The sequence below is a fragment of the Corallococcus silvisoli genome (assembly GCF_009909145.1).
GTDB lineage: Bacteria > Myxococcota > Myxococcia > Myxococcales > Myxococcaceae > Corallococcus > Corallococcus silvisoli.
Genome location: NZ_JAAAPJ010000003.1, coordinates 346029 through 403699, shown reverse-complemented (window position 1 = coordinate 403699; position 57671 = coordinate 346029). Strand labels below are relative to the sequence as shown.

The following is a 57671-nucleotide window of genomic DNA, read 5'->3' as shown; positions in this document are numbered from 1 at the left end:
CCGCGCCTTCATGTGCGCCCCTCCGTCTGAACGGCTTCCAGGCGGGCCTCGGCCGCCTTGGCCGTCGCGCAGACTACCCGCGCCTTCATGTCAGGGCCTCCGTTCGCGGGGCTTCCGCCTGCTGGGGCGCCGCCGGGAGGAACAGCTCCGCCACGCAGCCCCCGCCCTCGCGCGCGCGCAGGCTCAGCTCGCCGCCGTGCTGGCGCATCAAGGCCCGTGATAGCGCGAGTCCCAGGCCGGAGCCCTGGGGCTTGGTGGTAATGCCCGGCTCGAAGACGCGCTCGCGCAGCGACTCCGCCACGCCCGGCCCCCGGTCCCGCACCTCCACCCGGCCTCCTCCCTCCGGCGTCGCCCGCGCCTGGAGCTCCACCGTGGTGCCGCGAGGGGCGGCCTCGAGCGCGTTCTGCACCACGTCGATCATCACCTGCCGCACCTTGCGCGCGTCACACCAGGCCTCCACCGGCGCTCCCTCCACGACGCGGAGCCCCACGCCCCGCTCTCCGGCCATCCCCTCGTGCAGCTCCGCGACCTGCCGGCAGAGGGCATCCAGCGGCACGTGCGCTTCGTTGAGGGGCAGCAGCGGCCGGGAGAAGTTGAGGAACCCCTCCAGGATCTCCTGCATCCGGTCCACCTCCCTGCGCAGCACCGCCAGCCGCTCCGCCGGCCGGCCCTCCACCTCGCGGGCGATCATCGCCGCCAGCCCCTTCACGCTCGCCAGCGGGTTCTTCAGCTCGTGGGCGATCTCGCCCGACAGCGTGGTGAGCGAGCGCACCCGCTCCTCGTGTGTCTTCAGCGCGTCGTCGCGCGCGTCCAGCGCCGTGCGCACCATGCCCCGGAACGTGCGCCGCAGCGTCGTCCCGATGAAGTTCGCCCACACGACGAGGAACGCCGTCACCGTGAGCATCGTCCAGAGGAGCGCGTCGCCGTGGCCCGCGCGCCGGCCGCCGCCGAAGAGCGGGGGCACCAGGTCCGCCACCGCGCCGGTGAACGTCACCGCCGCCTGCACGCCCAGGAGCACCAGCAGGTAGCCCGCCCACCGGTGGGCCCGCGCGGCCGGGAAGAGGATCGCCGTGGCGAGGCTCACCGGCAGCACCAGCGGGATGAGCGGGCTCTCCAGGCCGCCCAGCGACAGGTTCATCACCGTGAACAGGGGAAACGTCACCCAGGGCAGCATCGTGCCCGGCTCGGTGGCCACCACCGGCTCGCGCCGCCACGACGCGACGATCCCCAGCCCCACCACCACGAGCCCGAGCGCGACACCCACGCACACCCGCCGCCACACCGCCGTGTCCCCGACGAGCCCGAGCGACACCAGCACCACCGGCAACGGACTCAGGAACGTCAGCACCTTCGTCACCTGCCGGAACATCCGCGAGAACGCCTCGCGCTGGACCTGTTCGACTCCGGCGGCCGTGGGCTGGGGCAAGGAATGCAAGGGCGTCCTCCTGGACCGTGGGCGCTACCCTATGTCCAAGCAAGGCGGATGCCCCAGCCCGCGCGCCCGCCGCCCCGGTGCGAAGCGCCCGGCGGCTGTCCGGGAACCCGTCGGCCGGCGCCGGAAATCCGGACAGGCGGCGGGCCCACCCTGCGGGGCCCCGAGGCGTCCGGTGCTGGCACGCCGGGTGCTCCAGGGGCGTCATGACACGGGGCCAGGACGGCCCCGTGCGCGGGCCGCGTCCCTCCCGAGAGGGCCCTGGCGTGGAGGCTCCACGCTCCGGGGGGCGCCATTCGCGGCGAGGCCGCGTCAGGAGGCACGGGTGTCAGGACAGGGCCGTCGCTCGAAGCGCACCATCGTCATGGCGGCCCTCGGGCTCGCCTGCATCGTCAGCGGCATCGCGTGGTTGCGGCGTCCCGCTCCGGAAGCACCGCCGCGCTTCACCGGCTACGTGGTCAGCGACAACGTCTACCTGTCCTCGCCGGTGGCCGGGATGGTGGCGGCGGTGTCGGTGGTGCGCGGACAGCGCGTGGAGGTGGGGACGCCGCTGTTCCGCATGGAGCCGACGTCGCTGGTGGCGCGGGCCGACCAGGCGCGCGCGCAGGTGGGGCAGACCGAGGCCCAGCTGCTCGCCCAGCAGTCGGACGTGGCCCGCGCGCGCGCCACGCTCGCCGCGGCGCAGGCGGAGGTGGACCGCGCGGACGCGGAGCAGGCCCGCCTCCTCGCGGTGGCGCGGGCGATGGAGGGGGCCGTGACGGCCCAGCAGCTGGACCTGTCCCGCGCGACCTTGCTGCGCGCCCAGGCCCAGCGCGACGCGGCCCGCTCGGAGGTGGCGTCGGTGGGCGCCCGGTTGGAGTCCCTCCGTGCCCAGCTCGCGAGCGGCCGGGCCGGCGTCACGGCCGCGCAGCAGCAGGTCCAGGAGCTGGCTCCCGTCTCCCCCGTCGCGGGCCGCGTGGAGGACGTCCTGTTCCAGCAGGGGGAGTGGGCCATGCCCAACGCCGCGGTCGTCAGCATCATCCCGGACGCGAAGCTGAAGGTGCGCTTCTACGTGCCGCAGGGGAGCGTGACGTCGTACGCCCCGGGCACCGCCGTGGCCATCGCCTGTGACGGCTGCGCTTCGGGGATGACCGCCCGCGTGGACTACGTCGCTCCACGCCCTGAGTACACGCCCCCCATCATCTACAGCCTGGAGACGCGGCAGAAGCTCGTGTTCCTGGTGGAGGCGGTGCCCTCCGCGCCCACGCGGCTGTTGCCGGGGCAGCCCATCGACGTGACCCCGCTCGGGACGCTGGCGGTGGGGGCGGCGCGATGAGCGAGCGGGCCATCGACGTGCGCGGGCTCAACAAGTCCTTTGGCGACCGGCACGTCGTGCGCGACGTCGCCATCTCCGTGGACGCCGGTCGCATCACGGGCTTCCTGGGCCCCAACGGCTCCGGCAAGACGACGACGCTGAGGCTGCTGTGCGGGCTGCTCACCCCCGACAGCGGAGAGGGTGAGGTGCTGGGCATGGACTTCCGCGTCCGCGGCGACGTCATCAAGCGCAGGACGGGCTACATGACGCAGAAGTTCTCCCTCTACGAGGACATGACGCTGGAGGAGAACCTGGCCTTCGTCGCGCGCGTCCACGGGCTGGACCAGCGGCGTGAGCGCGTGGACGCGACCCTCCACCGGCTGGGCCTCTTCGACCGCCGCCGCCAGCTGGCGGGCGCGCTCTCCGGTGGCTGGAAGCAGCGCCTGGCCCTGGCCGCCGCGACGCTGCACGAGCCCCGGCTGCTGCTCCTGGACGAGCCCACCGCGGGCGTGGACCCCAAGGCCCGCCGCGAGTTCTGGGATGAAATCCACGCGCTCGCCGCCGGCGGCCTCACGGTGCTGGTGTCCACGCACTACATGGACGAGGCCGAGCGCTGCCACGACATCGGCTACATCCTCCATGGCCGCCTCATCGCGCGGGGCACGGCGGAGGCCCTCGTCCGCGACTCCGGGCTGGTGACCTTCCTGGGAGAGGGGCCGGGCATCGACCGCGCGGCGCACCTGCTGGCCCGGGCCGAAGGCGTGCTCAGCGCCTCCGCGTTCGGCGCCGCGGTGCACGTCAGCGGCCTGGAGCGCGGGGCCCTGGAGGCCGCCCTCGGCCCCTGGCGCAAGGAGCCCTTCCAGTGGCGCGAGGTGTCGCCGTCCCTGGAGGACGTCTTCATCCAGCTCATGGGTCGCGAGCGCGACGAACGGTACGCGTCGTGAGGGCCTCCCTGCCTCGCATCCTGGCCGTGCTGCTCAAGGAGTTCACGCAGCTGCGGCGCGACCGCATCACGTACGCGATGATCCTCGTCATGCCGGTGATGCAGCTGCTCATCTTCGGCTACGCCATCAACATGGACCCCCGGCACCTGCCGGCCGCGGTGCTGTCCCACGACACCAGCACCCTGGCGAACTCCGTCGTCGCCACGCTGGAGCGCACCGGCTACGTGGACGTGCGCTACCTGCCGCGCTCCGACGCGGAGCTGGAGCAGCTGCTGCGGCGGGGACGGGTGATGCTGGGCATCACCATCCCCCCGGACTTCACCCGGAGGATCCTCAAGGGGGAGCGCGCCCAGCTGCTCGCGGAAGCGGACGCGTCGGATCCGCAGGCCGCGGCGGGGGCGCTCGCGGCGGTGAGCGTGCTGCCCACGGAGGCGCTGCGGAACGAGCGGGTGGGTCCGGGGGTGTCCCGGACCGCCGCGCCGCCGTTCGAGGTGGTGGTCCACCGGCGCTACAACCCGGAGAGCCGTTCGCCGTTCCACATCGTGCCGGGCTTGCTGGGCATCATCCTGTCCATGACGCTGGTGATGATGACGGCCATGGCCGTCACCCGCGAACGGGAGCGCGGCACCATGGAGACGCTGCTCTCCACGCCCGCCACCCCCGCGGAGATCATGGTGGGCAAGCTCACGCCCTACGTGGTCGTGGGGCTGGTGCAGACCGTCGTCGTGCTGGGGCTGGCGAGGGTGTTGTTCTCGGTGCCCATGGCGCGCACGCCCGCGGGGTGGCTCGCGCTGGGGTGCGGCGTCGTGCTGTTCATCGTGGGCAACCTGTCGCTGGGCTACCTCATCTCCACGGTGGCGCGCAGCCAGCTGCAGGCGATGCAGATGTCGCTGTTCTACATGCTGCCCTCCATCTTCCTGTCCGGCTTCGCCTTTCCCTTCCTGGGGCTGCCGCCGTGGGCGCGGCTGCTGGGAGAGGTCATCCCCGTCACGCACTTCCTGCGCATCGTCCGGGGCGCGCTGCTCAAGGACCAGGTGCTCGCGGACATGGGCGACGACCTGCTGGCGCTGGGACTCTTCGTGCTGGCGGTGGCGGGCGCGGCGCTCGCACGTTCGCGCACCACGCTGGATTGACGCCGCACGTCAGGGGTGACGCACGGGGGTGGATGTCAGGTGCGTCGATCCAACGGGACCGTCGATTGCAACCTTCTCACCATCGGCGCCACGGACCTCGTGGTTCCGCGGGCATGGCGCCCGCGTCCGGTGTGGAGGAGCCCATGTCCCGTGAGAACCCTTTCGCGGCAGGTGCGGTGCGGACTTCGCGGTGGCAGGCCGCGCTGCATTCACGACTTCAGGGGTGGGGGAGGGTGGTCCTCCCACTCGTGCTCCTGTTCGTGGTGCCGGTGTCCTCTGGCTGTGGAGACGATGATGGGCCGGGAGACATACCTGACGCGGGTTGCCGTCCGCGCACGTGCGAGTCCCAGGGCTTCGACTGTGGCGAAGCGGCGGATGGGTGTGGTCAGCCGCTCGACTGCGGAACCTGCACCGCGCCCTTCGCCTGCGGCGTGGCGGGCCATGCCAACGTCTGTGGCTGCGTGCCGAGGACGACGTGCGGCCCTGGGGCGGAGTGCGGCGTCGAGCCGGACGGCTGTGGAGGCAACGTCGCCTGCGGGACCTGTTCGGCGCCGGAGGTGTGCGGCGGACGCGGCGTGGAGAAGACCTGCGGCATCCCCGCCGCCGCGCGTGAATGCGCGGACGGCTGGTGCTGGGAGTACCCGCTGCCCCACGGCTACCGGATGGAGGGCGCGCACTTCCTCGCGCCCGACGACGGGTGGGTGGTGGGCGAGGACGGCTTCATCCAGCACTGGGATGGAACGCGCTGGACGCGAGTGGCCAGCGGAACGCTGACGGAGCTGCGCGGCGTGCACGCGGCCTCCGCGACGGACGTGTGGGCGGTGGGCGTGGCGGGCACCGTCCTGCACGGCTCCGCGGGGGGCGTGTTCGCGCCCGTGAACTCCGGGACGACGCGGGACCTCGCCGCCGTGTGGGCCTCCGGTCCGAGCGACGTCTGGGCCGTGGGCGGCGCTGGCACCGTGCGGCGCAACCAGGGGAGCGGCTTCCAGGGCGTGGACGTGGGGACGACGCGGGGGCTCGAGGACGTGTGGGGCAGCGGCCCTTCGGATGTCTGGATGGTGGGACAGGGAGGCACGCTGCGCCGCTATGACGGCAGCACCGTCTCCAGCATTGACGCGGGCACCAACATCGACTTCCACGAGGTGACGGGGACGGGCCCGAACGACGTCTGGACCGTCGCCTCCGACGACCCCTGCCTCATCTGCGATGACTACGGGCTCGTCTTCCGGACGTTCCCCACCGGCGTCGAGCAGTCCATGCGCTCGTCGGATCAACTGTTCCACGTGTTCGCCGCGTCGCCCTCGCTGGTGCTGACCGGCGGAGAGGGGTCTCGCTACGCCTGGGACGGGACGAAGTGGACGGCGACGGGCTCCGACGCCAACGGTCCCATCGCGGGCAGCGGACCCGACGCCGTGTGGTTCTTCGGCGCGGGGGGGCTGGTGCAGCAGTGGAACGGACAGGGTTGGCGCCAGCAGGCGCCGCTGCGCACGCTCGGCTCCGCGCGGGCCATCCATGGCTCGGGCCCCGCGGATGTGTGGGTGGTGGCGGATTCGGGCCGCGTGTTGCATTGGAACGGCGGCGGCTGGCTCGAACCCGCGGTCAGCCCGCTCACCAGCGACAACGTGTCGGGCGTCTACGCGGCCTCGCCGTCGGCGGCCTGGGTGACGACGTCGTTCTTCCGCCGCATCTTCCGGTGGGATGGGACCCGCTTCACCATGGTGTTGGAGTCGCCGTCGCTGAAGCTCTTCGCCATCCACGGCGCGTCGGAGACCGACGTCTGGGCGGTGGGGGAGGCGGGCGAAGCGCAGCACTTCGACGGCGCGGCCTGGACGCGGCTGCCCACGGGGGCCGCCGCGACGCTCAACGCCGTCTGGGTCCAGGGGCCGTCGCTGGCCGTGGCCGTGGGCGAAGCCGGCACCCTCATGCGCTGGGATGGCGGTGCCTGGACCCCGATGAGCTCTGGCACCAGCGTGTCCCTCAAGGCCGTGTGGGGGAGCGGCCCGACGGACATCTGGGCGGCGGGCGCGGGCGGTACGTTGCTGCGCTACAACGGCACCGGCTGGAGCGCGGTGACCAGTGGCACCACGGCCACGCTGAACGGACTGGGAGGGCTCTCCGCCTCCGCTGTCTGGGCCACGGGAGACTCCGGCACGCTGCTGCGCTTCGACGGCACGCGCTGGACCGCCGAGACCACCGGCACCCGCCGCGCCTTCCGAGGGGTGTGGGCACCGTCCGCTTCGGAGCTGTGGCTCGTGGGGGACTCGGCGGTCCTGCACAGGCCCTGACGTCGGGCCTCGCGACTCGCGCGTCGCGGCGGGGTTCGACGGGCCAGACCTCGTGTCACGAATGTGTGACGTGAAGTGCTCGGTCGTGTGACAGGCCGAAGGCGCCCGTGACGGTGTTGAAACAACGGGGGGGAAGTGTGGCGGAACGCGGCGCCGCTCGGTAACGGGAGCGCAACTTCGCGTCCCCGTTCCTCTCGCCCCACGCCCTCATGACCTTCGCCCCGTCCCACCGCTCCGTCCTTCAGGCCCTGCTGGCTGGCGCCGCGCTGCTGTTCTCCTCCTCCGCCCTGGCCTGGGGCCAGGAGGCGCCGCCGGAGTCCGCGCCGGCCGGGGAGGCTCCGCCGCCCGTCGAGCCTCCCGCGCCCGTGCCTCCGGTCGCCGCGCCTCCTCCCGGGGAGGAGAAGAAGAAGGACAAGCCCTGGTACGAAACCCTCCGCCTGCGGGGCTACACGCAGATCCGCTACAACCGGCTGCCCAGCTTCCGGGTGAACGACTCGCTCATCAACGAGCAGGGGGATCGCTTCCTGGGGAAGGACACCGGCTTCGGCATCCGCCGCGCGCGGCTGGTCATCTCCGGGGACGTGCACCCGCACGTGTCCATCTACCTCCAGCCGGACTTCGCCTCCGTCATTGGCGACCAGTACAACGTCGCCATCATGCGGGACTGGTACGCGGACATCTTCGTCGACGCGAAGAAGGAGTTCCGCTTCCGCGTGGGCCAGTCCAAGGTGCCGTATGGCTTCGAGAACCTTCAGTCCAGCCAGAACCGGCTCGCGCTGGACCGCAACGACGGCATCAACAGCGCGCTGAAGGACGAGCGTGACCTGGGCGTCTTCTTCTACTGGGCGCCCGCGCACATCCGCGAGCGCTTCAAGTTCCTGGTCGACAGCGGCCTGAAGGGCTCCGGGGATTACGGCGTGGTGGGCCTGGGCGTCTACAACGGCCAGACGGCCAACCGGGCGGAGCGCAACAACAGCCCGCATGCCGTGGCGCGCGTCACCTGGCCGTTCCTCTTCGGCTCCCAATACGTGGAGGTCGGCGCGGGCGGGTACTACGGCCGCTTCAACCTCAGCGCCTCGCCTCGGGATGACGCCCCCTTCGCGCTCGCGCGGGGCGGAAACCTGGTGGATGCCCGCGCCATCGTCAGCCTGACCGTGTACCCGCAGCCCCTGGGCTTCCAGGCCGAATACAACGTGGGGCGCGGACCGTCGCTGGGAACGGGGCCGGACGCGAGGCTGCTCATCGACAGCCGGAACCTGCGCGGCGGCTACGCGCAGCTCATGTACAAGCTGGACGACGTGCTGGGGGTGTCCCTCATCCCCTACCTGCGCGGCACCCTGTATCAGGGCGGCAAGAAGTTCGAGACCAATGCGCCCCGCTACGACGTGCGCGAGCTGGAGCTGGGCGCGGAGTGGCAGATCTGGAAGGCGCTGGAGTTGACGGCCGCCTACGTCATCGCGGACCGGACCTCCTCGCGCTATCCCTATGAACAGGAGCAGGGGCACGTGACGCGCCTCCAGCTCCAGTTCAACTACTGAGGGCCCCGGCTACAGCCGGGGGTCCACCGGCTCGCTCTCCAGCGCCAGCACGCCGAAGACGCACTCGTGCACGCGGCGCAGCGACTCCTTGCGCGTGAAGCGCTCCAGCCCCTCGACGCCCAGCGCGAACTCGCGCAGCGCGAGGGAGCGCTTGGTGGACAGGCCCCGCTGGCGCAGGCGCTCCAGGTTCGCTGGCGCGGTGTACTCCGGGCCGTAGATGATGCGCAGGTACTCCTGTCCCCGGGACTTGATGGCGGGCTGCACCACCCCCCGCCGTCCGCGCACCGCGAAGCCGTGGGGCTTCACGACCATGCCCTCGCCGCCGCGCGAGGTGAGCTCCTCCCACCAGCGCACGCCGCCTGACACCGCCTCCGCGTCCTCCAGCTCGACGACGCGGTAGGGCGTGGCCATGAGGAACGACGGGTCCGCGCGGCACACGCGGGCCAGCGTCTCCATGTGCCAGACATGGTCCTTGTCCACGTGGGTCGCGCCCTCCGTGGCCAGGAGGTGGAAGGGCGCCAGCCGCACGTCGTCCAGCGACGCCACCGGCCAGCAGTAGCGCCGGTACGCCTCCACGTAGCGCTGCACGCTCGTGGCCTTGTCCGCGTACCGCGCGGCCAGGTCCCCGAGCGGGAGCCCTCGCGCCGTGGCCTGTCCCAGCACCGCCACGACATCCGTCAGCGCCGCGCGCGACGCCGCGCCCACCGCGGCGTACGGGTCGCGCAGCAGCTCCTGGGCCTTGAGCGACCAGGGCATCAGCTCGCAGTCCAGGCAGGCCCAGTCCGTCTTCAAGTCCTCCCAGAACCCGGACGCGTCCAGCGCCGCCCGGACGCGGGCGAGGAACGCGGCCTCCAGGGCCTCGTCGCTGAAGAAGCGCCGTCCCGTGCGCGTGTAGCAGACGCCCGTCTCACCGGAGGTGACGCCGAAGCGCCGCCGCGCGGCGTCCGCGTCACGCGCGAGCACCACCACGGCGCGCGAGCCCATGTGCTTCTCCTCGCAGACGACGCGCGTCACGCCCTCCCGGCGGTAGTAGTCGAAGGCCTCCTGGGGGTGCTCCAGGAAGCCGGCCTGCTGGCTCGTCTCCGACGGGGACATGGTGGGCGGCAGGTAGAGCAGCCAGCGCGGATCGATGGCGAAGCGGCTCATCGCCTCCAGCGCGGCGGTGGTGTTCTCCTCGCGCAGGGTGACGTTCGCGGCCAGCCGCGTGGAGATGACCCGCTTGCCCCGCACGTCCTCCAGGTCGAGCACGTCGTCCGCCTGCTGCTGCGCGCTCAGTCCCGGGGCCGCGGGGACGACGCCCAACGGCTTCACCGGCTCGCAGTGCGTGCGCAGCGCCTGCACGGACACCAGCTCGCGCTCCGGGTAGCGCAGGGCGGTGAGCTGGCCGCCGTAGACGCAGCCCGTGTCCACGCACAGCGTGTTGTTGACCCACTCGGCCTGGAGCACGGGCGAGTGGCCGTACACCACCGCCGCGCGGCCCCGGTATTCGGCGGCCCAGTTGAAGCGCACCGGCAGGCCGTACTCGTCCGACTCGCCCGTCGTCTCGCCGTACAGCGCGAAGCCCCGCACGCGGCCGGAGCCCCGCCCCTGCATGCTCTCCTTCATGCCCGCGTGCGCGACCACCAGGCGCCCGTCGTCCAGCACGTAGTGGGACACCAGCCCGTCGATGAACTTCGCCACCCGCTGGTGGAACTCCGGCGGCTCGCGCTCCAGCTGCTCCAGCGTCTGGGCCATGCCGTGGGACACGTTGACCTTGCCGCCGCGCAGCTTGCGCAGGAGCTTCATCTCGTGGTTGCCCGGCACGCACAGCGCCGTGCCGGCCTCCACCATGTCCATCACCAGCCGCAGCACGCCCGGGATGTCCGGGCCCCGGTCCACCAGGTCGCCCAGGAAGACGGCCTTGCGGCCCTCTGGCGCCCGCACGTCGAAGCCGGGCGTGCCGTCCGCGCGGGGCCGCACCTGGTAGCCCAGCTTCGCGAGCAGGGACTCCAGCTCCTCCCGGCAGCCGTGGATGTCGCCGATGATGTCGAACGGCCCGCGCTCGTGCTTGAGGTTGCACCAGAGCGGCTGTCGCTCCAGGACCACGGTGTCGATGACGTCCGGCCGGAGGATGTGGAGGTGGCGGAAGCCCTCGCGCTCCAGGCCGCGCAGCGAGCGGTGCAGCTGGGAGGCCTGGTTGCGCACGAAGCGGGAGCTGGCGGCGCGGTCCGGCCGCTGCTGGTTGCGCTCGATGCAGGTGCGCTCCGGCACGTCCAGCACCAGCGCCACGGGCAGCACGTGGTGGTCGCGCGCCAGCTCCACGAAGGCCTTGCGCGACTCCGGCTGGACGTTGGTGGCGTCCACCACCGTCAACAGGCCGCGCGCCAGCCGCTTCGCCGCGACGAAGCGCAGCGTTTCGAAGGCGTCCTTCGTCGCCTCCTGGTTGTTCTCGTCGTCGGACACGAAGCCCCGGTAGGTGTCCGAGGACAGGATCTCCGTGGGCTTGAAGTGTCGGCGCGCGAAGGTCGTCTTCCCCGCGCCAGAGGCGCCGATGAGCACGACGAGCGACAGCTCCGGAATATGGACGTTCATCGCTCGAAGACCCCCATCTGCGTGGGAGCGCCGACCTCCGCGTCGTTCTCTCCCACGGGCACGAAGCGCACGGTGTAGCCGAAGCGCTGGCACATGCCGTTCGCCCACGCCTCGAACTCGGCGCGGGTCCACTCGAAGCGGTGGTCGCGGTGGCGGAAGGTGCCGGCGGGGAGCGAGCTGAAGCGCACGTTGTACTCGGCGTTCGGGGTGGTGAGGATGATGAGGCCCGGCCGCGTGTGCTCGAAGAGCACGCGCTCGAACGCGGCGAGGCGCGGTGGGTCCAGGTGCTCGATGACCTCGATGACGGTGGCGGCGTCGAAGCCCGCGAGCCGCTGGTCGCGGTACAGCAGCGAGCCGTGCAGCAGCTTCACGCGCTGGCGTTGCATCTCCGGCAGCCGTTCAATGCCCAGCCGGTCATGGGCGATCTCCAGCGTGCGGTGCGACACGTCCATGCCGACGAGCTCGGTGATGCGCCGGTCCTTCAGCAGGACCTTGAGGAGCCGGCCCTCGCCGCAGCCCAGGTCCAGCACGCGCGCGGCGCCGTGCTCCTGGAGCACGTCGCGCACGCTCTGGAGCCGCTGCTCGTTGAGGCTCAGGCGGGACTCGAGCACGGCCTCCTCGGCGTTGCGTGTCTCCTGGCGCTCCTCGGGCTCCGGGGCCTCGTCGCCCGCCAGCCGCTCCAGCGCCTCGCGGGCGAGGCTGTGGCGGTGGCGCAGGTAGCGGCGGGCGATCTGCTCGCGCTCCGGGTGGGCCGCGAGCCAGCCCTCGCCGTGGCGCAGGAGCTTCTCCACCTCCTCGTCGCCCACCCAGTAGTGCTTGTCGTCGTCGAGCACCGGGATGAGGACGTACAGGTGCGTGAGCAGGTCGCCCAGCCGCACGCGCCCCTCCAGCGTGACGGTGAAGTAGCGGCTGTCGCCCCACGCGGGGACGGTCTCGTCGAGCGCGTGCCGGGTCGCGGTGACGGTGTAGCCGAGCGGTTCGAAGAGCCGGCGCAGGAAGCCCTCGCCGCCCCGGCAGGGCAGCACCGACAGGCGGGCGGAGAGGGGGAGCGGCGTGCCGGCCAGCTCCGGCCGGTCCTTGCTGCGCCCCGACAGCGCGGTGCCGAAGACGCGGGACAGGGCCACGCTCATGAAGGACGACGCCACGTAGGGGCGGTCGTTGACGTACTGGTCCAGCGTCCCGCCCGCGCCTCCCGGAGAGGTGGACCGGCCGCGCACCAGCGCGACGGGGTCCACCTCCAGGAGGAGCGCCGCCGTCGTGCGGTCCGCGGAGGCCTCCGGGTAGAAGACGTGGGCGTGTCCGAAGGGCAGCTCGAAGGACTGGGGCCGGTCCGGGTTCTTGTGCAGCAGGTAGCCCAGGTCCGTCGCGGGCGTGTGGGTCGTCGAGAGGGTCAGGAGCATGAGGGCGCGCGGGTCATCCTGCGGCGCGCTGGACGCACGGGACAAGGGGGCCTGACGAAGGGCCCCCGTCCACGGTGCTACCCGCCGACCACCTGGTCGATGGCGCCGAAGATGCTGCCGGCCTCATCGCGCATCTCGATGCGCACCCGGTCGCCCCGCTTGAGGAACGGCGTCCGGGGCGCGCCGTCCTGGAGCGTCTCCACCATGCGCAGCTCCGCGATGCACGAATAGCCAGCGCCCCCGGCGCTCACGGCCTTGCCCGGCCCGCCGTCGGGGCCCCGGTTCGACACCGTGCCCGAGCCCACGAGGGTCCCCGCGCACAGCGAGCGTGTCTTCGCCGCGTGCGCGACCAGCGTGCCGAAGTCGAACGTCATGTCGACGCCCGCGTCCGCGCGGCCGAACGGCTGGCCGTCCAGGAACACCTCCAGCCTCCGGTGCAGCTTGCCCTCCCGCCACGCGGGGCCCAGCTCATCCGGCGTGACGAACACCGGGGAGAACGCCGATGCGGGCTTGGACTGGAAGAACCCGAAGCCCTTCGCCAGCTCGCCCGGAATCAGGTGGCGCAGCGACACGTCGTTCACCAGCCCCACCAGCACCACGGCATCCAGGCCCTGCTCGCGAGTGGCCCCCAGCGGCACGTCGCGCGTCACCACCACGACCTCTCCCTCCATGTCGCAGCCCCACGCCTCGTCGGCGAGCGGAATGGGCTGGCGAGGGCCGAGGAATCCGTCGGAGCCCCCCTGGTACATCAGCGGGTCGGTCCAGAAGGACGCGGGCAGCTCCGCGTTGCGCGCGCGGCGCACCAGCTCCACGTGGTTCACGTAGGCGGAGCCGTCCGCCCACTGATAGGCGCGGGGCAGGGGCGCGGCGCAGCGCTCGGGCTCGAACGGGGCGCCCGGGAGCGCGCCTTGCTCCAGCCGCTCCGACAGCGCGCGGAGGGCCGGCGCGTGCCGCTCCCAGTCGTCGAGCGCGGCCTGGAGGGTCGGGACGACGGCGGAGGCGTCCGACTGCCGGGAGAGGTCCTTCGACACGACGACGAGACGGCCATCCCGTCCCACGTTGAGGGAGGCGAGCTTCACGGCAGCCGGGCCTTGGGCAGGTCCGCCCAGCACGCGTCGTAGTCGGCTTGCAGCGCGGGGCTCTCCATCGCGGCGCGCGTCGGGGAGATGACCCAGCGGGTCTCGAACATGAAGGCCAGTGTGTTGTCGATCTTCCGGGGCGACAGGTCCGCGGCGACCGCCGCCTCGTAGGTCTTCCGGTCGGGGCCGTGGGCGCTCATGCAGTTGTGGAGCGACGCGCCTCCCGGCACGAACGCGTCCGCCTTCGCGTCATAGACGCCGTGCACCAGCCCCATCAGCTCGCTCATCACGTTGCGGTGGAACCAGGGCGGCCGGAACGTGTGCTCCGCCACCATCCACCGGGGCGGGAAGATGACGAAGTCGCAGTTGGCCGTCCCCGGCGTGTCGCTGGGCGACGTCAGCACCGTGAAGATGGACGGATCCGGGTGGTCGAAGCTCACCGTGTTGAGGGTGTTGAAGCGCGCCAGGTCGTACGTGTACGGCACGTGCGTGCCGTGCCACGCGACGACGTCGAACGGCGAATGGTCGAGCGTCGTCTCCCAGAGGTTCCCCTGGAACTTCTGCACCATGCGCGTGGGCCGCTCCACGTCCTCGTACGCCGCCACCGGGGCCACGAAGTCGCGAGGGTTCGCCAGGCCGTTGGACCCGATGGGGCCCAGCTCCGGCAGCCGGAACGCAGAGCCATAGTTCTCGCAGATGTAGCCGCGCGCGGGGCCACCCGGCAGCTCCACCCGCATGCGCATCCCGCGAGGGATGAGCGCGACGTGGCCCGGCGGGACGTCCAGCACGCCCAGCTCCGTGACGATGCGCAGCGCCCCGGACTGCGGGACGATGAGCAGCTCGCCGTCGGCGTTGAAGAACGCGGTGTCCGTCATGGACGCGTTCGCCGCGTAGAGGTGCACCGCCGCGCCCGCGCCCTCGGCCGGGGAGCCGTTGCCGCCCAGGGTGAAGAGGCCTTCCAGGAACGTCGTCGGCGCGGTGGGCAGCGGCATCGGGTTCCAGCGCAGCCGGTTGGGCGACGGGGGCACTTCGCGGAACGGGCCGCTGCGCAAGAGGCGGGACTCCACCTGCCGGTACGCCGGGTGGCCCGCGCTCGGCCGCAGCCGGTAGAGCCAGGTGCGCCGGTTCACCCCGCGCGGCGCGGTGAAGGCCGTGCCGGAGAGCTGTTCGGCGTAGAGGCCGAACGCGACGCGCTGTGGCGTGTTCTGGCCCACCGGGAGCGCACCGGCGAGGGCCTCCGAGGCGTGCTCATTCCCAAAGCCTGTCAGTTGGCGAACGGTTTCCATGGCACCGTAAATAGTAACAGATGAAACCAGATGGGCAAGGCTCAGGGGGCCTGCTGGAGGGCGCGGATGGCGGCGCGCTCGACGCGCTCCAGGAGGGCGCGGAGCACCGCGCGCTCGGCGGGCTTGAGCTCCGCGAGCACCTCCGCCTCCGCCTGGAGCGCCGCGGGGGCCACCCGCGCGTAGAGGCGGCGGCCCGCGGCGGTCAGCGTCAGGCGGCGCGAGCGGGCGTCGCTCTTGCTCGTGGCGCGCCGCACCAGCCCGCGCTCCTCCAGGGAGCGCGCGGCGCGGCTCACCGGGACCTTCTCCATCCGCGTGCGCCGGACGAGCTCCAGCTGCGAGCGCTCGCCGTCCTCGCCGAGCACCGCGATGAGCCGCCACTCCTGCGTGCTCAGTCCGTCCTCGGCCGCGTACACGCGGGCGATGCGCTGGCTGACGACGTTGTCGGCGACCGACAGCCGGTAGGGGAGGAAGTCGTCGAGGGTGAGGCGCGCGGCGCGTGCTTGGCTCATCGTGACCCCGAATATCGCCCGCGCGGCCTTCGGGCCAGCCATGAGCCCCTGGTGTCTGGTGTCATCAGGCCCCCGACGGCAGTCATCAGGGCGCGGCTCCTCGCGAGCCTCGGAGGCCCTGGCAACCCGTTGAAATCACGGCGGGGGCTGTCAGGACGGGCGCGCTCCGGGGGCGGCACGGTGGTTGCTCTAGGGGTGGTTCATCCACGCGTTCCGCTCCCGAGGTTCCGCCATGAAGCTCCGCTCCTCCTCCTTCTCCACCCCGTCGCTCTCCTCCGGCTCGCGCTCGCGCAGCAGCAGCGCGCCCCCCAAGATGGAGACGCCGAAGACCGTGGCGCCGAAGATGGAGACGCCGAAGACGGTGAAGCCGGAGACGGCCTCGAAGCCGAAGCCGCCCTCGCCGGCGGAGCTGCAGAGCGGCAAGAACAACCTGAAGCCGGCGGACTACGGCGTCGTGCACCCGGACCTGTCGGGCGTCCGGACCCGCCGTGACAGCAAGCAGTCGGGCGCGGACTTCGCGGACTTCACGTCGGATGCGCGCACCTCCACGCACCGGCTGATGGACAAGCCGGTGGGCAACCGGATGATGACGGAGCTCAACGGCCGCACGCAGCACGTGAACCCCGGCGCGACGGGCACCGCGCAGAAGCCGCTGACGGTGGCGGACATCTACTCCGGGCGGGATGCCTCCATGCCCATGTCGCACGCGCCGCGCCACGACGGCACCCTCCAGTCGCTGCGCCCGGCGTACCGCTACGACGGCCAGCCCAGCGCGGGCCAGGCCAGCCGCATCAACTACAACGAGAAGGACCCCGGCCAGCGCTTCAACAGCCTGGGCCACGAGTCGGTCCACGCGTGGCGCGCGTCCAATGGCTTGCAGGTGAGCCCGCTGGCGGCCAGCAAGCACAGCGACGCGGAGGTCTTCAAGCGCTACCCGGAGCACTCGGCCGCGATGAAGGACACCGTGGAGACCCGCCTGCGCCTGACGGAGGAGTTCGAGACCGTGGGCCTGCGCCCCACGCCGCACACGCCGAAGAACTGGGCGCCCACGGAGAACGGCATCCGCGCCGAGCACGGCCTGCCGGCCCGCCAGGACTACTCGGGCTTCCGGCCCCACGGGAACAAGAACGACCAGAACCTGGAGAACTACGACCTGGGTTCGGACGACCGCAGCCGGTTCCAGAAGTTCATGGGCACGCCTTCGCCCATGGGGAAGATCCTCGACGACCTGGAGAAGTGAGCCCGTCGCGTCGGCGGTCCCCTGGGACCGGGCAGGCACCGGGCGAGGGTGTCATCGATTGGAGGGACACCCTGCCCGGGGTGGATTGCCAGGGGCGTGCGCACCCCCCACCGTTGCCTGGGACGTCCGGGTGTCGCGTGAACCGCCACGCGGCCGGGCCGGCGTGCCCGGGGGAACATCGTGCGCGCGCAAGTCCTGCTCATCCTCATTCCCGCGTTGATGGCGCAGGGGCCGTTCGGCCGGGCCCATGCCGCCAGCCCGCCGGTCGCCGATGCCCCTTCGCAAGGGACGCAGGGCGATGCCTCCGTGCCGTCGCGCGTGGCCTCGCTCGCCGAGGGGGCCAGCCTCTTCGACGACCTTGGCAACTTCCAATGGACGGTGACGACGAAGTCGCAGGACGCGCAGGCGTTCTTCGACCAGGGCATGCGGCTCACCTATGCCTTCAACCACGACGAGGCCGCGCGCTCGTTCGCGCGGGCGGCCCAGCTGGACCCGTCCTGCGCGATGTGTTTCTGGGGCGTGGCCCTGGTGCAGGGGCCCAACTACAACATGCCCATGCTTCCGGACCGGGCCGCGACCGCCTGGGAGGCCTTGCAGCGGGCGAAGGCGCTCGCTTCCGAGGGCACTCCGACGGAGCAGGCGCTCATTGGCGCCCTGTCCCGGCGCTATGGCGGGCCCGAGCCGCGCACGCCGGAGGAGATGAAGCCCTTCAGTCAGGCCTATGCCAAGGCCATGCGGGACGTGGCCCAGCGCTTCCCGGATGACCAGGACGTGCAGGTGCTCTTCGTGGAGTCCCTGATGGATTTGAACCCCTGGAAGCTGTGGTCGCTCCAGGCCAGGCCGGAGCCGGGCACGGAGGAGATCGTCTCCCGGCTGGAGGCGGTGCTCGCGCGCGTCCCGGACCACCCCGGCGCCAATCACTATTACATCCATGTGATGGAGGCTTCGGACCACCCCGAGCGAGCGCTGCCGTCCGCGCGCCGGCTGCCCGACTTGATGCCGGGGGCCGGCCACCTCGTCCACATGCCCGCGCACATCTACCAGCGGCTGGGGAAGTACGAGGAGGCGTCGGAGAGCAACCGCCGCGCCATCCAGGCGGATGAGGCCTATCTGCGCCGGGTGAACCCGACCGGTTACTACCCCATGTATCTGGCCCACAACTGGGGCTTCCTCTCGTATTCGGCCTCCATGGAGGGCCGCTCCGAGGAGTCCATCCGGGCGGCGCGCGAGGCGGCGGGTGTGATGAAGCCCGAGATGGTGGATGCGATGCCCGGCATGGACTTCTTCGCCGCCGAGCCGCTGCTCGCGATGGTGCGCTTCGGGCGCTACGACGCGCTGCTCGCCGAACCCAAGCCGGATCCGAAGTACCCCGTGCTGATGGGGCTGTGGCTGCACGCGCACGGGCTGGCGCTCGCCGCCCGCGGCCACATCAAGGAGGCCCGGGCGGAGCACGCGAAGCTCGTGGCGCTGGCCGCGGATGTGCCCGACACGCTGACCGCCGGCAACAACTCCGCCAAGGACGTGCTGGACGTGGCGGCCCGGGTGCTCGACGCCTCCATCGCCGAGCGCCAGGGAAAGTCCGATGCGCTGACGCTCTGGGAGGACGCGGTGCGCGCCTCCGACCAGCTGGCCTATTCGGAGCCCAGCGACTGGTTCTATCCCGTGCGTCACTTCCAGGGCGCGGCGCTGCTGGACGCGAAGCAGTGGAAGGCCGCGGAGTCCGTCTACCGGGAGGACCTGCGCCGCAACCCTGGCAATGGCTGGGCGCTGTTTGGCCTCACCCGCGCGTTGGAGGGGCAGGGCCGGACCGCCGACGCCGCCTCCGCGCGCGAGCGCTTCGACGAGGCGTGGGCGAACGCCGACTTCAAGCTCACCCGCACGGCCTTCTAGCAGGCTGTTGACGAAGCCCGGTTTGCAGGCATGAGGCCGGTCCTCTCGTTGAGTTCGCTCTCAACCTCCGTCCGCTCCCTGCCTTTGAAACGCCGGGACTTCATCCCCTCGAGCACCATCACGGCCGCGTCGCGCTCGGCGCAGCCCTCCCTCCGGCATCACCGCGAGGTCCACGAGCAGCCCGTCGCGGTCCTCCATCACGCCATTGAGGCTGTAGGCCAGCCGCGCCTCCGGGGCCGCCGTCGAGGCAGCTGCTCCGCTGCTCGGTCGAAGTGGGGCGCCGGGGCGACTATCATGTCGCGGCCTTCCCCTGCGCGGGGCCTAGCCTCCCCAGCAGGGCCAGCAGCGCGTCAACATCCGTGTCTTGCGTGCGCCAGGACGATACGCTGATACGCATGGCAGGACGCCCCTGCCAAACCGTGCCGCTGAACCATGCGTCGCCGGATGCCTGTACCGCCGCGCGCACCGCCAGCGTCTGCGCATCGCTCGTGCAGCGGAACAGCACCTGATTGAGCGTCACCGCGTTGAGCACCTCGAAGCCGGCCCGCGCCAGGCCATCGCCAATGCGGCGCGCTTGCGCGCAGTGCCGCTCAACCAGCTCGGCGATGCCTTCGCGCCCCAGGCTGCGCAGCGCCGCCCACACCGGAATGCCACGAGGCCGGCGCGAGAACTCCAGCGTGAGGTTCTTCTGCGCGTCCATCCGGGCGCTGGAATAGGCGGCATCGCTGTTCATGGCCTCTGCCAGCGCCCGCGCATCGCGGCAGATGGTCATGGCGCAGTCGTAGGGCGTGTTCAGCCACTTGTGCGCGTCGGTCGTCCAGCTATCGGCCAGCTCGATGCCTTGGGTCAGGTGGGCCAGCGATGAGGCTCGCGCCCACAGGCCGAAGGCGCCATCCACATGCACCCATGCGCTGGCCTTTCTGGCGTGCGGCATGAGCTGGTCGAACGGATCGAATGCGCCGGTATTCACCTCGCCCGCTTGCAGGCAGAGGATTGTGCGCTCATCCAGCGGCGGCAGCCGGGCGGCATCCACCCGGCCTTGGGCATCGACTGGGGCATGGACGATCTGGTTCAGCCCGAAGCCCAGCACGCGCAATGCCTTCTTGACCGTGATGTGGGCCAGCTCGGAGACCACCACCCGGATTTCCGGCGCTCCGTTCAGTCCCTGGCCGTCGAAGTCCCAGCCCAGGCGCGCCAGCAGCTCGCGCCGCGCGGTTGCCAAGGCGGTCAGCGTGCAGGCCGTGGCGCTGGTGCCGAAGCCGACGGCGCTGTCCCACGGGAGCCCCAGCGCGTCGAGCACCCAGCGGGCGGCCACACGCTCCAGCGTGGCCGACACCGGCGAATTGTCGAAGGTTGAGGCGCATTGATCCCACGCCAGCATCAACCGCTCCGCCGCCGCTGCGGCGGGCAACGCCGCGCCGATCACGAAACCGAAGTAGCGCGGGCCGTTGGACGCGGTGGTCGCGGGCGATCCCCTTTCGTCCAGCAGCGCCAGCGTGTCCTCGGCGGGCGAACCCTGCTCGGGTAGCGGCTCGTCAAAGGCCGCCAATGCGGCGATTGCTGCGTCCGAAGGAAACACCCGGCGATGGCCATTGGCTTCGGTGTAGCGACGACCGCGTGCATCGGCATCCGCCAGCAACTCCAGTTCGTCCATTCGAGAGTCCCTCCGTTCCTGTGTCATGCCCGAACCGCCGCCGGGGGCGTGGCCCGCCGCGTCGTCCACCAGAACAGCAGCGCCAGCAGGCTGACCGCTGCGCCCAGCAGGCACACGCCCTGCCAGCCGGCATGGGCATAGGTCGCCGTCGTGCTGATCGCGCCCAACCCGCTGCCGATTGCATAGAACAGCATGTAGAGGCCGACCAGCCGGCTGTGCGCCTCGGGCCGGGTGCGGAAAATCATGCTCTGGTTGGTGACGTGCAGCGCCTGGCCGCCCAGGTCGAGCAGCACGATGCCGACCACCAGCGCCCCGAGCGACCATTCCATCAGCGACAGTGGCCACCAGGCCAACAGCAGCGCCACGAGTGCCGCTGCGCTGGTGCGCTGGACATGGCCACGGTCGGCCCATTGCCCGGCACGCGCGGCAGCCAGCGCACCGACCACGCCGACCAGGCCAAAGGCGCCGATGGCGGTGTGCGAAAAGCCATGGGGCGGTGCACTCAGCGGCAGCACCAGCGCACTCCAGAAGATGTTGAACGCCGCGAACATCAGCAGCGCCAGCACGCCGCGCACTTGCAGCGCCTTCTCCTGCCGCAGCAGCGTCAGCATGGAAGCGATCAGGCGCGGGTAGCTCATCGCATTCGGCTTGGCGGCCAAGGCGGGCAGCCGCCGCCACAGCGGCAGCGCGATCCCCAGCATCAGCGCGGCGGCGCAGAGGTACACGCCGCGCCAGCCGGCCAGGTCGCTGACGCCGCCAGCAAACACCCGGGCGAGCAGCAGACCGATGAACACGCCGCTTTGCGCCGCGCCGACGACCCGCCCTTGTTCGTGGGGCGCGGCGGCGCTGGCCGCGTAGGCGATCAACCCCTGCGTCATCGCCGTACCCAGCAAGCCCACGGCGAGCATGCCCGCCAGCAGCGCAGACGCAGAGCGCGCCATGCTCACCGCCGCCAGCGCGGCCACCAGCGCCAGCAGTTGCATCGCCATCAGGCGGCGGCGGTCCCCCCGGTCGCCCAGCGGCACCAGCAGCAGCAAGGCCAGCGCGCAACCGGTCTGCGTGGCCGTGACCACACCGCCGATCGCCGCATGGCTGATGCCGAAGTCCCGTGCCAGCGCGTCCAGCAAAGGCTGGGCGTAATAGACATTCGCCACACTCAAGCCGCTGGCGATGGTGAACAGCCATACCAAGCTGCGGGGCATGTCCGCAGGCCGGGCCGGGGCGTTGCTTCGACCCGGCGGTGACGGTGTCGCACGAGAAGCCTTCACGTTCCCAGGTCCATTCAATCCGACTGCAAAACCGATTGAATTCTAAGCCATGTAGTTGCAAAATGCAACCAAATGTCTTGCCCCTGTCAGCCTGCCAGGAGACTCCATGCCGTCCCGCAGACCCATGAACGACGAACCTTGTCCTGTCGCGCGCTCCGTCGACCTGATCGGGGACCGCTGGTCGCTGCTCATCGTGCGCGATGCTTTCGACGGCATGCGCCGCTTTGGTGATTTCCAGGGGAGCCTGGGTGTGGCGCGAAACATCCTCTCCGACCGGCTGCGCAAGCTGGTCGAGGCGGGCATCCTGGAAACGCAGGACGCCTCGGACGGTACGGCTTATCAGGAGTATGTGCTGACGGTCAGGGGAGAAAGCCTGTTCCCCATCGTGGTGGCGCTGCGGCAATGGGGCGAGCAGCACCTGTTCAAGCGCGGCGAACGCCATTCGGTGCTGCTCGACAAGCGCACGGGCAAGCCGGTTCCGCGCATGGCACCACAAGCCAAGGATGGCTCGATGCTGCTGCCTGCTGCCACCGAAGTGCGGAAAGTGACGTAAGGCGATGCGCGGCTGCGCGATTGGGCCAGCGCCTGCTTGCTGGTGTACCGCATCGGATTGATGAGACACCAGGTTGGCTGTCTTCAGGCCGCCTGCCTCTGCATCAGCTCCCGCCGGGCCCGACTCGGCGAGGGGAAGTCGTGGCGCTCCAACAGCCAATGCACGCTGAGCTTGGCCTGGGGCCACAGGCACCGCGGAAGAATCTCGTCACGGATGATGGACTTGGATACGTCTCCGTGGAGCTTCCGAACAACCAGGCTCATGTCGCATCATGGAAGATGATGCCGACCGGAGGGTGAAGGCCCGCCGCCCCCGCGAAAGCCATACACCCAGGCGCCGGCGGCCCCGAGCGCGGGCAGCACCACGGCGACGGTGAGCGCGATGAACACGGCGTCATTGGTGGCCTGTCCGATGAGGTCCACGCCCGACACGCGCAGCCAGGCCTTCACGCAGGTGATGGCCCAGTTGGCGTAGTTGGCGACGATGACCGCCCAGGCCAGCCGCTGCTGCCCCACGGCGCCGTAGCGCAGCATGGGCAGTGTCCACGCGACGCCCAGGAGGAAGAAGGTGCCCATCAGCGCGTTCAGGTGCGCCGCGAGCGCCATCCCTGGATCCGCGGGCACCTTGCCCGTCATCGCGGCGGACACGTAGCCCCCCGTGAGCAGCCCCACCAGCATGAGCCATGCAGCGGCGTGGGCCATCCGCCGCGCGGCGGGAAGGACGGTGGGCGGCGCGCTGGCGGTGGGGGAGCTTTCGGGACGGACGTCCCCGGAGATGGAAGGAGTGGGGGCGGTGCTCATGGTGGGCAGGGCGGCATCCTCGCACCCGGCGCCTGGGAGACGCCAATGCCCCCGTCCTGACTCCGGGCGTCAGAAGCGGGCCTGGAGCAGAACGCTGAAGCCCACCGCGTTGGCGGGTCGCAGGACGGGCCTGGACACGCCCGTCTCGTCATTCTCGAAGGTCGCCCGGTTCGGATCATGGGTGAACGACGCCTCCGCGAGGACTCCCGCCACCGCTCCCAGGTCCCAGCGGGCGGTGGCCTTCACCGTCACCGCCGTCTTGGGCTCCGCGCCCTCGGGCAGGATGGAGAGCTGGTTGGGCCCCAGGAGCACCGTGGTCCAGTCGGGCGCCGGCACTCCGAGCACCGACTGGCGGAACGAGGCGGGGCGGGTGAACCGCAGCAGCAGCCCGGGCGTCAGCCCCCAGTCCTGAATGTGGTAGTCACTGCTCAGCGTGCCTGACACCTCTGGCTGGGTGTCCGCGCTGCTCCTGAACGCCTGGAAGGGAGGGATGCCGGGGACGTCCGCCTGGATAAAGCCGGGCGTCCGGAGGTAGACCAGCGCGTGTGCCCGCCAGAAGCCCTGCTTCACCCGTCCCTCCAGCGCCCCCGCTGTCGAGGTCTGGGTCTTGGGCTGGAACGTGGATGCTTCGGGGTCCTGGAGCCCCTGCGACACGAGGCTCCCCTCCAGCGACACCGACGCGCCGAAGCCGCCCGGGTAGGTCTCCGGGACGAAGAACCGCTCGAAGAAGGTCGGGTCGCCCGTGTAGAGCGCCAGGTCGACGTTGTTCCCGACGGGCACGCCGTGGTGCCACGCACCCCCCAGCGAGGCGCCGCGCACGGGAACGTGCATCTCGATGCCCAGGGTTCCCACGCCGGGAACCTGACCCCGGTTCAGCACGGTGCCCTTCAATGCCAGCCGCAGCTCGGGGGTGACGTCCACGAAGCCTCCCGCGAGCAGGGCGTAGCGGCGGGAGGTCTCCAGCCGCAGGCTGTCGAGCACCTCCGCGGACTTGAGCGCCGCGAAGGCCTCCCACCGCCGGCGTGACAGGCGCAGCTCCAGCGCGGACTCGGTGCTGGCGCGGTTGGAGAAGGCCTTCCGCTCCCAGGTCACCGGGTAGGTGAAGCCCATGTACAGCCGGGTCGTGCTGAGCGGATGGACCGCGAGGACGACGCCCTCCTGGGACTCCCAGCTGGAAGGCCGGTAGCGCAGGCTCAGGGTGCTGCCATTGTCCACCAGCCCGAACGTCTGGCTGTTGCCGCCGTTGGAGAGGAAGAGCGACAGCGCCGCCTCCGCGCGCAGGCCCGACGCGAGCTCTGGCGTATGGCCCTCCAGCGCCGCATGGAAGGACGTGGTGGAGCCCTCGGTGTCGACATCCTGGTCGCTGGCGAAGAAGGACAGCCGCGCCTGGAGTGCGGAGTTGATGGAGGTGGGCTCGGAGACCTGGCCCAGGCAGAGCAACAGCGGGAGTGTCAGCAACGGAGAGGTCATGGCGCGGGCGCGTCTAACACATCCCGGAAATGGCCCGCCGGCGACGCCCGTTCGCGCAACTAGTTTTCAGGCCGCTTGCGTCTCGTCGATGCGGCTGTGACGCTGCGTGTCCGGCATGAGCGCGTAGACGAGCAGCGAGCAGAAGATGCCGCCCGTCACGTACCAGAAGAACCATTCCTCGTGCCCGGCCAGCTTCAGGCGCGTGCCCACGTACTCCGCGGTGCCGCCGAAGAGCGACACGGTCAGCGCGTAGGGCAGCCCCACGCCCAGGGCGCGGATGCGCGCGGGGAACAGCTCCGCCTTCACCACCGCGTTGATGGACGTGTAGCCGGAGAGGATGACCAGGGCCGCGAGCACCAGCAGGAAGGCGGTGAAGGCGTCCCGCGTCCGCGTCAGCGCGGTGAGCAGCGGCACGGTGCACAGCGTGCCCATCACGCCGAACCCCATCAGCACGGGCCTGCGTCCGACCTTGTCGGAGAGCGCCCCGAACGCCGGCTGCAACAGCATGTAGAGGAACAGGGAGCTGGCGGAGATGAGCGTGGCCTCGTCGCGCGTCAGCCCCACCGAGTTCACCAGGAACTTCTGCATGTAGACGGTGTATGTGTAGAAGGCCAGGGTCCCGCCCAGCGTGAGGCCCACCACGACGGCGATCTCCTTGGGGTGGCGCAAGAGCTCGCGCATGGGGTGGTGCCGTGACGCCTTCGCGGCCTCGCGGGTGAAGGCCTCCGTCTCCACCATGTCGCGCCGCATGTAGAAGCCGAAGATGGCCAGCCCCGCGCCAATGCCAAACGGGATGCGCCAGCCCCAGGCCTCCAGCTGCGGGCCCGTCAGCACCAGCCGCTGCAACACCAGCAGCGTCAGCGTCGCCAGCAGCTGTCCCAGGATGAGCGTGACGTACTGGAAGGAGCTGTAGAAGCCCCGGTGCCGGGAGGTGGCCACCTCGCTGAGATAGGTGGCGCTGGTGCCGTACTCCCCGCCCAGGGAGAGCCCCTGGAGCAGCCGCGCGAGCATCAACACGGCGGGCGCCAGGACCCCGATGCGCGCGTAGGTGGGACACACGGCGATGACCAGCGACCCCAGGCACATCAGCGAGACGGACAGCGTCAGCGCGGACCGGCGGCCGCGCTGGTCCGCGTAGAGCCCCATCACCCACCCGCCCACGGGGCGGATGAGGAAGCCGAGCGCGAAGACGCCTGCGGTGTTGAGCTGCCGCACGACGGGATCCGCGTCCGGAAAGAACGCCTGGGCGAAGTACAGCGAGAACGCCGAATAGACGTAGAAGTCGTACCACTCGATGAGGTTGCCGACCGAGCCGCCGAAGATGGAGCGCAACCGCTGCCGCATGGGGGGACTTCTAGCCTGAACTCCCCCCACGGCGATGCCTGGAAGTGGAAGCCCGCGCCGTGCTCAGGCGCGCAGCGTCCGGCCGAACAGCTCCTGCAACCTGCGCCAGTGCGTCTCCGCGGCCTCCGCGTTGAAAGCGGCCGAACCCTCCACGGAGTAGCCGTGGCGCGCGCCGGGGTACAGCTCCGACACATGCTTGACGCCCGCGTCCTTCAGCGCGGCCTCCAGGGTCTGGATGGCCTGGGCGGGCATCGAGTCGTCCTTGTCGGCGTGGCCGAAGTACAGCTCGCCCTTCACCTCTCCCACCCTCCGGTGGGGGCTGTCCGGCGACTCCGTGGCCAGGCGCCCCCCGTGCGAGGACGCCGCCGCGCCGATGCGCTCCGGGAAGTCCGCGGCCATGCGCACCGCGATGCCACCGCTGAAGCAGTAGCCCGCGACGCCTGCCTTCGGGCCCTTCACGAAGGGCTGGCGGGAGAGGAAGTCCAGCTCCGCTCCAGCATCCAGCTTCTGCCGCTCCGGCGTCAGCGCGCCAATCAGCCCGTAGATGCGCTTGCGGAACGTCTCATCCGCGAAGGAGCCGTCGAGGTCGAGCTTCGACGTGTGCCCGTCCCGGTAGAAGACGTTGGGCAAGAGCACGACGTACCCCGCCTTCGACAGGCGCCGCGCCATGGACTCGAAGGCGGGCCGGATGCCAAAGGCATCCGCCAGCATGATGACCGCCGGCCAGGGCCCCGCGCCCTCTGGCTGGAACAGCTTCGCGTCCATCACTCCATCCGCGGTCTTGATGTCGACGTCTTGCATGTCCTGGCGGACCTCCGTGTCCGGGTGTCGGGCGGAGCCTTCCGCCCCGGGGCAGGGTGACACCACACGCGGTGGACCTCCGCCATCCCTTTCGAGCGAGGAGTCCTCGTGCCCCTCATGAGCGAACACTCTCCACGGTCCAGGAAGAAGGCCGGGCCGCCCTCCGCGGGCGCCCGGCCTTCCGTGCTTCACGTGACGCGGACTAATTGACGCAGTTGCCCCAGCCGCGCTTGCCGTTGGTGACCGTCATCTCCCAGTAGCGGGTGCCGCTGTTGTAGTCGATGGACACGCCGTCGCTGAAGTCGCTGGTGCTGAAGTTGCCGCCGATGCCAGACAGCAGACAGGCCACGCCGCCGGGGTTGTAGGCCAGGTTCGCCGTGAAGCCGCCCGGGTTGCCGGCGATCCACAGCCAGCCGCCCTGATCCGTGGCCACGTCCACGCACACCGCCGTGCCGCCACCGGCCGCGGCCATGTTGCCACCCAGGTACCAGTTGAGGCCGTCATTCCAGACGCGGACAAAGTCGGCGTTGGCCGTGAGGCCGCCCGCGGCCTCCACCTGGGTGAGGAAGCAGCGGCGCTGCGAGGTGACCGCGCCCAGGAGCTTCGCCGCCTGACCCTGGTACCAGGAGACTTCCGGCGTCCGGTTGGTGGCGGTGCTGAGGCACTGGATGCCCGTGCTCAGCGCCTTGCTGTTGTTGTGGCTGACGAACATCTCCCAACTCCCGCCGTACAGGAACACGCCCGCGCTGGACCAGCTGCCAGCGGTGGCCGGCTTCAGGTTTCCCTGGATGCCGGAGAGGAAGCAGGTCCGGCCCGTGGCGGTCCCGATGGACGTGGAGGTGAAGCCGTTGCTGGTGGTGCCCCACCAGTAGGTCCCTCCCAGTCCGATGGCCTGCTCGCTCGACGCGAGCGACGTGTCCTCCGCGGCCGACGGGGTCGGGTCCTCGCCGGTGCCGGTGCCCGCGTCCATCATCGGATCGCCACCACACCCCACCGCGAAGAGGCCCAGGGGCACCGCCAGGAACAGCTTCCGGGTGAATCGAACCATCCGCATGTCACTTCTCCGTTCATTCGTGGGATGCAACGCCAGCGCTGCGTCATGGCCCGCTGGGTCCTGCTCCGGGCCTATCGCCATCGGGGAGCGTCCCGTCGCTAGAGCAACGAAGGTGCCAGCCCCTCCTCCCTGGGGGCCGCGCGCGAGGACGGCAAGACTTGCTGGTCCCCGGCGCTCGCGGACTGCAGGCCTTGCATGGATGGCAATCATTGCCGTGGACGGGGCTGGCGCCGCCGGATGGAAGGTGTGTCAGCGCCCGGCTCCTGGCAGGATCGGACGCGGGCGTTTCCAAGGAGGAGGTCGAGGTGCACATCCATCGCGAGGGCGCGAGCGCCGTCCGGACGCTGCTGCTGCTGAGCGCGCTGCTCGGGGGCGGCGCATGGGCGGAGGTGACGCGGGCGGAGTTCCTGGTGCCGTCGGAAGAGGGCATCGAGGTGTCCGTGCGCGAGGTGAAGGACACCGGGATGCAGGTGTCGGGGCTCGCGCCCCTCATCCTCCTGCACGGCGCGCGCGTCCCAGGACGGGCCTCCTTCGACCTGCCCGTCGAGGGCGGTTCGCTCGCGGAGGAGCTCGCGCGCGCGGGGCACGCCGTCTACATCATGGACGCACGGGGCTATGGCGGCTCCACCCGGCCGCTGGCCATGAGCACGCCCGCGAAGGGCCGGCCCCTGGTGGGGTCGCACGAGGTCGTGCAGGACGTGAACGCGGTGGTGGGCTGGGTGAAGGCGCGCACGGGGCAGCGCCGCGTCGGGCTGCTGGGGTGGGCCACTGGTGGGCACTGGGCGGGGATGTACGCGAGCCTCCACCCGGACAACGTGAGCCACCTCGTGATGCTCAACGCGCTGTACGCGGGGAGCGCGGTGCATCCGAGGCTCGGGCGGGGCACTGACTTCGAGGATCCGAAGCGGCCGGGGCTGTTCAACGCGGAGGGCCTGGGCGCCTACCGCTGGAACACGGGGGCCTCGCTGATGGCCGTCTGGGACCAGACGCTGCCGCCGGAAGAAGACAAGGCGAAGGCGCGCGATCCAGAGGTGGCCGCGGCGTTCCAGCGGGAGGCGCTCGCGAGCGACCCCCTGGGGCTCTCGCGCACGCCGGCCGCCTTCCGTGCGCCCTCCGGCGCGCTGGAGGACAGCTTCTATCTGGCCACGGGGCGGCAGCTCTGGGACGCGGCCTCCATCTCCGGGCGCGTGCTCATCCTCCGCGCGGAGAACGACTTCTGGAGCCGGCCCGAGGACGTCACCCGCCTCCAGGAGCACCTGGTCCACGCGGCCAGTGTGAAGGCCGTGGTGCTCCCGGGCGCGACGCACTTCGTCCACCTGGAGCGTCCGGAGCGGGGGCGCCGCCTCCTGCTGGACGAGGTCCTGCGCTTCACCGGCGCCCGGACGACTCCCGCCGCGCGGCCCGTGAAGGAGGCTTCGGGCTCGAAATGATTTCCATCCGGAGACTGGAACAGGCGACCCCCGAGGAGCGGCACGCGCTGGCCCGGCTGCTCATCGACTCGGTGGAGGGGGGCGCGTCGGTGGGCTTCCTGCCGCCGCTCTCGCTGGAGGCCGCGGCGGAGTACTGGCAGGGCATCTTCGCGTCGCTGGGGCCGGGGCTGGTGCTCTGGGTCGCGGAGCTGGACGGGCGCATCGTCGGCACCGTGCAGCTGGCGCCGAGCCTGCGCCCGAACGGGCTGCACCGCGCGGAGCTCCAGAAGCTGCTCGTGCACTCGAGTGCCCGGGGACAGGGGCTCGCGTCGCGGCTGCTGCACGAGGTGGAGGCGTTCGCGAGGAGCGCGGGTCGCACGCTCCTGGTGCTCGACACGTTGGCGGGTTCGCGGGCGGAGGCCATCTACCGGCACTTCCAGTGGCAGCGCGCCGGGGAGATTCCGGACTGGGCCCGGCACACCGACGGCGAGCTGCACCCCACGGTCCTCTTCTACAAGCGCCTCGTCCCGTAGCGGGGGCCGGAGGTCACTCCGGGATGCGCCGCCTCACGGCGCGCGAGGGCAGGGTGGGTCGCTGGGGCAACGGCCCGAGGCGTCGCGGGGCAGCGTCTGCGTGCACTCGGCGATGCGCGCGAAGGTGTTCGTCGCCAGGAAGTCCACGGCGGCCGAGCCGTCCCAGCCGCGCAGGATGCCGTGGCCCGCGCTGTCCTCGATGGAGGCCCCGGTGATGAACGCCGTGGCGGGCTCCTTGAAGAGGAGGATGGCGGAGCTCACGTCGAACGAGGGCGGCAGGTAGTTGCAGCCGTAGCTGGAGCACAGGCAGGGGCCGCCCGCGTAGCGCACGCGGATGTTCTCCAGCCGGTTGGCGGGGTTCGTGCCATCGAAGCGCAGTCCGGCCCAGTCCCCGGCGGCCGGCGCGGCCTTCGCGGAGGTGAAGACCACCGGCCGGGCCTGCGTGCCGGCGGCGATGAGCGCGCTCTTCCCGTCATAGACGAGCAGCCGGCTGCCGGGATCGAAGCGCAGCTCGGCGCCGGCTTCCAGGGTCAGGGTCGCGCCCAGGTCGTGGTTGCCCACGGTGAGGTCCGTCACGTGGTACGGCACCCCGAGGTCGCGCACCGTCGCGTTGCCGCCCAGATAGGAGAGGGTGGCGGATGCGATGCCGGGGCCCACGAGGATGGCGTCCTCGCGGTTGCCTGTGTAGGTGCCCGAGGGCAGCGTGCCCAGCGCGTTGGGGTTGATGCGCAGCGGCTGGGGCTTCGACTCGCTCCCCGAGCGGGTGATGGTCAGCGCGTTGGAGCCGTCCGCGAACCCGGCGGTGCCGTTGATGACGACGCCGGGGCCGGCCGAGTCCTCGATGGTGACGTGATCCACGAACAGGGGCCGGGCACCGGGGAGGTCCGCGCCCGCGCGCACGCGCACGGTGGCGTCCGCGGAGGACGGGTCTCCACCTCCCGACAACGTCGTCCACGACAGGCGCACGGTGCTGCCCTCGGCGACCAGCAGCTGGCCCCACGGCCGGCTGGAGTCCGCGGCCTGGAGGCGCACCGGCCGCGCCTGCGTGCCCTGGGTGATGAACGCACCCCCGCTGTTCACCTGGATGCTGGCCGAGCTGCCCAGGCTCACGAGGGTGCAAGGCTCCACGGTCACGGCGGCGTTCACGTTCAGCGACGAGACGGCGTGGGGGCTGTTGGCGCTCCAGGTCTCCGGCGCGGAGATGGTGCCCTGGTGCGTGACGGTCGCGCCCGTGGGCGTGGGACAGCCGGTGTCCACCACGCCCGAGTCCGGCGTGTCGTCGGGCGCCGGGTTGGACTCCGACGAGCACCCTGGCAGGGCGAAGGCAGTCAGCAACAACAGCAGGGCAGGGTGTCGGAGCGAAGCGCGCATGGAATCCGTCTCCAGGTGGGTGGGGCCTCACCTGAACCATCGCTGTTTCAATCCATGCGTGACAATGCGGATGTGTGTTGTTTCACCGGCTACAGCGTGTTGCTTCGTGGGCAACGGCGGCGCGCGAGGCAATCCCTCTCATGTGCATCCACCCTCCGCGTCCGGGCGGTGTCGGGTACTGCCTCGCGGGTGAAGTCCTCGACGCGGGTGGGGGGCGGCCCGCGATGGGGTTGATGGCCCGGGCCCTCAACCCGTGCTGGCGCGCCACTTCAGGGGCGTGCTCGAGAAGCCGCTCGTGGCGCGGGCCAGGCCAAGCTCATGGGCGCAGGGCGGCCCCGTCCGGCCCGGGCGGCTCACGTTCGGGGCGCATGCGCGCCCTGGTGACCCGAGTCATCAGGTGGTGAATACCGTCATCGCGCCACGTCGCGCCGAGTGACCGGCGTGGCGACCCAAGTGCCTGATTTTCAAGGTGGTGACGTGCCCGGACGGTCGCCGCGGCGGGCTCGGGGCGCTGGCACGCGCCCTGCTCTAGGTCCAGGCGTGCAGCACATCGGCGGCCCCGGTTCTCTTCCCTGGCCCGCCCCCACTCCTCGGCCTCCCGGAGTCTGAAATGTCCATCGCGTCCTTCAACCGCTCGTCCTTCTCCAGCCCCCTCTCGAACACCTCCCGCATCAAGCCGGTCTCGACGCCGGTCCAGGACGTGGCGAGCATCTCGGCGGCGCAGCCCCAGAACGACGTGCGGCGGAAGCTGATGACCGACTCCTTCGAGTCGGGGCCCAGCGCGCTGGGCGGCGCTTCCGGCGGCTTCGAGAAGACGATGTCTCAGGTGGTGGAGCAGCTGGGCGAGCTCGTGCAGTTGCTGCAGTCCCTGGGGACGCAGACGCCGGGAGGTCCGGCCGCCGACCTGGGCGGTGAGACGCAGGACGCGACGCCCAGCGTGGGGAGCGCCTCGGGTGGCGCGGCCCCGGCGAGCCCGGAGGCCGACTCGTTCTTCGGCGCGCCCAAGGCGCAGAGCTCCGCTCCTGCTTCCAGCGCGGCCAGCGGCGCGAGCGACGCGGCACACCCCACCTACGACAGTGACGCGGGCCCGGGCTTCGGCCCGCCCTCCGCCGGGTCCACCGAGCAGGTGAACCCGAGCGAGCCCTGGCTGGCCCGCAACAACGTGGGCACGCCCTACAACAGCAACATGCAGCTCATCGACCCGGGCCAGAAGAGCCAGTTCAAGTACACGAACACCTTCACCAACAACACGAGCGAGCCGCAGACCGTCACGCTCTGGAACAAGACGGGCGAGAACGGGGGCCCGAACGACGGGCAGAACTTCGACAAGAGCACGCCGAAGACGTTCACGCTCCAGCCCGGCCAGTCGCAGCTGGTGGCGTTCGACACCAACAGCAGCGTGGCGTGGAGCGTGTCGAAGGACGGCTCGGCGAACGCCGGCGCCAACTCCGGCCAGACCTGGGGCGAGGCGACGTTCGCGAACGCCGGCACGGGTTGGAGCGGCTACGACACCAGCCAGATCAGCCCCGCGGGCCACAACGGCAAGATGTCCATCACGAACGAGGCCAATGGCGTCCGAGTGACGGAGGCCAATGCCTGGCAGACGCCCTCGGACGACCCCGCAGGCCACGACATCGGCGTCCCCGCCGGGCCGCTGAACCTGGTCACGACCCTGGGCTGAGCCGGCCGCCGAGGCTCGAACGGCGCGAGGGATTGTGACATCCGGGAGGGCGTCCAGCGACGGAGGCACTCCCGGTTCATTTCACGGCCGCGAATCAACCCGCGCGCGGACGACGTCGCCGGGCCGCCAGCGCCACGAGCGCCAGCCATGCGAGCGGTGCCACCGGGGCCGCGCCGCAGCCGCAGCCAGAGTCGTCGGGCGGAGGCGGGGTCGTGCCGCCGTCGGTGCCGCCGTCACTGCCGCCGTCCGGCTGAGCCGGTTCGCAGCTGCCGTCGCCAACGCACACCGTCACCCGCGCTTCAGAAGGGACTCCGGCCGTGTCCACCACGACGAACCGCAGGGCGTGCGGGCCCGGCGAGAGGCCGGTGGTGTCCCAGCGGCCGTGCTCTCCGCCGAAGTGGAAGTGGTTGTCCGACCGGATGTCCGTGTATTCCAGCGTGCCGTCCACGTAGAACTCGGCGCGCGTGCAGCCCACGTCGTCCACGCAGTCGCCGAAGAACTCCGCCGTGCTGCCCGACACGCGCTCGCCCGAGGTGGGCCGCGTGAGGATCGCCTGCGGCGCTTCGTCCGCCTTCGTGGTGAGGGTGAAGGTCTGCTCCGCGTCTGGATTCACGCCGTTGGTCACCCGCACGCGCACGTCCACGGTGCCCGCCGCGGTGGGGGTCCAGGTGATGAGCCCGGTGGCCGCGTCGATGCCCATCCCCCGCGGCACGGTGCCCGTCAGCGAGTAGGTGGGCGCCGGCCGGCCCACCGCCTCCACGTCGTAGCGATAGGGGGCGCCCGCGACGGCGGTGGTGACGGGCGTGGAGGAGATGACAGGCGCGAGCGGGTCGTCGTCCACCTCCGTGGCCTCCACGGAGCGCGCGTCCAGCCCGGGGATGGCGAGGGTGAGGATGGCGACGCCGTCCACGTTGTCCGCGTCCTGCGCGGCGCGCAGCGTGACGGTCTTCGGCGTGCTCCAGTTGGACGTCGTGAAGCTGAGCGTGGCGCCGGACTCCACGGTGATGTCCTCGTCGCCCTGGGTGCGCGCCACGGTGACGGTGACGTTGGAGCTGGGCCGCTGGGACAGGGACACGTCGAAGGTCGCGGTGCCGCCCTCGGGCACGGAGACGCGGGTGGTGGACAGCACCAGCCGGGGGGCGTTGTTGTCGATGGTGGTGACCTCCACGGCCTCATCCGCCAGCCCGTCCGCCGACACCGTGAAGGTGGCGACGTCCGCTTCGGCGTCCGCGTCCTCCGCCGCCTCGATCGTGACGACCTGGGGCACGCTCCAGCTCGACTGAGAGAAGGTGAGGGTGGCGCCGCTGGCGACGCTCAGGTCCTCGGAGCCGCCCATCGCGCGAGCCACCCGCACCGTCACGGGGCCGGTGGGCGCCTGGGCCAGCCGCACGAAGAAGGCCGCGCGGCCTCCCTCCATCACCCGCAGGTGGAGCCCGGACACGACCAGCTTCTGCCCGCTCGCCGTGGGAGTCACCCGGCGGATGACGCCGTTGGTGTACCCGAGCGAATAGAGCGCTCCGTCCGGCCCCACCGCCATGTCCACGTTCGCGGAGAAGGCCGTCCCCCACGCATCCACCGTCGCCACCGAGTCATCCGCCGCCAGCGTGGCGCGCGTCACCTGCCCGGAGTTGTAGTCACCGAAGAAGTAGTTGCCGCGGTACTCCGGTGGGAAGAGGGTGGCGTCGTAGAAGGTGCCGCCGGTGATGGAGCCCCCCAGCGCCTGGGTCGTCGCGGTGCCTCCGCCGCTGCTCGCGTCCGGCAGGCCCGGCTGGGCCACGGTGAAGGTGGTGGTGGTGGGCGCGACCGCGGCGCTGGCGACGTAGAGGCCGCCGTTGAAGCTGGGCTCCCCCACGCCGCTGATGTTGATCCGCTCACCCTTGCGGAAGCCGTGCGCCCCCGTGGTGGTGAAGGTGGTGACGCCGCCGCTGCGCACCGCGCCCGTGGCGGTGAGGTTGCGCGTGTCCACGCCGTTGGTGCGGTACTTGATGAGGGGCGTGATGAAGTTGGCGGGCTGGTTGTTCTCGTAGGCGTTGTAGCCCGCGTGTTCGCCCCTGTTCACGGCGAAGACCTGCTCGTAGCCCGTGCCCACGCTGTTGACCCACAGCCTGCCGGTGCGGGGATGGAACGTGAAGGTGAACGGATTGCGGAAGCCGCGCGCCCAGATGTACTCGTTGTTGGGGCCCACGCCGTCGTTGAAGGGGTTGTCATTGACAGGCGTGCCGTCCAGGTTGGCGCGGCTCACCTTGGCCGCCAGCGACGTCAGGTCGGCGTTCACGCCCGTGCCGTTGCCCAGGTCGCCAATGGACCAGTAGAGCTTTCCGTCCGCCCCGAAGCCGATCCCGCCGCCGTCGTGGTTGTTGCCCGCGGTGGGCAGCTGGGTGACGACCTCCGTGCGCGCCGTGCCCGTGCCGTTGGCGTCCGTGTACCGGACGATGCGCTGCTCGGTCGCGGAGACGGTGACGAAGAAGTAGACGTAGCGGTTGACCACGTAGTTCGGGTCGAACGCGATGCCGATGAGGCCACACTCGCTGTTGGTGTGGACGGCCGGCTCCGTCGCGAACAGCCGGGTCACCAGCGTGGTGTTGCCCGGCTGTGTCTCCAGGGCGCCATCCTTCATGGCCACGGTGCGCACCACGCCGTTCTTGAGCGTGACGAACAGGCGCCCCGAACCATCCGGCGCCCACGCCATGCCGGTGGCCGGCGTCAGGCTGCTGGATGAGTAGTTCGTCTCCGTGAAGCCAGCGGGCACCGTGGCCCAGACGGGGGGACTCAGCAGCAGGAGCAGCAGGGCGGCCAAGGGGTGGGTTCGCATGGCCGCGACGCTACCGCACACGGTGTTGGACCCGCGTCCAACACCGGAAGAATCGCTACCGTGTCGCCGTGAAATTTCGGCGGATGAAGCAGCCCGGACTGCTCGCCTCGGTGGTGGCGGTCTGGAGCTCGTAGGTGCCCTGGAGCGTGGAGGGGGCGGTGGCCGTCTGGGGCGCGGGTGCCAGCACGGTGGCCTGGATGCTGGTGGAGGACCAGGTCGTCGCGGTGAGCTCCTGGGTTCCGGAGAGGTGGAGCTCCAGTCCGGGCTCGCCGTAATAGAAGCCCGACAGGTCGGCGCCGCCCAGCGTCGTTCCGACCCGCGTGTCCGCGTACGTCAGCACGAGCGGCCCCGTGGGCAGCTTCAAGCCCAATGCCTCGCAGCCCCCACCAGGGGGCGAGGTGTCCGCGAACTGGAGCGTGTAGCTGCCTTCAATCGCGCAGCCGCTCTCACAGACCGAGGGCGCGGGTTCACCGCTGCTTCCGCTGCCACAGCCCGGATTTCCCATGCCGCTGCCCATCGTCATCATGCCCACGGCAAGCAGCACCGGAGCGCGGAGGAGCGTCGCGGCCTTCGAGATGCGGGAAGCACGCGGGGATTCGGTGTGCATGGGGCTGGGACTCCAGGTGGGAGCGAGGAGGCGTCAGGATAGCCTGAGGCCTTTCACCCTCGCGCCTTGGAGCCCGGTGACGCCAGGCGGTTCATGGGCAGGGGGCGTCATCGCTTCGACCCCGCACGGCGAATGCCATCACCGCGAGGCTGCACGTCCCGTGACGTCAGCGGACCCGCGACGCGACGGGGAGTCGGGACGCGACCCCGGTGGCGGTGGGCGCCGTCAGGGCCTGGCTGAACCTCCGGGTGCCGTCCGACAAGGGGCCCCGTGCGACCTCCTGCCCGGAGTTGTCGAGCACCTGGGCGAAGACGCGGTCGAACCCCTTCTTGAGTCCCATGGACTCGTGGGGTTCCCCCTTGGAGTCCGCCACCATGTAGAGGGACGAGTCCAGCTCCGGAGGCGGGGCCTCGCCCTTCTCACGGAACAGGTCCTTCATGGCGTTGAGCGATTCGTCGTGGCCCTTGCGGATCTCCCCGCGAGCCATGCCCTTGAAGAGGCCCGGAACGTCGCGCAGGTCCACGTGGACGACGACGATGGGGCGCTGGGCGCGCACGTCATAGATGAACTGGTAGGCGCGCTGGCGCAGCTCGTCCCGGGTGCCCTTGTTGGCGTACAGCACGAGGGTCGGGCGGCCCTGCCCGATGGGGACTTCCTTGCCGAACACATCCTTGAGTTCGGCCGCGCTGGCCGGCAGGGCGGCTCCCAGCAGTCCGAGCAGGCAGGTCAGCAGGGCGGTCTTCTTCATTCGTTGGCTCCTAAGGTTGACGAGGCGCATGGGGTCCACCAACAGCGTCACGTCCACCCTGAATCCCCCAGCCGCGAATTCAATCCGCTGTCGCAGCGTCCGAAGCAGGGGGGCCGACGTAGCGGGCCCTGGGACGCAGCAGATGGCCCTGCTCTCGCTGCTCCAGCACGTGCGCCACCCAGCCCGCCGAGCGCCCCACCGCGAACACCGTGGACGCGGCGCCCTTCGGCAAGCCCAACGCCTCCGCGAGCATCACCAGCCCGACCTCCATCGAAGGCGCTGGATGTCCCGCCTCGCGCATCACCTCCACCACCGCGTGCGCCACGCGCACCCCCGGCGCCTCCGGGCGGACTTCCCGCGCGGCCTGGATGAGCGGGGGCGTGCGTGGATCCCCTCCGGGATACAGCCGGTGTCCGAAGCCCGGCACGGACCCGCCCTGGCGCAGATACTCGGCGACCACCTCCTTCGCCCGCGCGGGCCTTTGGACCTCCGCGAGGAGCGCCTCCACGCGGTCACACGCGCCGCCGTGCTTCGGTCCTGAGAGCGCCGCCATCGCGGCGCCAATGCACGCGTACAGGTCCGCGCCAGAGGAGGCCGTCACCCTCGCCGCGAACGTCGACACGTTCAGCTCGTGGTCCGCGCAGAGCACCAGCGCCTGGTTCAGCAACGCGGGCGCGCGGGGCGACCTGGCGGCCCACGCGCGTGCCAGGGAGTCCGCCACCGTCTTCTCCTGGAGCGCGCGCGTCACCCGTCCGGGGGCTCGCGCCACGCACACCCACGCCGCCAGGTGCCGCAGCAGCCCCCGGGCCCGCGCCAGCTCTTGTTCACGCGGCGCCGCGACGCGCAGCGCATCCCGTGCGCCCAGGAGCGACACCAGCGTCGACAGCACCTCCGCAGGTGGTGTCCCTCGGGGCAGCAGCGCCGCCAGCGCGGAGGGGGCGAAGGGCATGCGCGGCGCGCGCCACGCCGTTCCCCGGGGCTCCGGCAAAACGCCCGACCACAGCAGCTCCGCCACGTCCTCGAAGGACCGGCCCTCGGTGGCCAGCGCCACCGCGGGCTGGCGTCCCCGGTACGCCAGCCCCCGCGCCTCCACGCGCGACACGGCGGAGTCGATGACCGGCTCTCCCCACCGCAGCGCCCCCGCCGCCACCGCCGCGTGTCCCGCCCTGGCGTCATGGCGTGCCTTCAGCCGCTCCAGGTCCGCGCGCGCGTAGCGATTCTCCTTCGTCCCCCGCACCGGCACGCACCTCACCCAGCCGCGGCTGACGTACGTGTACAGCGTCGTGCGCTTCACCCCGAGCAGCGCCGCAGCCTCGCTCGCCGAGACCAGGGCTTCTTCCCGCTCAGGTCGATGGTCGAATCGAGATTGAGAGCGTCCACCCCGGCGTCTATCCATGCTCCACCCACCTCCTGGCTGCGGAGTGTCGACGCAGGCCGGATCCGCTGTCGACGTGTCTTTGCTCCAGGGCGGGGAGGGTCGAACACGGAGGACATTCCATGCACGTGGACTTTGGACGCACGTCGGAGGACTACGCCCGGCACCGCGCGGGCTTCCCGGACGCCTTCTTCGAGCGGCTGCTTCGCGAGGGCGTCTTCCATTCCGGCCAGCAGGTCCTCGACCTGGGCGCGGGCACGGGCACGCTCGCCCGGGGCCTGGCGAAGCGCGGGGGCCATGTCACCGCGCTCGATGTCTCCGCGCCCATGCTGGAGTCCGCCCGGCGGCTCGCCACCGAGGAGGGGCTGTCCATCGACTTCCGGGTGGCGCCCGCGGAGGAGACGGGGTTGCCCTCCAGCGCCTTCGGGCTCGTGACCGCTGGGACGTGCTGGCATTGGTTCGACCGGGCCGCCGCGGCCCGCGAGGCCCTCCGCGTGCTGGCACCCGGCGGGCGACTGGTCATCGCGCACTTCGACTGGCTGCCATTGCCGGGCAACGTCGTGGAGGTGGTTCACACGCTCATCGACACGTTCAATCCCTCACAGGTCGCGCCGTACGTCAGCTTCGGGAACGATGCGGGCGTCTACCCGCGCTGGTTCATCGACGTGGCCACCGCGGGCTTCACCGGCCTGGAGTCCTTCACCTTCGACACGGTCGTTCACTACTCGCATGAGGCGTGGATGGGGCGGGTGCGCGCCAGCGCCAAGGTGGGCCCGGTGCTCTCCAGCGACGAGGCCGCCCGCTTCGATGTCGCGCACGCGAAGCTCCTGGCGGACCGCTTCCCGCGAGCGCCCCTCGCCGTCCCCCACCGCGTCTTCGCCCTCCTGGCCACGCGGTGACGCGCGGCGAGTGACAGATGCGGAGACGCCCGGTGTTCGATCCTCCAGCCACTTGTTTCGCTGGAGGTCACAGACCATGGGCATCTCATTGGACCGTCGCTCCCTCATCCAAGCCAGCCTTGGGCTCACCGGGGGGCTCGCGCTCCTCCGGGGCGCTCCTTCCCTCGCGGCCCAGCCCCCGTCCGGGGCCTCCGCCTCCGCTGCGGCGCCCACGCCCTGGTATGAGCTGGGATTGATGGAGGACCCCATCATGGAGAGCCAGCTCCTCCACTTCCTGGCCGCGACCTACAGCGCCCAGGCGGACATCAGCGAGGTGCTGGACACCGCGCGGCGCGTCGTCCCGGGGGATGACTGGAGCTGGCCCAACGAGTGGGTCCACACCGCCGACCGCATCCGCACCATGGGCGACGCGAGCCTGGCCAAGCGTCACACCCTCAGCGCCGGCAATGCCTATCTGCGCGCCGCCAACTACTACCGCGCCGCCCTCATCCACCACCCCGAGCCCACCCACCCGAGCGTGGTGGCCACCGGGCGCAAGGCGGTGGATGCGTACAACAAGGCCCTGACGCTGCTCCGGATCCCAGGGACGCCGGTGCGCATCCCCTATGAGCGGACGACGCTGCCCGGCTACTTCTTCCGCTCGCCGAGCGCCCGGACCCTCGCGCCGCTGCTCATCTTCCAGCAGGGGCGCGACGCGTGGCCGGAGGAGTCCAAGTACGTCGTGGACGCGGCCCTCGCGCGGGGCTACCACTGCCTCCTCGTGCACGCGCCCGGGCAGGGCATGGCCATCCGCGAGCAGGGGCTGCCCTTCCGTCCAGACTGGGAGAACGTCATCCGGCCGGTGGTGGACTTCGCCGTGTGCATCGCGGGAGTGGACTCGCGGCGCATCGCGCTCCTGGGATGGAGCATGGGGGGCGCGCTGGTGCCCCGCGCCGCGGCGTTCGAGCGGCGCATCAAGATCCTCATCCCCAATCCCGGCGTCCTGAACTGGGGCCAGTCCTCCTTCGAGCAGTTCAACACCTACTTCCCGGACGTGATGCCGCTGCTGGAGAGCGACCCCCGGGCCTTCGACGCGGCCATGGCCCAGCTGATGTCGCAGGTGTTCCTGTATCGCTGGTACATGAAGGACTCGATGTGCAAGCACGGCGCGAGCTCGCCTTCGGACCTGCTCTTCAAGCTGCGCGAGTTCAACAACGAGCCCGTCGTCCACCGCATCCACTGCCGGACGCTGGTGATGGACGGCACCGCGGAGGCGTTCTCCCAGGGACAGGCCCGGCTGCTCTTCGACTCGCTGAGCTGCCCCAAGGACTACCTGCTCTTCACCGCGGAGGACACGGGCCTGCTGCACTGCCAGGAAGGGGCGCAGGCCGTCGCCAACCACCGGATGTTCGACTGGCTGGACGACGCCATCTGACGTCCCGCCTCAGCCCCGGGCGTCAAGCACGACGCGGAAGAGGGCCTCCACCTCCTGGGGCTCCAGGCCCAGCTCCCGGGCCCAAGCGCGGCGCACGGCGAGCAGCGCCTCCTTGCGCGCCGGCTCGTTACCGGGAGGCTGGGCGCGGCGCTGGCGACGGGCCAGCTCCGCGCGGCGGGCGAGCAGCTCCACCAGCTCCCGGTCCAGCTGGTCGATGTGCTCGCGCGGCTCGCGGACCTCCGGGGGGCCCGGCTCCAGCCCAGGGGCTGAGAGCCCCGCCGCCTCCCGCGCCTGGACTCCGGAGGGAAGGACTTCCAGGTCGCGGTGGATGGCCTGGAGCGCCGCGAGCAACCGCCCGCGCGCCTCGGTCGCGAAGGGGTTCTCCTGTTGGATGGCGTTGAAGAGGTGCCCCGCGTCCATGCGCACCGTCTCGATGGTGCGCGAGAGCGCCTTGAAGCTCGCGGGCGCGAAGGGCACGTCCACCGCGGAGCCGGAGTCCACCATCCCCTTGGCCACGAAGAACGTGAGCGCGTGCGTCCGGGCCATCACCCGGTCGTGTCCCTCCGGCGTCTGTTCGATGACCTCGCACCCCAGCGCCTCGTAGAAGCGCCGCGCGCGCGGGGCCGCGTCCGGATGCAGCGGGTTGGGGCAGAGCACGACGCGCATGGGCCGCTCCGCCATCGCGAGGCTCAAGGGCCCGAAGAGGGGATGCGTCCCGACCCAGGGCACCTGGGCCCCCAGCACCTCCGTCAGCGCCTCCACGGGCTTCACCTTGACGCTGCCCACGTCCAGCACCAGGTGGCGCGGCGTGAGGTGCGGTCGCAGCGTGAGCAGCACCTCGCGCATCCGAGGCACCGGCACCGCCACCACCACCAGCTCCGCGCCCTCCAGCAGCTCCGGCACCGAGCGCGCGCGGAGCGGCTCCGGCGGTTCGGCCACCGGGTCCATGGCGCGGTAGCCCAGCTCCGCTGCCTCGAGCAGCGTTCCCAGGGCCCGACCGAAACGTCCGTATCCGACGAGTGCGACTTGCGGCATGCCGCCCAGTCTACGCGGCGCCGCCGGACGGGACACGACCGCCGGGCTCCCCATGCGGGGCGCCCGGCGGCACGTGACCTTCCAGGGTGGGCGGCGGCGGACTACCGGGCGCGGAAGGCTTCCGCGGTGAGGCAGGCGTCGGTCTTCTCCGGGATGACGAAGAACGGCTGCGCGCGGCTCAGGCCCTGGGACACGCCCAGCCAGGGGTCGCCGATCTGCGAGGCGCCGTCATACACGAGCGCCAGCCAGTCGTTCTGCGACGCGGGGAAGGTGTCCAGGGTGTCCGAGTCGTGGTTGAGGTCCTTGGCGTAGGACACGGACTGGATGACGCCGTTGTTGTTGAAGTCCAGGTTGGCGCTCGCGGTGCCGCTGACCTGGATGCCATTGATGCGCACGCCGATGTGGGCCAGGTCCGCCTCCGTGGTGGGGGAGACGGGCGCGAAGGCGGAGACCTCGTTGATGGAGGACTCGCTGATGGAGGCGACGCGCACGCGCGAGTAGTCCAGCACGTTGTCCACGCCGTCCACCCGCAGGCCGTACATCTGGTACTCGTAGTTCATCTGGCTCAGGTAGTTGGGCTTGTAGTTGCTGTCGTCGTTGCCGCCATGCCGCAGGCCGATGTTGTGCCCCAGCTCGTGCATGAGGGTGCCGGCCTGCTGCAGCTCCGTGCCGCCCGCCGGGCTCCAGGCGCCCAGGGTCACGATGAGGTCATGGCCGGGGATGCCGCGCGACAGGCCGCTGGAGCTCGTCGTGCCGTAGGTGTTGGCGAAGAGGGCGTAGTGGAAGAAGGGCGCCCGGCGGGCCGGGAAGTACTTGCTCTTGAGGGTGTCCACGCCCTGCCACGCGGTGTCCAGGTTGGCGATCGCGTCCGCGGCGGCGATCTGCGAGTCCAGCACCAGGTGCAGGTTGATGCCCGTGGTGCCGTTGGGGTTGCTCACCGGCGCGTTGGCGAAGGCCGTCGTCACGCGGTCCAGCGCGGCCTGGGTGGGCTTGCGGTCGGCGTAGTAGTCCACCTCCACCAGGACGTCCTTCTTGCGCGGATCCACGCCGTAGTAGCGCAGGTCCACGCCGCCGTAGCCGTACAGCTCCGCGTAGTCGCTGATGCGGTCGCCGTCCGTGTCCGCGCTGTACGGGTTGGTGCCGTAGCGGGCCTCCGCCGCGTCGCAGATGCCGTCGCCGTCCGAGTCCACGGCGTTGGTGGCGCACAGGTAGACGGGCTGCACGTTGGAGACGCTGTAGTCGGTCCCGTCCTGCGTGACCGTCTCGTACTTGGGCCGGTGGTAGACGGTCACGGTGCGGTAGCCCGCGCGGGTGTAGACGAGCCGGAGCGCCTCCTCGCCGGCGGCGGGCATGACGATCTGCACGTGGTCCGCGCCGTTGTGGTTGCCGTACGCGTCGAAGACGTAGAGGCCCGACGATTCCGTCTTCTGGAACGTGGGGTTGCTGCCGCAGCCGTTGCCGGAGCAGACGCCGGAAGCAACGGTCACCGTCACGTCCTGCACGGCGCTGCCCGAAGACGCGTCGTAGACGTAACCGTAGACACATCCGTTCAAGCCGACGAGTGCCATGGTGGCCGTCAGCAGGCTCTTGTGAAACGTGGACATACATCCCCCTCGGAGGAGTCAGGGGTTGGCATCTCGAGCCAACCGCGACCTTTACGCCGGGGGCCGCGAATATTCTTTTCGCGAGCCTGGATTGACACGAAGGGGTCCGTGTTTTACCTCTAAGGCATCATGAGGCCCGTCTCCATCCATGCCCTGCCGACCCTGAGCGCTTTCGCGCCGGCGGCGGACGTGCGCCTCGCCCCCCGTCACGAGGTTCTGCTCGATATTTGAGCAGGCGGACCGGATGGCTCCGGTGCGCGCCGTGGCTGGTTGCCCGCACGCCGTGAGCGCCGTCTCCGCCTGAGTCGTCCCCGGGGTGTCTTCGTGTGTCCTCGCGCGTTCCCGAGCGGCCCGCCGTGCCGCTGGGGGTCCGTCGTGCGCGGGCGCGCCTGAAGACCTCCGGGGGCCAGTTCCTCAGCCCAACCAGCGCCTCAATCCAACACACCCGCGGGCCTCGCTGCCCGGACGGGAACGGGAGTCTTTCATGTCTCGCACCACGCGCATCGAGCGGTATCGGAACATCGGCATCATGGCGCACATCGACGCGGGCAAGACGACGCTCACCGAGCGCGTCCTCTACTTCACCGGCCGCATCCACAGCACGGGAGAGGTGCACGCGGGCTCCACGGAGATGGATTGGATGGAGCAGGAGCGCAAGCGTGGCATCACCATCACCTCCGCGGCGACGACGGCCTTCTGGCAGCCCCGTCACGGGCGGGAGGCGGGCGTGCCCCACCGCATCAACATCCTGGACACGCCGGGCCACGTGGACTTCACCATCGAGGTGGAGCGTTCGCTGCGCGTGCTCGACGGCGCGGTCGCGGTGTTCGACGCCAGCCAGGGCGTGGAGCCGCAGTCGGAGACGGTGTGGCGGCAGGCGGACCGCTACGGCGTGCCGCGCATCGCGTTCATCAACAAGATGGACAAGGTGGGCGCGGACTTCGCCCAGAGCGTGCAGTCCATGGTGGACCGGCTGGGCGTGCGCCCGGTGGCCGTGCAGTGGCCCCTGGGGGACGGCGCGGACTTCCAGGGGTTCGTGGACCTGGTGCGCCTGCGGCTCGTCCGCTTCGAGGGCGACGACGGCCGCTTCGATGACGACGGGCCGGTGCCTCCCGCCCTGTTGGAGGAGGTGATGGCGCACCGCATGCGCCTCATCGAGGCGTGCGCGGACGTGGACGCCACCGTGCTGGAGAAGTTCGTGGAGGGGCGCGTGGAGGACATCACCGCGGAGGACCTGGAGCGCGCGCTGCGCCTGGGCACCCTGTCGCGGACGCTGGTGCCGGTGCTGTGCGGGTCGGCCTTCAAGAAGAAGGGAGTGCAGATGCTCTTGGATGCGGTCGTCAACTACCTGCCGTCACCCGCGGACGTGGCCGCCGTGGAGGGCTGTGTCCCGGGCACCGGCGAGCACGTCAGCCGTCCCGCGTCGGACGCGGGGCCCCCCTGCGCCCTGGTGTTCAAGCTGATGAGTGACAAGGCCGTGGGCGGCATCGTGTTCCTGCGGGTGTACTCCGGCACGCTGCGCGCGGGCACCGTCCTGCTCAACCCCGTCACCGGACGGCGCGAGCGGGTGGGGCGCCTGATGTTCATGCACGCCAACCGCCGGGAGGAGGTGGGGGAGGTGCACGCGGGAGACCTCTGCGCGGCGCTGGGGCTCAAGGGCGTGCGCACGGGCGACACGCTGTGCGACCCGGAGGCGCCGGTGGTGCTGGAGGCGTTGAACGTGATGGAGCCCGTGGTGCAGCTCGCCGTGGAGGCGCGCTCGCCCGCGGAGCTGCCGAAGCTGGAGGAGGGGCTGCAGCGGCTGGCGGCGGAGGACCCGTCGCTGCGCCTGGGCGTGGACGCGGAGAGTGGCCAGGTGCTGCTGTCCGGCATGGGAGAGCTGCACCTGGAGGTGGTCGTGGACCGGTTGAGGACGGAGTTCGGGGTGGAGGCGCGCGTGGGACAGCCGAAGGTGGCGTACCGCGACACGCTGCGGAGCGCGGTGCGCCAGGAGTACCGCCACGTCCGCCAGTCCGGCGGGCCCGGACAGTATGCGTACGTGGTGCTGGACGTGGGGCCGGCGCCGCGAGGGGCGGGGCTCGTCTTCGTGGACGCCACGAAGGGCGGCACCATTCCCCGGGAGCTGGTGCCCGCGATTGAAAAGGGCGTGGCCGGCGCCATGGCGCGGGGCGTGCGGGACGGCGTGCCGCTGGTGGACGTGGAGGTGCGGCTGGTGGATGGGGACACGCACGTGAAGGACTCCACCCCGCAGGCGTTCGCGGTGGCGGGCTCGCTGGCGCTCCAGGAGGCCGCGCGGCGCGTGGGCGTGCAGGGGCTGGAGCCGGTGATGGAGGTGGAGGTGGTGACGCCGGAGGAGTTCCTGGGCGACGTGCTGGGAGACCTGGCGTCGCGGCGGGGACGGGTGTCGGGGATGGAGGCGAAGGGGGCGGCGCGGAGCGTGTCCGCGCGCGTGCCCATGGCGCGGCTCTTCGGCTACGTGACGGCGCTGCGCGGCCGCACGCAGGGACGGGCCCAGGCCAGCATGCGCCTGGGGACGTACGAGCCGGTGCCGGACGCGCTCCTGTCCTCCAGCGCCGAGGCGCGGGCGTGAGCTGAGGGCCGGGCCCCGGGCTCCCGAAGCAGGGAGTCCGGGGCGGTGTCGTCCCTCCCGAAGGTGCACACCGCGGGACGTGGGACGGCCGCCTTGGAGGGGGCCCGGAAGGAAGGCCGCACCCGCATGTCGATTTTCCGGCCGCTCGTTCGACGCGCTGTTGAAAGGAGCGTCGAGCGCGGCGAGCGGCCTGCCTGGTAGGGCTTGCACCCACGCGCAGGGGTGATTGAGTCCGTCGCCGTGACGGATTCCAAGGCACAGGCCGCGGTCCACGCGGTGTGGAGAATCGAGTCCGCGCGGCTCATCGCCGGGCTCGCGCGCATGGTGCGCGACGTAGGGCAGGCGGAGGAGCTGGCGCAGGACGCGCTGGTCGCGGCGTTGGAGAAGTGGCCGGTGTCGGGCGTGCCGGACAACCCGGGGGCGTGGCTGATGGCCACGGCGAAGCGGCGCGCCATCGACGAGATGCGCCGGCACAAGCTGCTCGCGCGCAAGCACGAGGAGCTGGGGCACGGGCTGGAGGAGGCGGAGATGCCAGACCTGGACGCGGCGCTGGACGACAACGTCGGCGACGACCTCCTGCGCCTCGTCTTCATCTCCTGCCACCCGGTGCTGTCCCCGGAGGCGCGGGTGGCGCTCACGCTGCGGCTGCTGGGCGGCCTGACGACGGAGGAGATCGCCCGCGCGTTCCTGGTGCCGGAGCCGACGGTGGCCCAGCGCATCGTCCGGGCCAAGCGGACCCTGGCGGAGAAGGGCGTCCCCTTCGAGGTCCCCCGGGGCGAGGACCTCGAAGCGCGGCTCGCGTCGGTGCTGGAGGTCATCTACCTCGTCTTCAATGAAGGCTACTCCGCGACCGCGGGGGATGACTGGATGCGCCCCGCGCTCTGCGAGGACGCGCTGCGCCTGGGTCGCATCCTGGCCGAGCTGATGCCCCGCATGCCGGAGGTGCACGGGCTGGTGGCGCTGATGGAGATCCAGGCCTCGCGGACCCGGGCGCGGGTGGGGCCGAACGGCGAGCCGGTGCTGCTGCTGGAGCAGAACCGCGCGCTGTGGGATCAGCTCCTCATCCGCCGGGGGTTCGCGGCGTTGAAGCGTGCGTCGGAGGTGGGCGGCGTCCAGGGCCCCTACGGGGTGCAGGCCGCCATCGCCGCCTGCCATGCCCGGGCCCGGACGCCGGAGGAGACGGACTGGGAGCAGATCGCCGCGCTCTACTCGACGCTCATGCGCCTGGTGCCGTCACCCGTGGTGGACCTGAACAGAGCCGTCGCGTTTTCAATGGCGTACGGCCCCGCCGTGGGGCTGTCCATCGTGGATCGGCTGCTGGATGAGCCGTCCCTCAAGCACTACCACCTGCTGCCGAGCGTGCGCGGTGACCTGCTCCAGAAGCTGGGGCGCCTGCCGGAGGCCCGGGCGGAGTTCGAACGGGCGGCGTCGCTCACGCGCAACGCCAGGGAGCAGGTGCTGCTGCGGGCCCGCGCCGCCGCCTGCTCGGGCGGGCCGTCGTCGTAGACCCCCGTCCGCGGGAGGGCTTGACCGCGGGCTCCCGCGACGAGCTTCCACTGCAGGACACCGGCTGGAACGCGGGCTCTGGGAAGGGGTTGTAGGCACTGGGTGCATGCCTAGGTTGCATGCGTCCATGACGAACGCACCCCATCCGACAGCAGCTCGCCCGACTCGCGTGGCGCATGTGATGTACGGCCTGGAGATGGGGGGACTTGAACAGCTGGTGGTCCGGTTGTCACAGCACGGCCGCGCTCGGGGCATTGAGTCCGTGGTGCTGGCGCTGGGACCGGACGGCCCCGTGCGGGAGCTGCTCCAGCGCGCCCACGTGCCCACGGTGTGGCTGGGAGGGCTGGCGGGCATGACGCCCACGGTGATCCGCCGGCTGGTCCAGGAGGTGGATGCCTTTGGCGCGGACGTGGTCCACGGCCACGACGTGGGGCCCTGGCTCAACGCCGTCGCCACGCGGACCCTGCGCCCGCGCACGCCCGTGTTGGGGACCTTCCATCAGACCGTGGAACCGCGGGGCAAGCTGCGTCCCGCGGCCATGGCCGCCGCCGTCTTCACCCAGTCGCTGGTGGCCTGTGGCAGCGAGGTGCGCGCCAGCCTGGAGCGGTGGAGCCCGAAGCTGCTCACGCGCGTCGTCACCATCGAGAACGGCGTGCCGCTCGAGGTGGCCCTGGGCGCGGAGGCCCGGCGGACCGCGCGCGCGCGCCTGGGCGTTCCCAGGGACGCCACCGTGGTGGGCTACCTGGGCCGCCTCTCCGAGGAGAAGGGGCCGGACCTGCTGGTGGACGCCTTCCTGCGCCACTTCGCGGACGCGCCGGACACGCACCTGGTGATGATTGGCCCCGGCCCGATGGAGGCCGAGCTGCGCGCCCGCGCCGCCGCCTCCCCGCTGGCCGGACGGATTCACTTCACCGGGGCCGTGCTGGAGGCCAGCCGGCTGCTGCCCGCGTTCGATGTCTATGTCCAGCCGTCGCGGCGCGAGGGCCGCTCGCTGTCGCTGCTGGAGGCGATGGCGGCGGGCCTGCCCACGGTGTCGCACGCCATCCCCGCCATCCACGAGGTGCACCGCGACGGCCGGACGTCGCTCCTGGTCGCGACCGGAGACGTGGACGCGCTCGGCGGGGCGGTGAAGCGCCTGGCTCGCGACGTGGAGCTGCGGATGCGCCTGGGGTCGGCCGCGAAGCTCGAGGCACAGCGCTTCTCGCTCTCCACCATGGTGGACCTGTACGCCGGGCTCTACCGGGGGGCCGTCGCTCGCGCCCAGGCGTGAGCGGGAGATCCACGGTGCCACACTCCATCCTCCTCCACGTGCGCAGCACCTGCGGCCTGTACGGCGCGGAGCGGGCCCTGCTGTCCCTGGCCGCGTCCACGCCGGACCCCTGGCGCGCGCAGGTGTGCAGCCTGGTTGCTCCCGGACGGGTGGACGTGCTGTCGGGCGCGGCGCGGGAAGAGGGCCTGGACACCCTGACGCTGGAGGTTCCCGGCCGGTTCAGCGCCATGGCCGTGGCCACGCTCGCCTCGGAGGTGCGCCGGCGCGGCGTGGGGCTGTTGCACGCGCATGACTACAAGTCGCTCACGCTGGCCGCGGCGGCGAGCGCGCTCGTCGGCGTGCCCCTGGTGGCGACGTACCACGGAGACACCGGCGCCACGCCCGCGCTCATCGCGTACGAGGGGCTGGCGCGCGTGCTGGGCAACTGCACCCGCGCGGTGGCGGCGGTGTCGCGCGAGCTGACCGCGCGCCTGCGCCGCTATGTGCGCCGCTCGCCGGTGGTCCACATCCCCAACGCGCTGCCGCTCGCGGACGTCTGCACGGAGGCGGAGCGCGTCCGGGCCCGCGAGGAGTTGGAGCTCGCGCCCGACGCGTCGGTGATCGCGCTGGTCGGGCGCCTGTCGATGGAGAAGGGGCCCCAGGTCCTCCTGGAGGCGATGCGGCGGCTGGCCCGGACGACCGGCGCCAGGGTGCCCACCCTGCTGCTGGTGGGGGACGGTCCTCTGCGTGCGTCGCTGGAGGCCCAGGCGCGCGGGCTGCCGGTGCGCTTCCTGGGGTTTCGTTCGGAGGTGCGGAGCGTGTACGCGGCGGCGGACGCGGTGGTGATGCCGTCCCTGCGGGAAGGCATGCCGCTGGTCGCGCTGGAGGCGATGGCGGTGGGACGGCCGTTGATCGCCTCCGCCGTCGGCGAGCTGCCCCACGTGCTGGGCACGGGGCGCGGCCTCGTCGTGCCTCCAGGCGACGCGGGCACGCTGGCCTCGGCGCTCGCGGGCCTGCTGGCCGCTCCCGGTTGGCGTGCCCGGATGGCCCGGGCCGCGCGAACGTACGGGGTGTCCCATCACGCACCGGAGCGGATGGCGCGGCGCTACATTGAAGCGCTCTACCTGCCAGCCCTGCTCGGCATGCCTGACGCGAGCGCGACGGCCGGGTAGGGCGGTGGCCTGACGGGGACCTCTCTCGCGGTCCGCCCGAACGCGGGAGGAGGCTCAAGAGACCTCTTCGCCCGGGGGCTTCTTGCCCCCCACCGCCACGGCCGGAGCGTTCTGGTAGAGCTCGCCCAGGCCCTCCGCGATGCCTTCCCACGCGAAGGCCTCCGCCATCCGGCGCGCGTTCCGCGAGAGCTTCAAGCACAGGTCGGGTTCATTGCGCAGCCTTCGCAGCGCGGCGGCGAACTCCTGCGCGGACTCGGCGAGCAGGACGTGCTGGCCCTCCACCATGGGCAGCCCCTCCACCGCGAGGCGCGTGGCCACCACGGGCACGCCCGCCGCCGCGGCCTCCAGCACCTTGAGGCGCGTCCCGCTGCCCGCGCGCAGGGGAATGGCCGTCGCCAACGCGCGCGCCAGGTGCGGCGCCACGGACGGCACCGAGCCCGTCACCACCAGCCGTTCATTCTCCAGCGCGCGCACGGAGGCGGGAGGGCTGCGGCCCACCACCATGAGCTTGCCCGGCGCCAGCTCCGACGACACCAGCGGCCACACCTCGCGGGCCAGCCGCAGCACGGCGTCCTCGTTGGGCCACCAGTCCATGGAGCCCACGAAGACCAGGTCGTCGCCGGTGACCTCCCGGTGCTCGAACTCCGGCAGCTTCACGCCGTTGGGCACCACGTGCACCTGCCTCGCCCCCAGGGAGCGCAGCAGCGCGGCGTCCACGTTCGAGCACGCGAGCACGGAGTCCGCTTCGTTCACGCACTCGCGCTCCAGCCGCTCCAGGCGGCGGTACTGCCAGCGCAGGAGCGGGCGCAGCGGCGGCGCGCTCAGGGGCACCAGGCGGGCGAGCAGCTGGCTCTCCACGTTGTGCTCGTCGATGACGAGATGCGCGGAGGGGTTCAGCTCCCGCGCCAGCCGCAGCAGCTGCGCCATGTGCAGGTGGTCGAAGTGGATGATGTCGAAGGGGCCGCGCTCCTCCACCGCGCGGCGGAAGGACTCCCGCGCGCCCTGGCGCGTGAAGCGGATGTAGGTGAGCGGCGTGCCGTGAAAGAAGGCCCGGGTGCTGTGCAGCGTCTCCCGGGGCGCCACGCGCGGCGTGTCCACCAGGTGCAGATGTCGGGTGGGCACGCCCAACCCGGCCAGCCAGCGGGCGAAGCCCTCGGCGTCATTCCCAGGACGATTCAGCGCGAGCACATCCAGCGAGAAGCGCGAAGCCAGCGCGCGCATCAGCTCCAGCGTGCGCAGCGTTCCGCCCGTGTCCGAAGGCAGCGGTACGTAGGGAAGGACGGCGAGGACGCGTCGCACGGTGAAACTCACGCCTGCTTCAGGAGACGAGTGCCGCTCGCCGCGGGCTGCGCACCACGACCTCTGGCTTGGTAAGCACCCAGCGGCACGGGGCCCAGGGGCGCGGCGAGTTTCCCCCCCAACGGGCAACACATCCCGACCCCGGGAGGCCAGGTGATGGCGCATCGCGTCTTCCGAGCAACAGCGGTCTTCCCAGCGGTCGATGCCCCGAGGGCGCCGGGGCTTCAGGGGCCTCGAAAAGCCGCGCTGTTTCCGGCATGAGGGGCGCACGGCGGAACGACGGAGGAGAAGCCATGGGCCTTGAGCAGACGCAGGGGGCCGCGGCGCGCGAGCGCATCGCGCGGCTGCGGCAGGTGATGCGGGAGCGCGACGTGGCGGCGGTCTGGGTACCGTCGAGTGATCCACACCTGTCCGAGTACGTGCCGGACCGCTGGAAGGCCCGCGAGTGGGTGTCCGGCTTCACGGGCTCCATGGGCACGCTGGTGGTGACGGCGGAGGACGCCGGCCTCTGGGTGGACAGCCGCTACTGGGAGCAGGCGGACGCGCAGCTGAAGGGGAGCGGCATCGCGACGGTGCGCACGTCGAACGCGCCCGGGCAGCCGCATCTGGAGTGGCTCGCGGCGAACGTGCCGCCAGGGCGGGCGGTGGCGGTGGATGGCGCGGTGCTGGGGCTGGGGCAGGCGCGGTCCGCGGCTTCGCTGCTCACGGCGAAGGGCGTGGTGCTGCGGACGGACCTGGACGTGGTGGCGGAGGCCTGGCCGGACCGGCCGCGGATGCCCTTCGCGCCCGTGTACGCGCACGAGCAGGCGGCGGGCTCGCGCGCGGACAAGCTCCAGGCGCTGCGCGCGGAGCTGGCCCGCGTGGGCGCGACGCACCACTTCATCTCCACGCTGGATGACATCGCGTGGTTGACGAACCTGCGCGGCGCCGACGTGGACTACAACCCGGTGTTCCTCGCGCATCTGCTGGTGGAGCCCGGGGGGGCGCGCCTGTTCATCACGGAGGGCAAGGTGCCGGACGCGCTGCGCGTGGCGCTGGAGGCGGACGGCATCACGCTCAGGCCGTACGACGAGGCGGCCCGGGCGCTGGGCGCGCTGCCGGCGGACGCGAAGCTCCTGGTGGACCCCCGGCGCGTGACGCATGGCCTGCGGCAGGCGGTGGCGGAGGGCGTGGCGGTGGTGGAGGCGCTCAACCCGTCGACGGTGGCCAAGTCGCGCAAGACGGCCGCGGAGCTCGAACACATCCGCGGCGCGATGGCGCAGGACGGCGCGGCGCTCTGCCACTTCTTCGCCTGGTTCGAGTCGGCGCTGGGCCGTGAGCCCATCACCGAGCTGACCATCGACGAGCGCCTCTCCGCGGAGCGGGCCCGCCGTCCGGGGTTCGTGTCGCTCAGCTTCGCGACCATCGCCGCGTTCAACGCGAACGGCGCGATGCCGCACTACCGGGCGACGCCGGAGTCCCACGCGACGGTGTGCACGCCGGGGCAGCCCGTGCAGGGCCTGCTGCTCATCGACTCGGGCGGGCAGTACACGACGGGCACCACGGACATCACGCGCGTGGTCCCGGTGGGGGAGCCCACGGCGGAGCAGCGGCGGGACTTCACGCTGGTATTGCAAGGGATGATCCACCTGTCCCAGGCCCACTTTCCCAGGGGCACGCGTTCGCCGGCCCTGGACGTGCTGGCGCGAGCGCCGCTGTGGGCGGAGGGGCTGGACTACGGCCACGGCACGGGCCACGGCGTGGGCTACTTCCTCAACGTCCACGAGGGGCCGCACGGCATCTCGCAGACGCTGCCCAACGAGCCGCACACGGCGCTGGAGCCGGGCATGGTGACGTCCAACGAGCCGGGCCTCTACCGGCCGGGGCGTTGGGGCATCCGCATCGAGAACCTCATCGCCACGGTGCCGGCGAAGTCGACGCCCTTCGGGGACTTCCTCCGCTTCGAGACGCTGACCCTGTGCCCCATCGACACGCGGCTGGTGGACCGGAGCCTGCTGTCCGCGGCGGAGGCGGACTGGCTCAATGCCTATCACGCCACCGTGCGCGAGCGGCTCCAGCCCCACGTCCAGGGCGCGGCGCGCGATTGGCTGATGCAGCGGACCGAGGCGATTTGAAGCGGCGCGCAGTCGCGTCCTCGGCGCCACCGTGAAAGGCACGCACCTCTGAACTCAGCAGGTGCGCGCCGCTCGACGAATGCCTTCCGCCGCGCTGGACCTCCCTCCTTCCGCCTGGACATGCTGGGCCCCGGGGGGCGGGTCCCCTGCCTTTGATTGGAAGGGATGCCCATGCGCGCTGCTCGAATGCTGTTGCCGCTCCTGGTGGTCCTTCCCCTCCTGGCGTGTGGCCGCAGCGGTGGCGTCGGGGACTCCTGTGGAGGAGGGGCCTGCTCCGACGGGCTCTCCTGCCAGAAGGGCTTCCCCAACGGCTTCTGCTCCCAGGCGTGCACCGCGGAAGGGGAGGGCGGCGGTTGCCCGGCGGAAACGCTGTGCACGCGCCAGTTTGACTCGCTGCTGTGCGCGCCTGTCTGTGCCTCCCAGTCCGACTGCCGGGTGAACTACGCCTGCAACGGGGTGAGCGGCACGAACGGGAAGGCCTGTCAGGTGCAGCCGTAGCGAGGCCGCGCAAGGTCCTTCCTGATGACGCGCTAGGCTCCGGGGAATGCGCGCCGTGGAATGAAGGACCCCACAAGGTGAAGGACTTCTTCGGCGTAGTGGTTTCCCACATCCCGGACCGCCTCGGGACCACCGCTCCAGACCTGTAGCAGTCCATCGGGCCTGTTCCTTTCCGGGGACAGGCCCTTTTTGCGCTCATCGTGTCTGGTTGGATTTTTGAAGTGAGCGCGGCGCGTCAGTGGGGTGAAGCCAGACAGACTCCCGGGTCGACGTTGCCCAATTGTGACAAAGGCAAACATCCGAGCGATGTCTGGTTGGAAAATTACGCACAGGTTAAACTGTGAGATCTTTATTTCCAGATCTTCGCAACTCAATGAGAGGCGTTTGGATAATCGGGGCAGGAAACACAGCCTCCACCGAGGAATCCCCGAATGAGCCTCTCCGCGACCACGTCCCAGCGTACGAATTCCGTCTTCTCGAATCGTTCCCAGGGAGTGACGGCGAACGCGGTACTCAGCGGTTCGAACCCGAACGCCATCCTGTCGCAGTACAAGCCCACGGGCGCCTCCGCGCGCACGGCGGCGCAGGACGGCCTGCAGCCGGGCGTGGCCGCGTCGACGAAGATGGCGCAGACGGATCTGGCGCGGCTGCAGAAGTTCAAGGGCAACATCGAAGCGGCGGCGCAGAAGTACGGCCTGCCCCCGGCGCTGCTGGCGGCCATCGCCAGCCGTGAGTCGCGCGCGGGCGCGGCGCTGGACCGCAATGGCCGCGGCGACGGCGGCAACGGCTTTGGCGTGATGCAGGTGGACCGCCGCTACCACACGCCGAAGGGCACGCCCACCGGTCAGGAGCACATCAACCAGGCGGCGAGCATCCTCAAGGGCTTCGTCAACGACATCAAGAAGGCCCACCCGAACTGGTCCGAGGCGCAGCAGCTGCGCGGCGCGGTGGCGGCCTACAACTCCGGCCCCGGCAACGTGCGCACCCTCCAGAACATGGACGTGGGCACCACCGGCAATGACTATTCAAACGACGTGTGGGCGCGCGCCCAGGCGCTGGCGCCGCACTTCGGCGGCGCCGCGACGAACACGTCCACGACCGACACGGGCAACACGGCGCGGCCGGGGCGCACCACGGACAGCTTCGAGCCCGCGGCCGCGAACGCGAACGGGAAGAAGACGTGGACCTCCGCGCCCTCGCTGGAGCAGGTGAAGGCGGGCGGCCACAACCTGCGCGAGGGCATGCAGGGCGCGGCGGTGAAGCACGTCCAGCAGATGCTGGGCATCCCGGCGGACGGCAAGTACGGCCCCGTCACCAAGAAGGCCGTGGCGGACTTCCAGAAGGCGCACGGCCTGAAGCCGGGCACGGCGGAGGGGCAGGTGGGCCCCACCACGCTCCAGACGCTGGAGAAGTCCAACGGCCCCGGCAAGACGGACTCCACGAACAACAACGGCGCGGTGCTGGGCAACGGCGTCCGCATCAACACGAACGACCCCACGCTGAAGAAGCTGGCCACCGCGGCCCTGCGCAACGGCGAGACGGGCTACTGCGTGCGCACGACGCTGGACAACATGAGCCGGCTGGGCATCCCGAACACGCCGGGGGCGACGGGCAATGATCCGAACAACCCCCGCGGCGGCATGGCGCAGATGCTGCGCAAGGGCTGGGAGTCCATCCCCTTCCCGGGCGCCAAGCAGCAGACCATCAAGAGCCCCTACGGCAACGCGACCGCCAACGTGGTGTCCGCGGCCCAGTACAAGAAGCTGGTGGAGCAGGGGAAGGTGCCGGACGGCGCCATCATCTTCCAGTCGCGCCACGGCTGGGACTACAGCGGCGGGTCCAAGGGCAACGACATGGGCATCGTGCGCGACGGCGGCAAGACGACCCACAACTACAAGGACATGAGCTCCATCATCTATTCGGACTGCAAGGAGGTCGTCATCCTGGTCCCGAAGGGCGCCATCCAGCGCGACTGATGCGCTCCTGAACGCGGGTGTCCCTCCCAGGCCCGGTCCGCAGAGTCGGGCCGGGCTTTCTTCATGGGGACGCGGGCGGCGGACGCGGCGCGCCGTCCTTCACCAGCAGCTCCGCGCCCAGCTTCTTCGCCGCGTCCAGGAACTCGTCCCCCAGCTTCGTGCCGCGCACGGCGCGTGACAGGGACAGGGCGCCATACATGAGCGCGATGGCGGCCAGGGCCTTCTCCCGGCGCCGCGCCCCGGGCCCCAGCAGCTCCCCGAAGGACTGGACGAACTCCTGGAGCTCCGACTCCAGCGCGCCTCGGTAGGGCTCGCCCGCGCGCGACACCTCCGCGGTGATGCTGGGCAGGGGGCAGGTGGGCGTGACGCCGTCGCGGTGCTTGCGCGACAGGTAGCGCTCCATCACCTTCAGCGCGGGCGCCTCCGGCGCGTCCTCCTTCGCCTTGCGCAGGAGCACGTTCCACACCGCGCGGGCGGTGCCCCGAAGGGTCTCCGTGAACAGGTGCTCCTTCGAATCGAAGTGCCCGTAGAAGCCGCCCACGGTGAGCCCCGCCCCCTTCATCACGTCCAGGATGGAGCTGGCCTGGATGCCCCGCTCCACGAGCAGCGTGGCGGCGGACGCGAGGATGGCGTCGTGCGACTTCTGCTTCTGCTCCGTCTTCTGGGTCATGATGGATGATGGAAGTAATATTCCGACCATCATCGGTCAAGGGACCCGGGGGGACGGCCCGGCCGGCCGCCCCCTCGCGGCGCGGGCCTACGGCTTCTTCTTGCGTGAGCCGTCCTCGTAGAAGGTGTCGTCCTCCACCAGGCCGCCGTCCGGGTTCCAGCGCTTGCGCGCGGTGACGCGGCCCTTGGCCCACTGCGAGTCCTCCACGAGGACGCCGTTCTCCGCCCACACCTGGCGCTGGCCCTCGGCGTCGCCCTGGACGTAGTGCTCGCGCGACTGGGGGCCGCCGTCGGGGAGGAAGGACTCCGTCAAGCCGTCGGGCACGAAGCGGCCCCGGCCGTCCTCCATGGCCAGGTTCTCGCGCTGGCGCAGCGAGCCGTCGTCCAAGAAGAGGGAGTCCACCGCGCGGGTGCCGGTCACGACGAACTCGCGCTTGCGCTCGCCGTTCTGGAAGTACTCCACGCGCTTCACCTTCTGGCGGTCCTTCCAGGTGGTGACCTGCTTCTTCGCGCCGTCGTTGAAGTACTCCGTCTCGTCGCCCTCCTGCTTGCCCTGGACGTAGGTCGTGGAGCGGCGGGCCGTTCCCTCGTAGAACTCCGTGCTCACGCCGTCGCGCAGGCCCGCGGCGAACGCGGTGGTGCCGGTGCGCTGGCCCTTCGAATCGAAGGACTCCGTCACCCCCTGGCGCAGCCCGTCCTTCAAGGGGATGACGGCGCGCTTCTGGCCATTCGGGTGGAAGAACACGAGCGGCGAGGGCCCCTTCCAGGGGCAGTCCTTCGTGCCCGCCTCGCGCGAGGTCTGGAGGCCGCAGCCCGCGCTCGTCAGCCGCCCGGTGTCGTCGTAGTCCGCGAAGCTGCTCCGGGCGTCGTCCGGTTGCCGGTCCACGCGCCGGGACACCTTGCCGTTGGGGTGGTAGCGAAGCTCCTCGCCCCGGGCGTTGTCATCCACGTACTGGGCGGTCTCCACCAGCCGGCCTTCTTCGTAGCGCTTGAAGCCGCCCTGCCGCTTGCCGGCGCGGTACTCCTGCTCCACGGCGCGGCCGCCGGGCCAGCGGCGCACCTCCCAGCCGTCCTGCTTGCCGTTCTTGAACGAGACGGTGTGCGTCTCCTCCTTCGTGTCCCGGTCCAGGCAGCGCACGGTGCCGGTGAGGGTGGCGGTGGAGCTGCCATTGTCCAGGTTGATGGGCTTGCCCTGGAACGTGCAGTCCGCGATGGCCCACGCGGGCGCGGAGAGCAGGGGCACGGACAGCAGCAGGAGACGCATCACGGGAGGCGCGCGCATGGAGGGTCCACGAGGTGGGGAGGCCGGAGGTTCCCGTCCACCCTAGCCCCGGCGCCCGCGCCCTGGAACGGCTCCCGGGCCCACGCCCGCCATGTGCATGGCGAGGGGGCCCGGGAGGGGAGGCTCAGCGCGAGGCGACGGCGGGGGATTCCGGCTGGGGCTCCACGGTGGCCTTCGCGGCGGCGATGGCGGCGTTGATGTCCAGCTTGCCGCCGGTGATGACCTTGCCCTTGAGGTCCGGGTCCTGCTCCACGGTCTTCAGGATGAGGTCGCGCACCTGCAC

46 protein-coding genes (2 of these 46 cut by a window edge) are annotated in these 57671 nt (G+C 71.2%); 20 read left to right on the top strand and 26 right to left on the bottom strand.

Annotated elements, in window-relative coordinates:
- Together GTY96_RS08095 and GTY96_RS08090 are read right to left on the bottom strand one after the other, a co-directional pair.
- Positions 1–12: the 5' portion of a sigma-54-dependent transcriptional regulator gene (locus GTY96_RS08095; RefSeq protein ID WP_143899518.1), read on the bottom strand. The gene continues 1356 nt to the left of window position 1, outside the view; the window shows 12 of its 1368 coding nt (coding positions 1–12); the start codon lies at positions 10–12; its stop codon lies beyond the left edge, outside the window.
- A 73-nt stretch (positions 13–85) separates the two neighbouring features.
- A complete protein-coding gene (locus GTY96_RS08090; RefSeq protein ID WP_161664378.1) occupies positions 86–1435 on the bottom strand; it encodes a sensor histidine kinase in 1350 nt (449 codons plus the stop codon).
- 322 nt (positions 1436–1757) lie between these two features.
- Between GTY96_RS08090 and GTY96_RS08085 the strand changes: the two genes are divergently transcribed.
- The 5 genes from GTY96_RS08085 (at position 1758) to GTY96_RS08065 (ending at position 8626) form a co-directional block, all read left to right on the top strand.
- Positions 1758–2747: an HlyD family secretion protein gene (locus tag GTY96_RS08085; RefSeq protein ID WP_161664377.1), complete on the top strand. Its 990-nt coding sequence runs from the start codon at positions 1758–1760 to the stop codon at positions 2745–2747.
- Entirely contained in the window at positions 2744–3670 is a 927-nt protein-coding gene (locus GTY96_RS08080) for an ABC transporter ATP-binding protein (protein WP_161664376.1), read from the top strand. The genes GTY96_RS08085 and GTY96_RS08080 overlap by 4 nt, the downstream gene beginning before the upstream one ends.
- Positions 3667–4803, top strand: coding sequence for an ABC transporter permease (locus tag GTY96_RS08075; RefSeq protein ID WP_143899514.1), 1137 nt, complete (start codon positions 3667–3669; stop codon positions 4801–4803). The genes GTY96_RS08080 and GTY96_RS08075 overlap by 4 nt, the downstream gene beginning before the upstream one ends.
- A 233-nt stretch (positions 4804–5036) precedes the next feature.
- Positions 5037–7088: a WD40/YVTN/BNR-like repeat-containing protein gene (locus tag GTY96_RS08070; protein ID WP_161664375.1), complete on the top strand. Its 2052-nt coding sequence runs from the start codon at positions 5037–5039 to the stop codon at positions 7086–7088.
- 209 nt (positions 7089–7297) lie between these two features.
- Positions 7298–8626, top strand: a complete 1329-nt coding sequence (locus GTY96_RS08065) for a porin (protein ID WP_143899512.1) — start codon at positions 7298–7300, stop codon at positions 8624–8626.
- A gap of 9 nt (positions 8627–8635) precedes the next feature.
- Here the strand turns inward: GTY96_RS08065 and GTY96_RS08060 are convergent, their stop codons facing one another.
- The 5 genes from GTY96_RS08060 to GTY96_RS08040 all read right to left on the bottom strand — a co-directional run bounded on the left by GTY96_RS08060 (position 8636) and on the right by GTY96_RS08040 (position 15471).
- Positions 8636–11197, bottom strand: coding sequence for a polynucleotide kinase-phosphatase (locus tag GTY96_RS08060; RefSeq protein WP_161664374.1), 2562 nt, complete (start codon positions 11195–11197; stop codon positions 8636–8638).
- Positions 11194–12597: a 3' terminal RNA ribose 2'-O-methyltransferase Hen1 gene (locus tag GTY96_RS08055; protein ID WP_161664373.1), complete on the bottom strand. Its 1404-nt coding sequence runs from the start codon at positions 12595–12597 to the stop codon at positions 11194–11196. Before GTY96_RS08055 ends, GTY96_RS08060 begins: the two co-directional genes overlap by 4 nt.
- A gap of 77 nt (positions 12598–12674) precedes the next feature.
- Positions 12675–13676, bottom strand: a complete 1002-nt coding sequence (locus GTY96_RS08050) for a fumarylacetoacetate hydrolase family protein (protein ID WP_161664372.1) — start codon at positions 13674–13676, stop codon at positions 12675–12677.
- Positions 13673–14962 carry a homogentisate 1,2-dioxygenase gene (gene hmgA / locus GTY96_RS08045; protein WP_143899508.1) on the bottom strand — a complete coding sequence of 430 codons (1290 nt, stop codon included), beginning with the start codon at positions 14960–14962 and terminating at the stop codon, positions 13673–13675. Before hmgA ends, GTY96_RS08050 begins: the two co-directional genes overlap by 4 nt.
- Before the next feature lie 41 nt (positions 14963–15003).
- Positions 15004–15471, bottom strand: a complete 468-nt coding sequence (locus GTY96_RS08040; protein ID WP_143899507.1) for a MarR family winged helix-turn-helix transcriptional regulator — start codon at positions 15469–15471, stop codon at positions 15004–15006.
- 232 nt (positions 15472–15703) lie between these two features.
- On the opposite strand from GTY96_RS08040, the gene GTY96_RS08035 reads away from it, so the two are divergent.
- Both GTY96_RS08035 and GTY96_RS08030 read left to right on the top strand, forming a co-directional pair.
- Complete coding sequence (locus tag GTY96_RS08035; RefSeq protein ID WP_161664371.1) at positions 15704–16711, top strand: M91 family zinc metallopeptidase; 1008 nt, start codon at positions 15704–15706, stop codon at positions 16709–16711.
- A 180-nt stretch (positions 16712–16891) separates the two neighbouring features.
- Positions 16892–18601 carry a tetratricopeptide repeat protein gene (locus GTY96_RS08030; RefSeq protein WP_161664370.1) on the top strand — a complete coding sequence of 570 codons (1710 nt, stop codon included), beginning with the start codon at positions 16892–16894 and terminating at the stop codon, positions 18599–18601.
- Positions 18602–18893: 292 nt separating this feature from the next.
- Here GTY96_RS08030 and GTY96_RS08025 read toward each other — a convergent pair whose 3' ends face one another.
- Both GTY96_RS08025 and GTY96_RS08020 read right to left on the bottom strand, forming a co-directional pair.
- A complete protein-coding gene (locus GTY96_RS08025) occupies positions 18894–20255 on the bottom strand; it encodes a pyridoxal phosphate-dependent decarboxylase family protein (RefSeq protein ID WP_161664369.1) in 1362 nt (453 codons plus the stop codon).
- 23 nt (positions 20256–20278) lie between these two features.
- Complete coding sequence (locus GTY96_RS08020; RefSeq protein ID WP_201755915.1) at positions 20279–21457, bottom strand: MFS transporter; 1179 nt, start codon at positions 21455–21457, stop codon at positions 20279–20281.
- 190 nt (positions 21458–21647) lie between these two features.
- Between GTY96_RS08020 and GTY96_RS08015 the strand changes: the two genes are divergently transcribed.
- Positions 21648–22076 carry a winged helix-turn-helix transcriptional regulator gene (locus tag GTY96_RS08015; protein WP_201755914.1) on the top strand — a complete coding sequence of 143 codons (429 nt, stop codon included), beginning with the start codon at positions 21648–21650 and terminating at the stop codon, positions 22074–22076.
- A gap of 83 nt (positions 22077–22159) precedes the next feature.
- On the opposite strand, the gene GTY96_RS08010 is transcribed toward GTY96_RS08015, so the two are convergent.
- The 6 genes from GTY96_RS08010 to GTY96_RS07985 form a co-directional block, all read right to left on the bottom strand.
- A complete protein-coding gene (locus GTY96_RS08010) occupies positions 22160–22339 on the bottom strand; it encodes a hypothetical protein (RefSeq protein ID WP_161664366.1) in 180 nt (59 codons plus the stop codon).
- A gap of 6 nt (positions 22340–22345) precedes the next feature.
- Entirely contained in the window at positions 22346–22876 is a 531-nt protein-coding gene (locus tag GTY96_RS08005) for a hypothetical protein (RefSeq protein WP_235685446.1), read from the bottom strand.
- 69 nt (positions 22877–22945) lie between these two features.
- Complete coding sequence (locus GTY96_RS08000) at positions 22946–24346, bottom strand: hypothetical protein (protein ID WP_161664365.1); 1401 nt, start codon at positions 24344–24346, stop codon at positions 22946–22948.
- Between the two features lie 66 nt (positions 24347–24412).
- Positions 24413–25690 (bottom strand): MFS transporter, encoded by a 1278-nt coding sequence (locus GTY96_RS07995; RefSeq protein WP_161664364.1) that lies wholly within the window; start codon positions 25688–25690, stop codon positions 24413–24415.
- A 63-nt stretch (positions 25691–25753) separates the two neighbouring features.
- A complete protein-coding gene (locus tag GTY96_RS07990; RefSeq protein ID WP_143899501.1) occupies positions 25754–26491 on the bottom strand; it encodes a dienelactone hydrolase family protein in 738 nt (245 codons plus the stop codon).
- A gap of 202 nt (positions 26492–26693) precedes the next feature.
- A complete protein-coding gene (locus GTY96_RS07985) occupies positions 26694–27545 on the bottom strand; it encodes a hypothetical protein (RefSeq protein WP_235685445.1) in 852 nt (283 codons plus the stop codon).
- Positions 27546–27850: 305 nt separating this feature from the next.
- Here GTY96_RS07985 and GTY96_RS07980 point away from each other — a divergent pair, with 305 nt between their 5' ends.
- Both GTY96_RS07980 and GTY96_RS07975 read left to right on the top strand, forming a co-directional pair.
- Positions 27851–28975, top strand: a complete 1125-nt coding sequence (locus GTY96_RS07980) for an alpha/beta fold hydrolase (RefSeq protein WP_186001822.1) — start codon at positions 27851–27853, stop codon at positions 28973–28975.
- On the top strand, positions 28972–29487 hold the full coding sequence (locus GTY96_RS07975) for a GNAT family N-acetyltransferase (protein ID WP_143899500.1): 516 nt from the start codon (positions 28972–28974) through the stop codon (positions 29485–29487). The genes GTY96_RS07980 and GTY96_RS07975 overlap by 4 nt, the downstream gene beginning before the upstream one ends.
- A 33-nt stretch (positions 29488–29520) precedes the next feature.
- On the opposite strand, the gene GTY96_RS07970 is transcribed toward GTY96_RS07975, so the two are convergent.
- Positions 29521–30858 carry a hypothetical protein gene (locus GTY96_RS07970; protein WP_161664363.1) on the bottom strand — a complete coding sequence of 446 codons (1338 nt, stop codon included), beginning with the start codon at positions 30856–30858 and terminating at the stop codon, positions 29521–29523.
- 610 nt (positions 30859–31468) lie between these two features.
- Between GTY96_RS07970 and GTY96_RS07965 the strand changes: the two genes are divergently transcribed.
- Complete coding sequence (locus GTY96_RS07965; RefSeq protein WP_161664362.1) at positions 31469–32539, top strand: hypothetical protein; 1071 nt, start codon at positions 31469–31471, stop codon at positions 32537–32539.
- A gap of 94 nt (positions 32540–32633) precedes the next feature.
- On the opposite strand, the gene GTY96_RS07960 is transcribed toward GTY96_RS07965, so the two are convergent.
- The 4 genes from GTY96_RS07960 to GTY96_RS07945 all read right to left on the bottom strand — a co-directional run bounded on the left by GTY96_RS07960 (position 32634) and on the right by GTY96_RS07945 (position 38102).
- Positions 32634–35351, bottom strand: coding sequence for a PQQ-dependent sugar dehydrogenase (locus tag GTY96_RS07960; protein WP_161664361.1), 2718 nt, complete (start codon positions 35349–35351; stop codon positions 32634–32636).
- Positions 35352–35406: 55 nt separating this feature from the next.
- Positions 35407–35958, bottom strand: a complete 552-nt coding sequence (locus GTY96_RS07955) for a hypothetical protein (protein WP_161664360.1) — start codon at positions 35956–35958, stop codon at positions 35407–35409.
- A 166-nt stretch (positions 35959–36124) separates the two neighbouring features.
- Complete coding sequence (locus tag GTY96_RS07950; RefSeq protein ID WP_143899495.1) at positions 36125–36706, bottom strand: hypothetical protein; 582 nt, start codon at positions 36704–36706, stop codon at positions 36125–36127.
- A 79-nt stretch (positions 36707–36785) separates the two neighbouring features.
- Complete coding sequence (locus GTY96_RS07945) at positions 36786–38102, bottom strand: citrate synthase family protein (RefSeq protein WP_161664359.1); 1317 nt, start codon at positions 38100–38102, stop codon at positions 36786–36788.
- A gap of 101 nt (positions 38103–38203) precedes the next feature.
- On the opposite strand from GTY96_RS07945, the gene GTY96_RS07940 reads away from it, so the two are divergent.
- On the top strand, positions 38204–38980 hold the full coding sequence (locus GTY96_RS07940) for a class I SAM-dependent methyltransferase (RefSeq protein WP_161664358.1): 777 nt from the start codon (positions 38204–38206) through the stop codon (positions 38978–38980).
- Between the two features lie 76 nt (positions 38981–39056).
- Complete coding sequence (locus tag GTY96_RS07935; RefSeq protein WP_161664357.1) at positions 39057–40394, top strand: alpha/beta hydrolase family protein; 1338 nt, start codon at positions 39057–39059, stop codon at positions 40392–40394.
- A gap of 9 nt (positions 40395–40403) precedes the next feature.
- Here the strand turns inward: GTY96_RS07935 and GTY96_RS07930 are convergent, their stop codons facing one another.
- Together GTY96_RS07930 and GTY96_RS07925 are read right to left on the bottom strand one after the other, a co-directional pair.
- Entirely contained in the window at positions 40404–41429 is a 1026-nt protein-coding gene (locus tag GTY96_RS07930) for a prephenate dehydrogenase/arogenate dehydrogenase family protein (protein ID WP_161664356.1), read from the bottom strand.
- 101 nt (positions 41430–41530) lie between these two features.
- On the bottom strand, positions 41531–43033 hold the full coding sequence (locus GTY96_RS07925; RefSeq protein ID WP_143899490.1) for a zinc metalloprotease: 1503 nt from the start codon (positions 43031–43033) through the stop codon (positions 41531–41533).
- A gap of 484 nt (positions 43034–43517) precedes the next feature.
- On the opposite strand from GTY96_RS07925, the gene fusA reads away from it, so the two are divergent.
- From fusA to GTY96_RS07905, 4 genes are all read left to right on the top strand, one after another.
- Positions 43518–45623 carry an elongation factor G gene (gene fusA / locus GTY96_RS07920; protein WP_143899489.1) on the top strand — a complete coding sequence of 702 codons (2106 nt, stop codon included), beginning with the start codon at positions 43518–43520 and terminating at the stop codon, positions 45621–45623.
- A 240-nt stretch (positions 45624–45863) separates the two neighbouring features.
- Positions 45864–47129: an RNA polymerase sigma factor gene (locus GTY96_RS07915; protein ID WP_161664355.1), complete on the top strand. Its 1266-nt coding sequence runs from the start codon at positions 45864–45866 to the stop codon at positions 47127–47129.
- Positions 47130–47256: 127 nt separating this feature from the next.
- Positions 47257–48399 carry a glycosyltransferase gene (locus GTY96_RS07910; RefSeq protein WP_161664354.1) on the top strand — a complete coding sequence of 381 codons (1143 nt, stop codon included), beginning with the start codon at positions 47257–47259 and terminating at the stop codon, positions 48397–48399.
- 14 nt (positions 48400–48413) lie between these two features.
- Positions 48414–49550 (top strand): glycosyltransferase family 4 protein, encoded by a 1137-nt coding sequence (locus tag GTY96_RS07905; RefSeq protein ID WP_161664353.1) that lies wholly within the window; start codon positions 48414–48416, stop codon positions 49548–49550.
- Between the two features lie 54 nt (positions 49551–49604).
- Here GTY96_RS07905 and GTY96_RS07900 read toward each other — a convergent pair whose 3' ends face one another.
- Positions 49605–50849 carry a glycosyltransferase family 4 protein gene (locus GTY96_RS07900; RefSeq protein WP_161664352.1) on the bottom strand — a complete coding sequence of 415 codons (1245 nt, stop codon included), beginning with the start codon at positions 50847–50849 and terminating at the stop codon, positions 49605–49607.
- Positions 50850–51142: 293 nt separating this feature from the next.
- Between GTY96_RS07900 and GTY96_RS07895 the strand changes: the two genes are divergently transcribed.
- The 3 genes from GTY96_RS07895 to GTY96_RS07885 all read left to right on the top strand — a co-directional run bounded on the left by GTY96_RS07895 (position 51143) and on the right by GTY96_RS07885 (position 55437).
- Positions 51143–52963 (top strand): aminopeptidase P family protein, encoded by a 1821-nt coding sequence (locus tag GTY96_RS07895; RefSeq protein WP_143899484.1) that lies wholly within the window; start codon positions 51143–51145, stop codon positions 52961–52963.
- A 171-nt stretch (positions 52964–53134) separates the two neighbouring features.
- Complete coding sequence (locus GTY96_RS07890) at positions 53135–53461, top strand: hypothetical protein (RefSeq protein WP_161664351.1); 327 nt, start codon at positions 53135–53137, stop codon at positions 53459–53461.
- A 431-nt stretch (positions 53462–53892) separates the two neighbouring features.
- On the top strand, positions 53893–55437 hold the full coding sequence (locus tag GTY96_RS07885) for a peptidoglycan-binding protein (protein WP_161664350.1): 1545 nt from the start codon (positions 53893–53895) through the stop codon (positions 55435–55437).
- 61 nt (positions 55438–55498) lie between these two features.
- Here GTY96_RS07885 and GTY96_RS07880 read toward each other — a convergent pair whose 3' ends face one another.
- The 3 genes from GTY96_RS07880 to GTY96_RS07870 all read right to left on the bottom strand — a co-directional run.
- Positions 55499–56107, bottom strand: coding sequence for a TetR/AcrR family transcriptional regulator (locus tag GTY96_RS07880; protein WP_161664349.1), 609 nt, complete (start codon positions 56105–56107; stop codon positions 55499–55501).
- Positions 56108–56194: 87 nt separating this feature from the next.
- Positions 56195–57388 carry a toxin-antitoxin system YwqK family antitoxin gene (locus GTY96_RS07875; protein WP_161664348.1) on the bottom strand — a complete coding sequence of 398 codons (1194 nt, stop codon included), beginning with the start codon at positions 57386–57388 and terminating at the stop codon, positions 56195–56197.
- 124 nt (positions 57389–57512) lie between these two features.
- Positions 57513–57671, bottom strand: the end of a protein-coding gene (locus GTY96_RS07870) for a S8 family peptidase (RefSeq protein WP_161664347.1). 1071 nt of this gene lie beyond the right edge of the window; the window shows 159 of its 1230 coding nt (coding positions 1072–1230); the start codon falls outside the window, past its right edge; it ends in the stop codon at positions 57513–57515.

Coding starts and splice junctions, on each gene's coding strand:
- GTY96_RS08035 (WP_161664371.1), top strand. CDS start 15,704: ATGAAGCTCCGCTCCTCCTCCTTCTCCACCCCGTCGCTCTCCTCCGGC.
- GTY96_RS07895 (WP_143899484.1), top strand. CDS start 51,143: ATGGGCCTTGAGCAGACGCAGGGGGCCGCGGCGCGCGAGCGCATCGCG.
- GTY96_RS07925 (WP_143899490.1), bottom strand. CDS start 43,033: ATGTCCACGTTTCACAAGAGCCTGCTGACGGCCACCATGGCACTCGTC.
- GTY96_RS07990 (WP_143899501.1), bottom strand. CDS start 26,491: ATGCAAGACGTCGACATCAAGACCGCGGATGGAGTGATGGACGCGAAG.
- GTY96_RS07970 (WP_161664363.1), bottom strand. CDS start 30,858: ATGCGCGCTTCGCTCCGACACCCTGCCCTGCTGTTGTTGCTGACTGCC.
- GTY96_RS07965 (WP_161664362.1), top strand. CDS start 31,469: ATGTCCATCGCGTCCTTCAACCGCTCGTCCTTCTCCAGCCCCCTCTCG.
- GTY96_RS08015 (WP_201755914.1), top strand. CDS start 21,648: ATGAACGACGAACCTTGTCCTGTCGCGCGCTCCGTCGACCTGATCGGG.
- GTY96_RS07890 (WP_161664351.1), top strand. CDS start 53,135: ATGCGCGCTGCTCGAATGCTGTTGCCGCTCCTGGTGGTCCTTCCCCTC.
- GTY96_RS07985 (WP_235685445.1), bottom strand. CDS start 27,545: ATGCGGATGGTTCGATTCACCCGGAAGCTGTTCCTGGCGGTGCCCCTG.
- GTY96_RS08025 (WP_161664369.1), bottom strand. CDS start 20,255: ATGGACGAACTGGAGTTGCTGGCGGATGCCGATGCACGCGGTCGTCGC.
- GTY96_RS08000 (WP_161664365.1), bottom strand. CDS start 24,346: ATGACCTCTCCGTTGCTGACACTCCCGCTGTTGCTCTGCCTGGGCCAG.
- GTY96_RS07960 (WP_161664361.1), bottom strand. CDS start 35,351: ATGCGAACCCACCCCTTGGCCGCCCTGCTGCTCCTGCTGCTGAGTCCC.
- GTY96_RS08060 (WP_161664374.1), bottom strand. CDS start 11,197: ATGAACGTCCATATTCCGGAGCTGTCGCTCGTCGTGCTCATCGGCGCC.
- GTY96_RS07975 (WP_143899500.1), top strand. CDS start 28,972: ATGATTTCCATCCGGAGACTGGAACAGGCGACCCCCGAGGAGCGGCAC.
- GTY96_RS08065 (WP_143899512.1), top strand. CDS start 7,298: ATGACCTTCGCCCCGTCCCACCGCTCCGTCCTTCAGGCCCTGCTGGCT.
- GTY96_RS07880 (WP_161664349.1), bottom strand. CDS start 56,107: ATGACCCAGAAGACGGAGCAGAAGCAGAAGTCGCACGACGCCATCCTC.
- GTY96_RS08020 (WP_201755915.1), bottom strand. CDS start 21,457: ATGCCCCGCAGCTTGGTATGGCTGTTCACCATCGCCAGCGGCTTGAGT.
- GTY96_RS08010 (WP_161664366.1), bottom strand. CDS start 22,339: ATGAGCCTGGTTGTTCGGAAGCTCCACGGAGACGTATCCAAGTCCATC.
- fusA (WP_143899489.1), top strand. CDS start 43,518: ATGTCTCGCACCACGCGCATCGAGCGGTATCGGAACATCGGCATCATG.
- GTY96_RS07955 (WP_161664360.1), bottom strand. CDS start 35,958: ATGCACACCGAATCCCCGCGTGCTTCCCGCATCTCGAAGGCCGCGACG.
- GTY96_RS07935 (WP_161664357.1), top strand. CDS start 39,057: ATGGGCATCTCATTGGACCGTCGCTCCCTCATCCAAGCCAGCCTTGGG.
- GTY96_RS08005 (WP_235685446.1), bottom strand. CDS start 22,876: ATGAGCACCGCCCCCACTCCTTCCATCTCCGGGGACGTCCGTCCCGAA.
- hmgA (WP_143899508.1), bottom strand. CDS start 14,962: ATGGAAACCGTTCGCCAACTGACAGGCTTTGGGAATGAGCACGCCTCG.
- GTY96_RS07950 (WP_143899495.1), bottom strand. CDS start 36,706: ATGAAGAAGACCGCCCTGCTGACCTGCCTGCTCGGACTGCTGGGAGCC.
- GTY96_RS07885 (WP_161664350.1), top strand. CDS start 53,893: ATGAGCCTCTCCGCGACCACGTCCCAGCGTACGAATTCCGTCTTCTCG.
- GTY96_RS07875 (WP_161664348.1), bottom strand. CDS start 57,388: ATGCGCGCGCCTCCCGTGATGCGTCTCCTGCTGCTGTCCGTGCCCCTG.
- GTY96_RS08080 (WP_161664376.1), top strand. CDS start 2,744: ATGAGCGAGCGGGCCATCGACGTGCGCGGGCTCAACAAGTCCTTTGGC.
- GTY96_RS07940 (WP_161664358.1), top strand. CDS start 38,204: ATGCACGTGGACTTTGGACGCACGTCGGAGGACTACGCCCGGCACCGC.
- GTY96_RS08055 (WP_161664373.1), bottom strand. CDS start 12,597: ATGCTCCTGACCCTCTCGACGACCCACACGCCCGCGACGGACCTGGGC.
- GTY96_RS07995 (WP_161664364.1), bottom strand. CDS start 25,690: ATGCGGCAGCGGTTGCGCTCCATCTTCGGCGGCTCGGTCGGCAACCTC.
- GTY96_RS07910 (WP_161664354.1), top strand. CDS start 47,257: ATGACGAACGCACCCCATCCGACAGCAGCTCGCCCGACTCGCGTGGCG.
- GTY96_RS08040 (WP_143899507.1), bottom strand. CDS start 15,471: ATGAGCCAAGCACGCGCCGCGCGCCTCACCCTCGACGACTTCCTCCCC.
- GTY96_RS07945 (WP_161664359.1), bottom strand. CDS start 38,102: ATGGATAGACGCCGGGGTGGACGCTCTCAATCTCGATTCGACCATCGA.
- GTY96_RS07930 (WP_161664356.1), bottom strand. CDS start 41,429: ATGCCGCAAGTCGCACTCGTCGGATACGGACGTTTCGGTCGGGCCCTG.